Genomic DNA, 57,671 nt, shown 5'->3' on the forward strand with positions numbered 1-57,671 from the left:
CAGCCGGGCCGTCGTGTGGCGCTGCAGGTCCGCTACGTCTCCGTGATTCTTCAGCGCGAGGTCGACGGAACTTGGCGCGCACGGACTCGATCGACAGGCCGCCCCAGCCGGAGGGCAGACGTGCGCGGCGGCCGGGAGTTGTGCCGCTCCCAATCGCCCCGACATCGCACTCGACGGGTTCGACGTCACGACCAGCCAGATCGTAGTCGACTGGGAGGTGCTGGTCGATCCTTCGCTGGCAGGGAGCTGTGAGACGGACGGCGGGTGTGGCTGCGAGTCGCGGTGCGTACCGGGGCGCGGGATCGCGTGGACAGCGAGGGAAGGCATAACCGAACCCGCGGTGTTCCGCGTCGAGTGACCACGAAATCGCCGCAAGCTGGGCCAGCCCGAGACTGCGCGTCGTTGGTGAGGCGGTCGACGAGCATCGTCGCGTCTACGCATCGCACGCCGAAGCCCGCGACGCGGCGAGCGCCAGGAGAGCTCCGACGAGCGCGACGGCGGCCCCCGCGCCGCCGATTGCCTCGATGCCGCCGAGGCCGATCGCCGCGCCCCCGATGCTAGCGCCGAGCCCCTGGCCGAAGAACACCATCGAGCCGTTGAGCGCGAGCACAACGGGGCGGGCCTCGGGCCGGGTTACCGCAAGCAGCCGGGCCTGGACGATCGGGGTGCGCGTGAACAGGGCCGACGCGCCGAGCACCATGCCGACGGCCAGCATCACGAGTACCGGCGCGCTGGCGATCGCGCTGGCGACGAGGCCCGGACCGCTCATCAGGGCCGAATACGACGCGAGCGAGAACGCCGAGACGAGGAAGCTGAGGACCAACACGCGCTGTGCGCCGGGCCGGTCGGCACTGCGCCCGCCGACGACGATGCCGACGATACTGCCGAGGCCGATCAGCATCTGCATCACGCCGATGCCCGAGCCCGTGAGGCCGGTGATCGCGGTGACGACCGGCCCGACATAGGCGATCACCGTGAAGGTGGAAGCAAAGCCGACGAGGGTCAGCAGGAGGTGGGCATGGACGGGACGCTCACGCACGATCGACAGGGCGTGGCGATCGGTTCGTGTACCCCCGGGCATGGCCGGCAACACGAGGCGGATCGCCAGCGCCGCCGCGATCGCGATCACACCGGCATACACGAAGGTGCCGCGCCAGCCGGCGAGATCACCGATCGCGCTACCCACGGGGATCCCGAGCACGAACGCGAGGGTCATGCCGCCGAACACGATCGCCATCGCCTGCCCGCGACGCTCGGGCGGCGCGAGCTCGGCGGCCGCGATCGAGGAGATCGGTCCGACCAGCCCTGCCGTGAGACCGCAGAGGATCCGTATGACGATCAAGCCCCAAAATGTCGGGCTGACCGCGGCCAGGAGGTTGAGGCCGCCGAGCAATGCGAGCCCTGCGACGATCACCGGGCGCCGACCGAGGTGGGCGACGAGGCCGGCGATCAACGGCGCAGTGATCGCATACGTGAACGCGAAGGCGGTGGCCAGCTGCCCGGCCGCCGCGACTGGCTGGTCAAGCTCCTCGGCGAGGGCCTCGAGGTGGCCGGCATACACATAGGCCTCGGTACCGGTGGCGAAGCTCGCCAGCGCGAGCACAAAGATGGTGCGGCTCAGCATGAATGGTCGCTCTCGCGGGGTCTCGCTCAGCGGGCGAGGCAGGCCATGAAGCGTTGAAACAGTTTGCGATCGCCGCGCAGACGCAGGCGTCCGCGCATCACGGCCCACACCGGACTGTGCTTGCCGCTGGCGATCCCGAGCCAGGTCGCGGCGTCCGCCTCGACGACGACGTCCGCCGGGTCATCCTCGTGTTCGACGATCGTCAGCTTGCCCTCGGCCACGCGGATCGTCGCCACGAACTGCTCCGCCCCGGTGAAACGAAACCGCAGCGTCGCCGCCATATCCTTCGCGCGGCCGCGCTGGAAGATCAGCGGCAGCGCGAGCACGAAGCCACGCGCCGAATCCGGGCTCAGCCCGCTGCGGACCCGCCGGAGCCGTTTGTGCGGGAACCGCCGGGCCGCGTGAGCCTCGGCATCCGAGCCCGCGAGCACATACAGCGGCTCCACCTTGTCCTGCAGCGGCCGCACGACCTGGCGCAGGAAACCAGCCTTCGCGTTCAGGTAGGTGCCGAGCACATCTTCGCCGGCGGGGCACACGGCCATGCAATAGGCGGCCTTGTAATTGGGCCCGTAGGCCAGGCTCTGCCACATCGACACCGTCTCCTTGTCGCTGACGCGCTCGCGGTAGTCCCTGCCGTCCTTGCTGTCGGCGACAGTCGCCACCCAGTCGACGAATCCGCCCATGAACTCGCGATAGTTATGAGTATTGCAGGCCGAGAAGTCGAAGTGGCCGTCCGATTGGATCGCCCCGACCGGACACGCGCTGACGCACAGCTTGCAATCGATGCACGGGTTATAGTCGATCGGCTGGGTCTCGGCGTCCACGGGCGCGTCGGTCAGGACCGTGCCGAGCAGGATGAAATTTCCGAAGCGCGGGTGGATGAGGTTGCGGTGCAGGCCCATTTGTCCGAGGCCCGCGGCGACGGCGACGACCTTGTGCGAGACGACCCAGATCCGCGCGGGCCAGCGCGCCATCTCCATCGGGAAGGCGATCGAGGGGTTGACCGCGCGGTGGCCCTTCTCGACGAGCGCGCGTGCGATCGCCTGCGCGACCTCGTCGGCGTGATCACCGGTGCGATGAAACTCCTGATTGGCGACGCTGCGGGCCGGGCTGCGCACGCTGTCGCGATTCATGCGCACGACGAAGGCGACCAGCGTGCGCACGCCCGGTAGCGCCTCCTCGACGAAGGGCCGCTCGGTGGCGACCTCGGGGCGGTCGATGGCGACGAAGCCGACATCGTCCGCGCCGGCAGCGAGGGCCACCTCGCGTAGCCACGCGCTGGTGATACCGACGGGGACCGGCGCCGGTCGGCTCCGGATCTGTACGACCGTCGGGTGCTCTTGAACCTTGATCGCCATGTTCGTCTTTCTCTCAGCCGGAGGCTCCACGCGCGTCAAGTCCACGACGCGAATGGTGGGTAGATGCGTATGAGATGATGGTCATCATTCTATCGAGCAAAAAAAAGCCGCCGTGGCCGCTGCGACGCTCCCTGTGTGGTCGCACGGCTCAGCTCGGCGCCGACTCGCGCGCCGCGCGAAGGATCCGGTCGGCGAGCGCGGGGTCGTCGACGAGTCGACCGAGCACCACGGCGCCGACCATCGTCGCCGTGAGGCGCAGCGCCGCGTCACTTGGGGCCCGCGCCGACCGCCGCGGGTGGAGCTTCTTGTCGACCAATCGCAGCAGGCCGCGGGCCACCTCGGCGAAGGCCTTGCGAACGGAGGAAGGCTTGCGGCCGCCCTCGGCGCCCAGTGCCGCCAGCACGCAGCCTTGCTCGGGGTGCTCAAGATGTCCGGGCGACAAGTAGCGCTCGAGCGTCTGCCCGAGGCTGTTGCGGTCCGCGAACGTGTCCTCGGCAGTGCGGGCGGCGGCCGCGAGCACGGCCTCGGCGACCAGCTCGTCGCGGTTCTCAAAGTGCGCATAAAAGCCGCCGTGGGTGAGCCCGGCATTCTTCATGAGCGCAGGGATGCTGACACCCGACAGGCCGTCGCGGCGTAGCGCCTCCGAGGCAGCGCCGACGATCCGCTCGCGTATGGCCTCCTTGTGGCCCTCGGAGTATCGCATGTTGGTCATCATACCATGACCGGCCCCGCTGACAAGCGCGAAGGTGCGGCACGTTCTTGCGCGGCACCCGCATCCGCTGAGGTCGGCGCAGCCCGGTGTGCGGTGAGCGGGCAGTGATCGGCTGGCCGAGCGTGACGAGCGACAGGCCGGATCAACGGGATGCGCGACGACAGACAACCTGGTCCGAAGACCAGGCCCGGCAGGCACCCGAAGTGCAATTCGAACGCGGCGAGCTCGAGGCGGCGCGCTCGTTGTACGAAGAGTCGCGGTCCATCATCGACGAGTTGGTGCGGTCGTTCCCGCAGAAGCTCACCGAGCTCGCGCGGCTCCGCCGGGCGCAGGGCGACCGCACGCTGGCCCTCGACGCAGCGAACCGGGCGCGATCGATCCTCGGGGCCCTGCTCGCCAGTCCTCCCTCGCCTCTGCCGGAGTGGGAGGACTGCGCGCGACAGGTGAACGCACTCATCACCGAGCTCAATGCCTAGCCGATCGAGTCGTGCGACGCGCGCGCGGCCGCGTGCGCGGCGACCCCGCGCATCACCGCGGTCAGCACGGCGAGCGCTGGCGCGGGGAGCTGATCGCGGACGGTGAGGCGCTGCTGTGGGCGGCGCTGGGTCCTCGCCCGGGCCTGCGGGCGCTGCGGGCGACGATCCACGCGGTGCACGCAGATCGCCGGCGCTCGGGGGTGACCGACTGGGCGGCGATCCTGACGCTGTACGGCACGCTGCTGCTGCTGCGCGACGACCCGGTGATCCGGGTCAATCGGGCGCGGGCGAATTCGGGCCTGCACGGTGACCAGCTCCAGGCCGACATCAAGCTCCTGCTCGATCGCACGCGCCGGTGCCTGTGGGGCGGCCTTGTCGTCGCCGAGCGCTCGGGCGTCGTCGCGGAGCGTGTCATGGTCATTCAGGTCTTCGTAGCCGCACAGAAGGCCCAGCACACGCTGCGCCAGCAGCTCCTCGACGGTGTGCTCGATGCGGCTCGGGTCGCGGTGGTCCCGGAAGCAGGACGCGAACCTTCGAAACACACCTGAGCTCTTGGTCAGCTCGCGCAGCAGCAGCAAACCGCCGTCCGAGCTGACCCGTCCGGCGTCGAACGCAGCCTCGACCCGGCGGCGTCCGGCAGGTTGAAAATCGAACTCGGCGCGGATACACCTTGTCGTGTTCCGGCCGTACCCCTGGGTGGCCAGCAATCGTTTCACACCCGCTCAAACTCGGGAAGTACGGCCGGAATTCCTTACCGTGGTGAGAAATCCGGGCTAGCGCCGGGGCCCGAGGTTCGTGCGGACCAGCAATTGCGAGAAACTCTCGAGGAACTCCTGCTTCGAGATGTTGTTGTCGCGGCTGATGTCGCTCGAGCGCAGGAACTCGTGGATCTCCTCGTCGGCGTAGCCCATCGCCCGGAACTTCGCCTCGACCTCGGCGCGGTCGAGCTGGCCGTCATTGTTGGCGTCGATCTCCTCGAACACCTGGGCCATCGAGTCGCGGAAAAGCGCCCGCGAGATGCCGCGGCGGAACTCGCGTTCGAGCATGTCGAGGAAGGTGTCGTCGCCGAAGTCGGTCAGCCACGGGTTCATCACCGTCGAGCGCAGGACCGTGACGGCGTGCCCCGGGCCCTCGACGCCGAGGCGGCGCTTGTAGCTGTCCATGAACTGCGCGCCGTAGTGCGCGTCCTCGAAGTCGGTGGTGGTCACCAGCAGCGGGTGGCCGGACGGGTCCTCGCCCGGGCGCAGGCTCAGGACCTCGTAGACGGCCTTGTTCAGGCGGTTCGCCTGGGCCAGGCTCGTATTCATGCGGCCGTCCGGGTGCTTGAAGTTGAAGGCGTAGGTGAGGATGTTGAGGTCGGGCCCGATCTCGGCGAACAGCGCCATCGCCTCCTCGTCGGCGAGCAGCTCCTCGGGGTCGCGGCCGTCGATCCGCCAGCGGATGAACTCGGTCTGCGCGGCGACGTCGCCGCCGGCGATCTCGGCCGGCAGGCGCGGCACGGGGACGACGACGAAGTTGTCCTCGGGGCGGGCCATGCAGAGCAGGCGGGCATAGACCCGCCGGCAGTTGAAAAGCGCCTTGCGGTGGATGCTGCCGTAGCCGCTGCGGCTCGGGCGGATCACCTTGTGCGCCAAGAACACCGCGGCGACCGCCGCCCCGGGCTTCGAGCCCTCGACGCCGTAGATGCCGACCGAAGGCTCGTCTTGCGCGTGCAGGATGTAGGGCGCTTTGAAGGTGACCAGGTCGCGCATCGCCGCGTTGCGGTAGCAGAGGGCCCCGGCCGGGTAAGGGATGTAACCCGACTTGTGAGGGTCGACGGTGACGGAGTCGGCCTGCTGCAGCACGGCGTACTGGGTCTCGGTGTAGCGGCTGAAGCCGACCTCGGCGCGCGGCGAGGCGGGCGCGGGCTGCTTGCCGGCCGGGGCGTCGTCGTCGCGGAGGATGCTGACGTGATAGCCGCCCCACGCGGCGTCGGCGTGCACGGTGAACTCGAGGCCCCTCTCGCGCAGTTGGTCGCGCAGCGCGAGGATCTCGCGCAGCGGATCGACGGCGCTCTCCTCGGTGCTGCCGATCACGCCGACGACCGTGTACACCGGCCGGCGCTCCGCCAGGCAGCTCAGCAAGATCCGCTCGAGATCGGGGATGCTCATGCGCGCGTTCTCGTCGAGCGGGACGTCGAGCACGTTGGCGGCGCCGATCCCGAGGATCGCGGCCGCCTTGGGGAACGAGTAGTGCTTGGTGGCCGGGACCAGGATCACCGGCGGGCTGCGCAGCTCGCCGACGTAGCGGCTGAAGAACGCGTGCATGCCCAGGCTCTGCGGCGAGACCTTCGCCAGCGCCGCAGTGATGACGTCGGGCGAGATCCCGAACTCCGCGGTGATGCGCGCCGGCAGGGCCAGGATGTCGTCGCCCTGCAGGTTGCACAGCGACCACGCGTCGAGCTCGCGCAGCAGCGCCGAAGCGCCGCCCGGCCCCCGCACGCGCAGCTCGCTCGCGGCGGCCAGCGACGGGTCCTCTCGCAGCGCCGCCTGCATGGCGACCGGGTAGAGCTTGAGGTTGCGCGCCGACCAGATCGCCTCGATGTTGGCGACGGTGCCGCCGCTGGTGATGTGGCCCCACGGGCGCACCGCGCCGGCCTGGCACGCGGCCTTGTCCGGCAGCGGGTAGCCGATCATGCGGCACAGATCGTCGCCGACCAGCAGCTCGAGGATCGTCGTCGCCGTCGAGCCCTCGAAGGCGACGTTGTTGGGGTTGTAGAGCATCGCCGCGAAGTAACCGAGGACCGCCGGCATCGCGGTGTCCCAGTTCATGTGCCCCTGGTAGCGGGTGCTGAAGAACGGCATCGATTTCTTCAAGAAGCCGAGCAGCGAGCGGTAGCTGTCGGTGAGGCTGCCCATCGCCTGCACGTATTCGGGCTGGCGCTTGACCGCCTCGGTGACGAGGGTCGGATCGCCGGGGTGGAAGTTGCGGCGCCAGAACGCCTGATCGCGGATCGCCTCGACGATCAGCCGCTCGAACTCCTCCGCGTTCTCCGCCTTGGAGCCCAGGAACCACGCCTCGGGCGACGAGGTACCCGGGCCTTCGAGGTAGGGGATCTCCACGTGTTGAAGGAATTGATCGACGGCGCCCGCAGAGACCTGGGGTCCCCGCTTTCGATTGGGTCGTTGGGTCATTGGAATCGCTCTCCTGGCAGGTCCGAAAATGAGGTGGGCGGAGCTTCGCACAATCGCCGCGGGGCCGGGACGGCGCGTCGCTGCGGGCGGTGATGCGCGCGCGCGAGCCCGGGGCCGGAGGCGCCCAATGGCCGGAGAGTCACCAGCGAGGCCCTGCGGTCCTCGCCGACGCGAATGCGCAGTTTCGCAGCGCTCGCCGTCGGGTCGGCCCGGCCCGCGATCGACGCGGATCTCAGCCGCGGCACGGCCGGGGACGCGCCCTTCGAGCGCACCTTTTTAAAAAGGCGGGGCAAGCTCGCGAAATCTTCATGGACAGCCCCTCGCGCGCCGGCTCACGGCGCCGTCGCGTGGTGCATGAAATCGACGTAGGCCGTCAGCGCCTCCGCTTGCGCATAGCGGCCGTCGAGCGCCAGGCGGTCGCCGAGGGCCAGCAAGGCCCCCCACAGCATGTAGGCCCATAGCTCGCTGTCGCCGCGGCGCAGCTCCCCGGCGGCGATCGCCCGGCGCAGGCTCGGCTCCGCGTTCATCACCATGCGGTGCAGGGCCTCGCGCGCGCGCGCGGCCACCTCCGCGTCGCGCCCCTGCGCGGCCGCTCCGAGCAGGTTCGTCAGCGTGCGATAGCCGGCGAACCGCGACAGCACCGCCTGCGCCCGCATGCGCCCCTCGTCGATCAGCGGCGTCTGTCTCGCTGCGAGCTGCGCCCGCGTCGTCGCCGGCACCAGCGACAGGCGCAGGCGATCGAGGCACTCGACGAACAGCTCGCGCTTGCTGGCGAAATGTTGATACACCGTCGCCTTGCCGACCCCCGCCGCGCGCGCGATCGCCTGCACGTCGGCGCCCTCGAACCCGCGCTCGAGGAACAACCGGGCCGCCGCGTCGAGGATCGCCGCGCGACGATCCTCCGCGCCCTCGCGGCGCCGTCGCGGCCGCCTGGCCGGCGTCCGCGGACGCTGGCGAGTGGCCAGGCGCTCGCGGATCTCCGCCAGCCCGAGCCCCTGGGCCCGCAGCCCCTTGATCTCGCGCAGCCGCGCCACGTGCTCGTCGCCGAAGTGGTGGAGCCGCGGACCCAGAGTTTCGGGCCGCGGCAGCAGACCGAGGTCGAGGTAGTGGTGGATGGTCGAGCGATGCGTGCCGCTGACCCGTGAAAGCTCCGCGATCTTCATCCTCGACGCCCCTCCGCCTCGGCATGGTTTGTATTGCACAACCCTGATTTTTGTATAATGCAATTATCGCCGACACGGCGCTTCCGTGCAGCCCTGTTGTTCTCCTGACCCGACCGTGATAGCTTCGTGGCATGGAGTTCTCTGCGCCGCCGCCGTGGTCATTCGCCCTCGCCCTCGCCCTCGTCGCTTGCGGGTCCACCGGCGGAGCCACGACCGACGACGCGACCGTCACCGGGGACAGCTCGTCGACCGGCGACGTCACCTCGACCTCGACCGGCACCTCCGCCCCCACCACCGGGTCCGACACCACCGGTCCTGCCGACACCACCACCACGTCGAGCACCACCGACGCGACCACCACCACGTCGAGCACCACCGAGCCCGCGACCACCACGAATGACACCACCACCGGCGATGACACCGGCGTCGGCCCGGGCTCGCGCTGCGAAGAGACGGCGACTACCATCACCTGCCCCAAGATCACCGTCGAGCTCGGCCCGTGGCAGCGCGACGTGCATTATCAGGTCCCGCTGGGTCAGCCGCCGGCGGGTGGTTGGCCGGTCGTGCTGATGTTCCAGGGCTCGTTCTTCAGCGCCGAGATCACCTGGATCGCCACCGACGACCTGCCCTTCGGCGCCTATTATCAGACCCACGTCGTCAAGCGTTTGCTCGATCACGGCTACGCCGTCATCACCCCCGAGGCCAAGCTCGACGGCGGCACCTTCTGGGACACCAACATCCCGCCGTTTTCGCTCAACTGGGAGTCGTCGGAGGATCACCAGCTCATGCTGCTGATCTTCGCCGGCATCGCCGAGGGCGCCTTTGGCCCGCTCGACGCCGGGCGCCTGTTCGCCACCGGCATCTCGAGCGGCGGCTACATGACGAGCCGCATGGCCGTCTCCTACCCCGGCAAGTTCCGCGCCCTGGCGATCGCCGCCGGCTCGTACGCCACCTGCTCGGGGCCGCTGTGCAGCGTGCCTGACCTCGACGACGGCCACCCGCCGACCCTGTTCCTCCACGGCGAGATCGATCTGACCGTGCCGCTCTCCACTGCGGAGGAATACTACGACGAGCTGCTGGCCTCCGGCGTCGACGCGCGACTCGTCACCGAGCCCGGCGAGGGCCACGCGTGGATCGCCGCCTCGCCCGAAGAGGTCCAGGCCTGGTTCGACGGCCACCCCTGATTGTCATCACCATGTTCGCCCGCAATCACGACACCCGTATCTACTACGAGCTCGGCGGCCGCGCCGACGGCCCGCCGCTCCTGCTCCTGCGCGGCCTCACCCGCACGATCCGCCACTGGGGCCCGCTGCTCGACGACCTCGGCGCCAGCTTCCGCACCATCGCCATCGACAACCGCGGCGTCGGCCACAGCGACAAGCCGTTCGGCATCTACTCGACGCGCACCATGGCCGACGACGCCGTCGCCGTGCTCGATCACGCCGGCATCGGCGAGGCGGCCGTGTTCGGCATCTCGCTCGGCGGCGCGATCGCCCAGCAATTGGTCCTGCACCACCCGCAGCGCGTGCGGCGGCTGGTGCTCGGCTGCACCCGCGCGAGCGGCAAGGACGGCCCGCCGGCCAGGCTCTCCACGGTCCTGAGCCTGCTGTCCCTGCTGTGGCTGCCGGAGGCCCGCGCGCTCGAGCGCTCGACCCCGCTGGTGCTGTCGCCCGCGTTCCTGCGCGAGCACCCCGAGATCGTCGGCGAATGGCAGCAGCTCGCCGAGCAGTTCCCGACCCGCCGGCGCGCGCTGATCGGTCAGCTCGGCGCCGTCCTGCGCCACGACACCCGGGCCCGGCTCGGCACGATCGCCGTCCCGACCCTCGTCGTCAGCGGCGACGACGACCGCCTGATCGACGTCGCCTGCTCGCACGCCCTCGCAGCGGCGATCCCCGGGGCCCGGCTCGAGCTGCTGCCAGGCGCCGGCCACGACATCCCGGCCGAGCGCCCGCGCGAGGTCGCCGCGCTCCTGCGCGAGTTCTGCCTGTGACGAAGGGACATGCCCGATCGGGCATGTCCCTTCGTTTATGCCCTCAAATACATGTCGTTCTGGACATGTTCTATCGTTCATGGCTGTCTGATGCGCTTGAGCACCACGAGAGGACATGCCCCCGAGGGCATGTCCTCTCGGCCATGTCTCTGGATCAACCGCGCCGCTTGACCAGCGCCAGCCCGAGGCCGAGCACGAACAGCAGGAAGCGGGCAGCGTCGCTCGGATCGCCGCCGTCGCTGCTGCACGCGCAGCCCTTGCCGTCGTCGTCGCCGCCGGCGCTGTCGCTGTCGCTCGACGTATCGCCGGTGGCGTCGCCGGTGGCATCGCCGGACGTATCGCCGGTGGTCGGCCCGGTGTCTGTCTCCTCGCCGGTGGTCGGCTGCACCTCGCTCGCGCACGCGCTGCCCGGCACCGCGTCCGCCTCGGTCCAATCCGGCTCCGCCGGCGAGTCGATCTCGTGGGCGATGTCGTCGGTGCGGGCGTAGCAGGCCGAGCACAGCTCGAACGGCTCGGCCGCGTTGCCGGCGGCGTCGATCGCCGACACCTCGAAGCAGAGCTTCTGCGGGTCCCAGCTGCCGAGCTGCGTCTCGTGCAGCCCCACCCGGGCCACGAGCGCATCGCCGTCGGCCCGCACCGTCCGGCGCACGCCGAGCGGTCCCTCGCCGTCGGGGTCCCAGGCGATCGTGAAGAACGTCGGATCGCCGGGCGCGGGGTCGGTCTGGCCGAGGTGGAAGTAGAACGTGAGGTCGGTGTCGCTCTGGCAGTCGCCGCCGCTCGACACGAAGTCGCGGTGGTCGTAGACCGCGAAGAACGACGCATCGACGATCGGCGCCGGCGCCCCGACGTCGTCCGCGCTGGCGGTATAGGTGATCGTCGTCGGCTCGCATTCACCCGGATCGCAGAAGGTGCCCGACACCACCACGACCTGGCCCTCGGTCGGCGCCGGCTCGACGAACGCGCTCGCCGCCGCCAACGAGACCCCGAAGTCCGCCGGCACCAGCGTGGCCGGCTCGCCGTCGACCGTGACGGTCACGTCGTCGAGCTTGATGTAGTAACCGTTGAACAGCAGCGCCGCGTTGCCCGGGTGGGTGGTGCCGTCGACCGGCAGCGAGCTCTCCAGGCCCGGCGGCGGCGGTCCGCAGGCCTCGGCCGGGCGCGCGACCAAACCAGAAAGGGCACACGCGCCGATAAGCGCGGTGCCCTGCACGAAGCGACGGAAGCCGGGGGTCTTCAGCATGATGCGGGTACATCTGCAAGCCACGCGCACCACCCCCGATCGTGAGTGATTTCCGCCGGTTGCGGCGGCTCTCGGGGCCCCGGGTGACGTGCCACATGGCGCGACTGTCCCGGTCACGACGCGCGCGCCGGCCCCGTCTGCGCCCGCGCACGCGGGGCCCGATGCGCGCCCGCGGGGGCAGTCTGTCCCCCGGGACAGCTTTTTAAAGATGTCTTTCAGGACATGTTATTGGCGGCCCGGTCGTCGGCGCCCCGCGATTTCGCTACTCTCCCGGCGTGTCGCGTCCGCACGCCGCGCTCTGGCTCGCCGGCCTCCTCCTGTGGGCGTTCGCCGCCCTGGCCGCGCCGGCCGCGGGCCTCGTGCTCGCCGCGGCCGAGCCGGGCACGCCGGTCCGGCTGCCGACGCTGCTGGCGATCGCCGGCGACAGCCTCGTCCTCGCGGCCGCGCTCGCCGGCCTGGCGCTCGCCCTCGCCTACCCGCTGGCGCGCGCGGTCACGGCTCCGTGGCTGCTGCTGTTCGTCATGATCGCCCCGCTGGCCCGGGCGATCGGCGCGCTCGCGCTGGGCCTGTCCCCCGGGACAGGTGCCGTCGCGCTCGCGCGGCTCGCCGGCGATGTCCCGCTGGCCGCCCTGCTGCTGCGCGCGCGGCTGCGGACCCGCCCGCGCAGCTGGCTCGACGCCGCCGCCGATCTCGGCGCCGGGCCGTGGCGGCGCTTCGTCACCGTCGAGTGGCCGCACCTGCGCCCCGCCTACGCGCTGGCCGCGGTCTGCCTGGTCTTGCTGGCCCTCGGCGACGCCACGATCGCCGCGGTCGCCGGCGGCGGCAAGCGCTTCACCCTCGGCCTGGCCCTGCGCGAGGCCGTCCTGCTCGACGCTCATCCGCGGCGCGCCGCGGCGATCGCCGCCCTGTTCGCCGCGATCGCCGTGCCGTGCGCGTGGGCGCTGGCCCGCGGCCTGCGAGCGGCCGGGCGCAGCCGCGACGACCGTCAGCCGCCAGCCGCCCGCGCCGGCCTCGCGGTGCTCGTCGTCTGCGCCGCCCCGATCGCCGCGCTGGTAGTCCCGGCAGTGACATGGCCTTTGGGACAGGGCGATGCCCTCCTGGCCGCCCAGCTGCCCGCGACCCTCGCCAGCGCCGGCGCCTCGGCCGTGCTCGCCGCGGCGCTCGGTTGCGTCACCGGCCTGGCCGCGCCCGCGCGCTGGAGCCCCGCGCTGCTGCTGCCGCTGGCGCTGCCGCCGGCGGTCTACGGCGCGGCGTGGCTGGTGACCGCGCAACAGCTCGGCTGGCGGCCCGGGCCGCTCCTGACCTTTGTGACATTGCTTCCGGGACAGGTTGCCATCGCCCACGCCGGCGCCGCCGCGGCCTTCGCCGACCTCGGGCGGCTCGCCGACGCTGCCCGCGACCTCGGGGCCGGGCCGGCCGCGCGCGCCCGCTGGTTGTGGTGGCCGCTGGCGCGGCCGATCGGCGCCGCGCTGGCGCTGGTGGCCTTCGCCCTCGCCCTCGGCGACGCCGGCGCGGCCGGCTTCACCTCCGGTCCTGGCGGCAGCACCCTCGCCGTCGGCCTCGAGATCCTCGGCCGCGGCGGCGATCTGGGCGCCGTGCCGCGCTGGGCGCTCGCCCTCGGCCTCGTGCCCTTGCTGGCGGCCGCGCTTGCTGCTCTCCTGCGCCGGCGATGACGCTCTCGCTGCGCGCGCTGACCAAATCCTACGCCGGGCGCCTCGCGCTCGCGGAGGTCGACGCCGAGCTGCCCGCGGGCGGCTACACCTGCCTCATGGGCGCCTCGGGCTCGGGCAAGACGACGCTGCTGCGGATCGTCGCCGGCCTCGAGCGCCAGGATCGCGGCAGCGTGCTGCTCGACGGGCGCCCGCTCGACGATCTGCCGGCCGAGCGCCGCCCGGTCCACACCCTGTTCCAGGACTACGCCCTGTTCCCGCACCTCGACGCCGCCGACAACGTCGCCTTCGCCCCGCGCCTGCTCGGCCTGCGCGGCCGCGAGCTGACCGCCCGCGTGCGGGCATTGTTGGCAGATGTCGGATTGGACATGTCCTTCGAGACACGCAAGCCCGCGGCCATGTCCGGCGGCGAGCAGCAGCGGCTGGCCCTCGCCCGCGCCCTGGCCGGCGAGCCGCGCTGGCTGCTGCTCGACGAGCCGCTGGCCGCCCTCGATCGCCCGCTGCGGGCCGGCCTGCGCCGCCTGCTGCGCGACGTCACCCGCCGGCGCGGCCTCGGCTGCCTGCACGTCACCCACGACCCCGAGGAGGCGCTCGCGCTGGCCGACCGCCTGCTCGTGTTCGGCGGCGGCCGTCTGCTCGCCGCCGGCGCCCCCGCCGCGCTCTACGCCGCCCCGCCCTCGCTCCCCGTCGCCCGCCTGCTCGGCGAGATCACCCCCGAGCCGGGCGGCGACGGCTGGCTGCGCCCCGAGCACCTGCGCCTCGCCGTCGGCGGCGCCTCGAAGGACATGTCCCCATCGACATGTCCCGAAGACCATGCCCTAAACGACATGCCCCATGGGCCTGCCGATCTGCCGCGAGGGTCAGGCGCCAGCGATCGCCCCGCCGCCCGCGCGCTCGGCACGGTGCGGGCCGTCGCCTGTCTCGGCGATCGCTGGGAGGTCGAGGTCGACATCGGCGGGCGCGTCCATCTGTCGCGGGTCCCCGGCGATCCGCGCTGCGGGCCCGGAGAGCCCGCCTGCGTGACGTGGGACCGTGCGCGCGTGCTGCGGTTCGCCGGGCACGAGCCCTGAGCCTGTGGCATGGTGCCGCCCATGCAGGGACTGAGCCGCCGCACCTTCCACCGCTTGCTCGGCGCCGGTGCGTGCGCCACCGCCTGCTCCGGCGGGGGCAGGACCCTCGCGCTCTACAACTGGGGCGACTACCTCGCGCCCGAGGTCATCGAGCGCTTCACCGCCGCCACCGGCTTCCGCGTCACCCAGGACTACTACCTCGCCGAGGCCGAGCTGGTGGCCAAGCTGGCGAGCGGCGCCGCCTACGACGTGGTGTTCCCGATCGACTACGTGCTCGAGCGCCTGCGCAAGCAAGCCCTCGTGATCCCGCTCGGGCGCGACAAGCTGCCCGGGCTCGCCAACCTCGACCCGCAGTTCGGCCCGTGGCTCGGCCCCGACAACCAGATCTACGCCGTCCCGTACCTCTGGGGCACCACCGGCATCGGCTACGACAGCGACCACGTCGAGGCCCCGACCTCGTGGAAGGCCCTGTCCGACCCGCGCTACGCCGGCAAGATCAGCGTCATCGACAGCAAGGGCGACGTCTTCGATCAGGCCCTGCTCGCCGCCGGCATGGACATCAACACCACCGACAAGCCGGCCCTCCGCGAGCGCGTGTTTCCCCTGCTGCAGGCCCAGAAGCCGCTCCTGCGCGCGTATGACAGCAACCCGGCGCGGGCGCTGGTGTCGGGCGAGACGTGGATCGCCCAGATCGACAGCGGCGACCTGTTCCGGGCCCAGAAGCAGCGGCCGAGCCTGCGCTACGCGATCCCCGACGAGGGCGCGGTGCTGTGGGTCGACTATCTGGCGATCCCCGCCACCGCGCCGCTCTCCGCCGTCGCGGCGCGCTTCATCGATTTCTTGCTCGACCCCGAGATCGCGGCGCTCAACGCCAACGCCCTGCGCTTCGCCACCCCGAACCTGGCCGCGATCACGCGCGGCCTCGTCGCCGACGCCGCCGACCCCGCGCTGTACCCCTCGGCCGAGACGCGCAAGCGGCTGTTCGTGTCGGAGAACTGGTTCGGTCAGACCGAGGCCGTCGTCGACGAATTGTGGCTCGAGCTGCGCCGCGCCTGAGCCCCGCGAAGGCGTCACGGCGCGGGCGTCGGAGCTGCCGATCCAGCAGCAGACCGCCCCGCTGGCGGGGCATACGCGCACGCTGTCGCCGGGCCTCGCTCAGCGGAACGGGAGGTAGTCGTGGATCCAGTGCGTGCCGTGGGTCGTCAGCGGCGCGGCGTGGGGGCGACGCTGCAGGTCGGCGACGATGCGGGCGCCATCGACCGTGCCGGTGAGCCGCAGGGTGTCGTCGCCGGTATGTTGATAGTCGAGCACGACGGCCAGAACGCCGGGGTGCGCGAAGCTCAGCGTGTGTGCCTCATCGTCGATCGTCAGCAGATACAGGGTGCCGGCGCCGTCGGCGGTCTGGATGGTGGCGAGGCCCTCCTGGTTGAGGGCGACGCGCAGCCAGCGGCGTTCGTCGGGCATATCGGCGTGGCCGTCGCCGGTGAAGGCGATCACGCGGTACACACCGTGCAGCGGTCCGATCGGGGCGAGTTCGCCGGTGCTGCGCATGAGGCCGAGGCAGACGACGAAGTGGTGGGTAGACATGCCGACGACCAGGGCGAGCCGGGTCCACCAGGCGGCGCGGCGCCACGCGCGGGAGGCGATCGGGAACGGGTCGGTCGTGCGCGCCGGGACGGCGTGGCCCCACAGCGCGGCGAGCAGACGGGTGAGCTCGGGGCCGGCGAGCAGCAGGGCGAGCAGCAGCAGGTGCGTCGCGTGCAGCTTGACCGGGACGTCGTAGCAATAGTTGAGGAGGACGACGTTCGTCATGACGACGACGGTCAACAGGGCGCCGGCGGGGCGGGTGCGGCGCCAGAACAGCAGCACGCCGGCGACGACCTCGATCAGGCCGGTGGCGCTCTGATAGGCAGGGCTCGCGCCCATCAAGCTCCACAGCAGCAGCGTCGGCGAGGTGTCGCCGAGCGGGAGGATCGCCCGCTCGGGACCGATCGCGGGCATCTGCGTGGGGATCAGCTTGTACCAGCCGTAGGTGAGCATCTCGAGGCCGAGGTACACGGCTGCGTAGGCCCGGCCGCGATCCATGGCCCGCAGCGACGGTTCAGAGGTACGTGTGACGAGTGGCCACAGCGTGGCGAGCACGCCGGCGAGCGCGAGCCGGGCGAGCGCTGAGACGTAGTAGTAGGCCTGATCGCCGGCGTCGCTGTCGATGCGCGGGACGGCCGCGAGGCCGATGCGGTCGCCGAGCCAAGCGACCAGCGCGAGCCACGGCTCCTCGTGGACGTGGACCCACGGCAGGACGAGATCGCCGAGCATCCACAGCGGGAACAGCAGGAGGTAGAGCAGGAAATAGGCGAGCACCCAGCGCCACAGGAAGGCGGATATGCGCGCATGCATGGACGACGGGGTCACCGGGCCTGCATACTAGAGTCCGCTACGAATTGTTCCGGGCGCAGGGTGCTGCGCGGGCACCTGTGCTTTAAAATTTCCTGGGACATATGACGCCCGGACGAGCATGGTCGCCGAGGTGGATGTATCTCGTGGCCAATCGTAGTGGCTAAATGCCAGCGTCCGGCGTTGCGACAAATGACGGGCTTACCCAGCTTGTCAATTTCGTCTGCGCGATCGAGGCTCTCGCAATGGGTGTAAGACGGCATCGATCGCGAACGCGGGGCCAGGGTGAAAAGCAGCGCATCCTGGAGAAGCCGTGGGGCGAATTCGCGGCCGCGACCCTCGATGTCTGCTCGTGCAGGGCCCGGCGCGGTCCTGCACCCGGTTGAGCTCCCCGCTCGCCTCCCGCCGGGCCGCCACCGCAGGTGTGGTAGGCTCGGCCGGAAAAACGGCCACGGCGGACGTTGCCGACGGCGAGTGTGTAGAATGCCAAATCACGACAGTCCTTCGACGCGATGGATTCACCGCATGCGGCCGCGGGCCCGGGCGACCGCCACGACCCTGCTGTTCGCCGGCCTCGCGGCATGCACCCCGAAGCCCGTCGCCCCCGTCGTTGCCCCTGTGCCCGCCGACGCGCCTGCGGCCGCGACCGCGCACGCCTCGCCCGCGCCCACGAACACCCCCATGCCCTCGCACGCCTCGTTATCATTCGACCACGTGATCCTCCCCGCCGGCGGTGAGGTCCGCGTCCTCGACCTCGTGCTCACCGCGATCGAGGTCCGCGAGGAGCAATACGACCACAAGCCCGGTCACGGCGACGTGCTGGCCGCCACCCTGCACGTCCGCGCGGCCGGCAGCCCCGCGCCGTCGACCCGGGACATGGCCGCCCAGAGCGACGCCCTCGTCCGGGTCCGCTCCGACGCCGGCGCCGGCGGCACGACCTGGCAGCATTACCGGTTCGTCGTCACGGGCGGCGACCGGAACGCGGTCGTGCTCGCGGTGACCCCGTTCTCCCGCGCCGGATCGGCCGGCGGCGCGCCCCTCAAGCTCGATGCCCGCGGCGGCATCGGTGCGGCGGCGGGCCTCGCCTTCACCGTGCTCGAGGTCGTCGAGAAGTTCATGAACGACGGCAACACCATGATGCGCGTGAAGCTGCACGTGCGGCGCGCGGGCACCCCGGCGCCCTCCGCTGCCGAGCTCGCCGACGAGGATTCGCGGGTGACGCTGACGTCGGACCCGGGCTCCGACACCACCACGTGGAACGGCTTCCGCATCGACTACCTCGGCGGCTGGCGCGACGAGGTCGAGCTGCGCATCGTGCCACCGGCGAATTGATAGCCCTGCGTCGCGGACCTGGCGATTCCGCAGGCCCGCGAATGCGAATCGGCGCATCCCGGAAGCCGCGCGGTTCCGTCCGACCGCGCCGGGGCCCCATGGATCGGCTCGCTGCTCAGCGAGCCCCCGGCCCTCCGCATGCGTCCCCCGATGATTCGCTGGCGGACTCCATCGATTACGAGCCTGCCGCGACCGATGATTGGGGTCACCGCTCCTCGCCGCGAGGCCCCAATTGCGGCCGCTACACTGCGACGATCGACCCGCGCGAATCGACGCCTTGACGCTATTTGCCGCCCGGTGATAAGGCCGCTGCCATGGCCATGACCCTGCAAAATTGGTGGTTCGTCCTGCCCTCCCTGACGCTGCTCGCCGCGCCCGCGTGCGGGGGCGACGGCGGCGCCACGACCGGCACCACCGGCACCGACGGCACGACGGAGCCCGGCACGACCGACGGCACCACCACCACGGGCAGCACCGGTCAGCCGGGCAACCCGAGCAGCCCGGCCACCAGCGAGACGCCGACCACCGACGGCACCACCCTCGAGCCCACGACCGCCACCACCGACGAGCCGGCGACCGTGACCACGGAGGAGCCGGGCACCACCACTACCACCGAGCCCGGCACCACCACCAGCGAGCCGGGCACCACTACCGACACCACCACCGGCACCACCGGCCCCGTCGAACCTGGCCCTGACCATATCCCCGAGATCCCCGACGACGGCATGCCCTCGTCGGCCCACTTCAAGAAGATCCCGCTCGGCATGTCCGACGCCACCCAGGGCTTCTGGGAGTACACCCCGCCCGGCTACGGCGGCGGCGAGAAGTACCCGCTGCTGGTGTTCCTGCACGGCATCGGCGAGAACGGCAACGGCGACAGCGAGCTCGACAAGGTGCCCAACGGCGGCGGCCCGCCGCGGCTGCAGAAGAACAACCAGTGGGACACCACCCTGCCGTTCGTCGTGCTCTCGCCGCAGCACCCCGGCGGCGGCTGCCCCGGCCCGGGCGAGATCCACTCGTTCATCGAGTTCGCGATGACGCACTACGACGTGAACCCCGCGCGCGTCTACCTCACGGGCCTCAGCTGCGGCGCGATCGGCTCGTGGGGCTACCTCGGCGATTTCCTCGACGAGCAGATCGTGGCGATGGTCCCGATCGCCGGCGACGGCAAGGGCGCGTTCAACAAGGCCAAGTGCGAGCTCGGCCGCGTCCCGATCTGGGCCTTCCACGGCGACGCCGACCCGACCGTCAACGTCAGCGGCACCATCGTCCCGGTGGAGGGCCTGCAGGCCTGCGACCCCAAGCCCGACGTCGAGATGGTGATCTATCCCGGCACCGGCCACGACTCGTGGTCCAAGACCTACGATCTGTCCGCCGGCCATGACATCTATTCGTGGCTGCTCGAGCGCTACAAGCAATAGCCCACCCATGCGCATTGTCCCCGCGCGCCCGCGAGGGCGCCCGCAGGGCCCTCGGCTCGCCCGACGAACGCCGCGCCTGCGACGTTCTCATCACGATCACCACCCGCGAGGCGAAGGCACTCGAGGCTGTCCCCAAGGACAGCTGGCGCCCTCGCCTACGGCGCGCGGCGGGCCGTGACGATCCAGGCGCATGATTCGAAGAGGACCCCCTCGCCGGTCTGGTGCGCGGCGAGGGTCGCGCGCAGCCTGCCCACTGCGCGCTGCGCCGCCGCCGACTCCATTCGCAGGAGCAGCTCCCGCGTCGAGATGAAGTCGCGCACGAGCTCCACCGCCGCGGACGCGTCGGGGCCGTAATAAACCGGCTCGCGCACCTCGGCGAAGGCGATGTTGGTGAAGCCAGCGGCGACGAGCAGGGACTCGACCGCGGGCGCATCGGCGAGCGAGAACGCATCCAGCGACCCTGGCGGCGGCCTGGCGCCCAGCGCCTCCTGGATCGCGGTGGCCCACTCGTTTCGCTCCCGGCTCTGCCACACCATCATGACCAGGCGCCCGCCCGGACGCGTCGCGCGGGCGATGTTCTCGAACGCGGCCAGCGGGTCGGCGAAGAACATGGTGCCGAACCGACTGAGGACGACGTCGAAGCTGCCCGGTGGCAACACATGGACCTGAGCGTCGCCGCGCTCGTAGGTCGCGTTCTGCACCCCCTCGTCCGCGGTGCGCCGGCGCGCGAGCTCCAGCAGCTCCGCGGAGACATCGATACCGACCGCGCTCCCGGGTGCCGCCGCCCGGGCCGCGTCGCGCGTGGACTGGCCGCCGCCGCAGCCGATGTCGAGCACGCGGTCACCCGGGCGCACCCCCGCCGCCGCGCGCAGCCGCTCGTTGTGACGGCGCAGCTCGGCGTCGTAATGGTCGATGACCCGCAGCCGTGGCCGACGCCGACGCCCGGCCTGCTCGAGCAAGCTGGCAAGCTCGACGGGGCGGCTCAGTGCCACACAGTGGCCGGCAGCGATCTCGTCGGGCACGACGCCGAGGCGCTCGGCCACCACGCGGCGCATGAAGGCGGGCGGGAAGAAGCGATCCTCGGTGCACAGGACGAAGCGGGTCGGCACCTCCGGCAATGCGTCGAGCGGCCACGGCGACGCCATCGCGGCCTTCGCCGGGTGCGCACGCTCCTTGCCCATCGCCAGGGTGGCCAGCTCGCGCGGCACGTCGTGGTAGAAGCAGACGTACGGGTCGTCGCTGCCGGTCACCCCGCCGTCGCGCGCGGCCTGCTCCTCGACCGCCTGCCGGTATCGTGTGTTCTGCCACCAGTCGCGCGGCGCCTCGCCCGGAGCGGGCACCATCCCGCTCACGAACACCAGAGCATCGACCGGGAGCCGGGCCGCGACCAGCGGGGCCGTGAACCCGCCGAACGACTGGCCCACGACGACCAGGTCCCTGCGGTCGCCGACGGCGGCGACCACCGCGTCGGCGTAGTCCTCGAGCTCGAGCGAGTCGTCGTCGCCAGGCAGGTCGGGGGCCACCACGTCGTGCCCGCGCGCCCGCAGCTCGGCCTCGACCAGGTGCCAGTACCAGCCGACGTCGCCGGCGCCGTGAATCAGTACGAAGGTGCTCATGCGATGCCCTCGGCGGAGGGTAGCGCGTTTCCTGGCGCCCGTGGCGACGACATCCCCAGCTCAGGCCGACGGGACGGAGCCGATGACAAACTCGCTGACGTCGCTGTGCTCCTCGCAACCGTTCAGGATGGCGCCGACGACCAGGATGTCGTAGTCGCGGCCGCCGGCGCTCAGGCTGCCACGATTACCGCTGGCGATCGTCACCGCAGGACCGTCGGGGTGGGTGAAGGTGAAAGCATATTCTTGGCGACATTCGCTGCCGCAGCCAGCGGAATCGAGGCTCGCCGACAGCGGGACGAGGTCCTCGCTGGACACGGTGAGGCCGTTGAATTCCTGGGCGGCGAGCACGAGATCGCCGCTGGCGAGGTCGCGGAGGGCGATAAACATCCCGGCGAGGAAATCGTCGCGCACGATGTCCAGCTGCACGTCGGTCAGGCCGTCGAGGCCGAGCTTGAAGTCCGCCGGGACCGTCAAATCGAGGGAGACCTGCTTGTCCGCGCACATCATCTCGAGCGAGACCTTGCCGGCGGCGTTGGATGCCTTGGTGACGGAGCACTCGTGGCTCCCCGTCAGGTTCATCGCGTCGGTGTACGTGAAGCTGGCGGCCTCGACGGCGGGATCGGCAGCCGGACAGGGCTCGAAGGTGTCGGTGTCGGAGGTCGTGTCGCTGTCGGTCCCTTCGCCCTTCGTGGGCGCGCAGGCGGCGAGGAGGGCGAAGGCGGCGGCGAAGATCGATGTGCGTGCCATGGTGCCGAAGGCCCTAGCAGCCGGTGTGCCGGCGCAAGTCACCCGGGATTGCAAGTCTTTGCAGTGCCAGTGCGGACCCGCATGACGGGCCTGTCTCCACGCCGGGGCGCGCGTGTCGCAATTCACGGGCGCAGCGTCGGGGACCGAGAGGCAGCACCCCGATCGCGCGCGCGACCACCGGTCGACTCTCGACGCGGAGTGAGGCGGACTCAGGGCGACGTCATCATCCACGGGCGCAACGGCAGCTCGCAGGCGCCGTCGCGGGAGTGTTAGGATGCGCGCCGGCTCGAACTGACGGCCCATGGACGACACGCACACATCGGCTCGAGGCAGGTTTACGCAGGCAGCTCGGCGGATGCGTGCGAGGTCAAGTACGGCGGTGCTGCTGGCCTGTATCGGCGCGGCGGGCTGCGACGAGCGACAGGCGGACGCGGCGAAGGCGGAGCCGACGGTCGGTGAAACGGCGGCGCTCGCGGCGGCGCTCGACGAGGCGGTCGCCAAGGCGATGGCAACGGGCAGCCCCGGGATGGTGGTGGCCGTCGGACGCGGCGACCAGGTCGTGTTCGCCAGGGCCTACGGTCTCGCGAACCTCGAGGACGAGGTCGCGGTCGCGGTCGACACCGTGTTCCCGATCGCGTCGCTCACCAAGCAATTCACGGCGGCGGCGATCCTGCTGCTCGTCGAAGAGGGCAAGGTCGGGCTCGACGACCTGCTGTCGCGCTTCGTGCCGGAGGTGCCGCAGGCGCACCGCGTCACGGTCGCGCAGGCGCTCGTGCAGACGTCCGGGATCGCCGATTACGCGGAAGATCGCGCGGGGGAGCACCTCAAATCGGTGCGCCGCACGCCCGAGGAGATGGCGAGCTGGATCGCCGGCTTGCAGCCGCCGTTCGCGTTCGAGCCGGGCTCGTCGTGGGGATACAGCAATTCCAACTACGCGCTGCTCGGACTCGTCATCGCGCGCGCGAGCGGCGAGTCCTATCCGTCGTTCCTGGCCCGGCGCTTGTTCGCGCCGGCGGGTCTGGAGCACACGGCGTTCGACGATCCGGCCGACGTCGTCCCGCGACGAGCGCGAGGGTATCGCGCCAGCAAGACCGAGCCCGGGCGCTACCACAACGCCGACTGGATCAGCCCGACGATGCCCGGACCGGCGGGAGGACTGCGCTCGACCGCGGGCGATCTGCTGCGCTGGCACGCGGCGCTGTTCGGCGGGCGGATCCTGGCCCCCTCGAGCCTCGCGCAGATGACAATTCCCGGGCGGCTGGCCGACGGGCGCACCACGAAGGCGGCGATGCCCGCGCCGATGCAGGCGGCGTGGGGCTCCGACTACGCGATGGGCGTTCTGGTCGGCTCGCCGGACGGACGGGACCGGGTCTGGCACTCCGGTGACATCGACGGCTTCTCGTCGTGGGCCGCGTATTACCCGGACCGTCGGATCGGCATCGTCATCCTGCAGAACAGCCAGTCGGCGGAGCGCAACGAGGCGGCGATCGAGCGGATCGTGCTCGACGCCCTCGGAACAGCGCCCCGCGCGGGCGAATGACGGCGCTCGCGTTCGCGGCGGCCGGTGTCGAGACGGCGCCGGGGTCGGCGGCGCCGACGATGCGACGGCTCGCGGGGCGTGTGGTACCCTGCGGCCTTCGTGCGAGTTGAAAGCGCCACCGAGCCGCACCCGCAGCGCAGCGGACGTCCGCTCTCGCCGGGCGACCTCGTCGCCGATCGCTACCGCATCGTCCGGGCGCTCGGGCGCGGCTCCTTCGGGCACACCTACCTCGCCGTCGACACCGCCGCCGGCGACCGCGAGGTCGCGGTCAAGCAGCTGCGCACCGACGGGGACAGCGGCTGGAAGGCGTTCGAGCTGTTCGAGCGCGAGGCCGCGGCGCTGCGGTCATTGCGTCACCACGGGATCCCCGAGATCTTCGATCACCGGCGCGAGACCGCCGGCGGCGCGCTGACGGCCTACCTGGTGATGGAGTACATCGAAGGGGTCTCGCTCGAGCAATGGATCGACGATGGCGCCAGCCTCGACCCGGCCGCGCTGCTGCGGGTGGCGCTCGGCCTGCTCGACATCCTCGAATACCTGCACGCCCGCGTCCCGCCGGTGCTGCACCGTGACATCAAGCCCGCGAACGTCGTCCTCCGCCCTGACGGCGCGCCGACGCTGGTCGACTTCGGCGCCGTGCGCACGGTGTTCCGCGCGGCCGAGGAGGGCGGCTCGACGGTGGTCGGAACTTTCGGCTACATGCCGATCGAGCAGACCATGGGTCAGGCCAGCCCTGCCAGCGACCTGTACGCCGTCGGGGCGACGCTGCTCCACCTGATCACCCGTCGCCCGCCGACGCAGTTCGCCTCGCGCGACGGCGTGATCGAGGTGCCTGCCGAATTGCCGGGCGGACCCGTCGTGCGCGGGGTGATCGCGCGGCTGCTCGCCCCGATCGCGTCGGCCCGCTATCAGTCGGCGAGGGAGGCCCGCGAGGCGCTGCTCGCCCCGGTCCTGGGCGCCGCGGCGGCGTCGCAGAGCGTCGCGCTCGCGCCGATCCCCCCGACGACGCTGGCCCTGCCGCCGACCCCCCGGGCGCTCGCGGGGGAGCTCGGTACCCGCTTCGAACGGGTGACCCTGTCGCCCATCCGCCTGCTGTTCTCCGACCTCCACCCGTCGCAGCCACTCTCGCTGGCCCAGCGCAGCTTGATGCTGCTGCTCGGGCTGATGTCTCTGGGCATCGCCCCGCTCATCTTCTGGTTCACGTGCCGTGCGCGGCGCACCCGGGCCCACCCCTTCTTCGTCCACGGCGTGCCGGTGTCCGGGCTCATCTTGCAGGTGCAGAGGACCGAGTGGATCCAGGTCACCTACGAGTTCGTGCACGCCGGCGCCACCCATCGCGGCGTCGACACCATCATCCCGGCGGTGGCCGGACGCTGGCAACCCGGCGATGCGATCGAGCTGCTGGTACTGCCCGAGCGCAACCACGACAGCATCATCGTCTCCAGCGCCTGACCTCGCATCCGCGACGCGGCTGGTGATTGACGGCCGGCACGGTCCGGCGGACGCTGAACTCCGGCACCGGCCACGACTCGTGGTCCAGGGCCCACGATCTGTCCGTCGGCCACGACATCGATTCACGACCGCTCGATCGCTACGAGCAATCACTCGCGCCCGCCAATACACATTATCACGACACGCCCGCCAGGACGGCCGCGCGCGCCGCATCTGCACCAGCGGAGGCCCGGCGCCGGCCGGCGCGCGTTTTCGTGGTATCGGCCGCGGCCCTCTCGTGGGTATGATCGACGGCCGTGACCGAGCCCCCGACGCAGGTCCCCGACGGCGCCGCCGCCGACGCGCGCACGCGCACGGACTCGCCCGAGCCGCCGGCGGTCCAGGCCCGCCCGGGCCGCACGCGCTCGCACCCCCGCGTGGCCGACGACGAGCCGGCCGCGCCGACGCGGATCCGTCACTTCACCGTCCTGCGCCAGGTCGGCCAGGGCGGCATGGGCGTGGTCCTCTCCGCCTTCGACGACGAGCTCGATCGCAAGGTAGCGATCAAGCTGATGCGCCCCTCCCAGGGCGACAGCCTCGGCCGCGCCCGCCTGCAGCGCGAGGCCCAGGCCATGGCCAAGCTGGCCCACCCCAACATCGCCCGCGTCTACGAGGTCGGCGAGTTCGAGGGCCGCGTCTACATCGTGATGGAGTACATCCAGGGCGAGACGCTGCGCGCCTGGCTGCGCCGCGGCCCGCACCCGTGGCGCGAGGTCCTGGCGATCCTGCTGCAGGCCGGCCGGGGCCTCGCCGCCGCCCACGCGGTCGGCCTCGTGCACCGCGACTTCAAGCCCGACAACGTCATGGTCGCCGAGGATGGCTTCGTGCGCGTCCTCGACTTCGGCCTCGCCCGCGCCGTCGAGGCCGCCGACGTCGCGCCGGATGCCGCCGCCCTGCCGCGCCTCGTCGCGCCGGTGCACCACAGCGTCGGCTCGCTCGCCGAGCCGTTGACGGAGGCCGGCACGCTGGTCGGCACGCCGCCGTACATGTCCCCCGAACAATTCGCGCTGCAGCCGATCGGCGTCGAGAGCGACCAGTTCAGCTTCTGCGTCGCGCTCTACGAGGGCCTCTACGGCGCCCGGCCCTTCAAGGCCCGCACCGCCGACGAGCTGCTGGCCCAGGTCGAGGCCCTGCCGCGCAGCGAGCCGCCGCGCGGCACCAGGGCCCCGCCGCGCCTGCGGCGGATCTTGCTGCGCGGGCTGGCAGCGCGGCCGCAGGACCGCTGGCCGTCGATGGCGGCGCTGCTGGACGAGCTCACCCGCGAGCCCGGCAAGCGCGCCCGCCAGTGGTTCTTCGGCGTCGGTCTCGCCGCCGCCGCCGCCGGCCTCGGCTACGGCCTCACCCCGCGCGTCGCGGCCCCGGAGGCGCTGTGCAAGGACGCCGCGAGCAAGTTCGCCGGCGTCTGGGACGACGCCCGCAAGGCCGAGCTGCGCCAGGCCCTGCGCGCCACCGGGGCCGCCGGCGCCGACGACGTGGCCCAGCGCGTCGAGGCCCGGCTCGACGCTTACGTCGGCGCATGGATCGCCATGCACACCGAGGCGTGCGAGGCTACCCACATTCGCGGCGAACAATCGCCGCTGCTGCTCGACCGCCGCATGGAGTGCCTGAGCCTGCGCCGCACCGAGGTCGACGTGCTCGCGCAGGGCCTCGCTACCGCCGACGCGGCCATGCTCGATCGCGCGGTGCAGGCGACCATGAACCTCGGCCGCCTGGACCGCTGCGCCGACGCCGAGGCCCTGCAGGCCGCCCTGCCGCCGCCCGAAGATCCGGCCCAGGCCGCCCAGGTCGCCGACGTGCGGGCCAAGCTCGCGCGCGTGCGCGTGCGCGGCAACCTCGGCCAGTACGAGGCGAGCCGCGGGCTGGCCGACGAGATCCTGCAAGAGGCCGCCGCTCTCGGCTATCGCCCGCTGCACGCCGAGGTGCTGGCCCGCCACGCGCAATTGCTCGAATACGCCGGCGACGCCGCGGGCGCCGAGAAGGCGATGCTCGACGCTTACTTCATGGCCGGCGCGGTCAAGCACGACGAGGTCCAGGCCGAGGCCGCCCTCGCGCTGACCTTCATCCACGGCGTCGAGCAGGCCCGCTACGACGACGCGATGCTGTGGGACCGCCACGCCGTCATGCTGCTCGACCGACTCGGCGCCCCGCCGCTGCTGCAGATCACCCGCCACACCGGCCTCGGCGGCGTGCTCGAGCGCTGGGGGAAATACGCCGAGGCCCGCGACCACCTCGAGCGCGCGCTGCAGCTCGCCGAGGCCGACGAGGGCCCCGAGAGCCACAATGCAGCGACCGTGGCGCACAACCTCGGCGGCGTCTATCTGGCCCAGGGCGATCTGGCGGCGTCCGAGCAGATGTATCAGCGCGCGCTCGCCAGCTATATGCATTTGCTCGGCCCCGAGAACCTCTCGGTCGCCGACACGCTCAACAACCTCGCCATGACCGCGCAGCAGGGCGGCGACCTGCCCGGCGCGCAGGACCGGCTGCTGCGCGCGCTCGCCATCTACGAGCGCAGCATCGGCCTCGAGCACCCGCGGCTGTCGATCCCGCTGGTCAACCTCGGCAGCGTGGCGGCGGCCCGGCGCGACTTCGCGGCCGCGCACGCCCACTATCAGCGCGCCCTCGCCGTCACCGAAAAGGCGCTCGGCGCCGACGACCTGGAGGTCGCCGAACCGCTGGCGGGCCTGGCCGAGCTGGCCGCGCTCGAGCGCCGCTGGGACGACGCCGAATCCCTGGCCGGCCGCGCGCTGGCCCTTCACGCGCGCGTGCAAGGCCCCGCCCAGCCGGGCCAGATCTTGCCGCTGTGCGCCCTCGGCGAGGTCGCCCTGGCCCGCCGCGAATACGCCGACGCCCGCGTCCACTTCCAGCGCGCGCTCGAGGTCGCCGAGGCCACCTACGGCCCGCAGGACAGCTCCACCGCCACCGCGCTCGGCGGCCTGGCCCGCGCCGCGATCGGCGAGCAGCAGCCCGCGCAGGCGCTGCCGCTGCTGGCCCGCGCGACCGCCATCCGCGATCAGCCGCACGGCCTGCCCCACGAGCTCGCGGCGCTGCTGTTCGTCGAGGCCCAGGCCCGCCAGCAAGCGCGCGACGCCGCGGCCGCCGACGTCGCTCGCCGGGCGCTGACGCTCTACACCACCGCGGGTGAGCGCTTCGCCAGCGAGCGCGCCGCGGTCGAAGCCTGGCTGGCCCACCCGCGCTGACGCTATTTACAGGTGACTCGCTGCGAGTCGAGGGCTGACCTCGACCGCGGCGGAGCGAGCCTTCGGCACTCGCTGCGGCGCGCTGCGTCGGCCCGCGGGCCGCGACTCGCCCATCCGCCTCATCGCCCTCGTTTCCCCTTCGGGTCGCCCCCGAAGCCACGTCGGCCGCGATCTCGCGCATTGCGTCATATGTCCCGAAGGACATCTCGAATCGACGTTCACCGCGCCCGGGTGCGCGCTCGCCCGTGGGTGCCCGGGGAGACACGTCGACGCACGCATCGGCGGGCAATTGTTCCGCCGCCTGCTGACGCTCTGGTTTGTATGCCCAGCACGCGAAAGTTCCTGTCCGCCTGCACCGCCCTCACGCTCGCTGCCGCGCCCGCAGCGGCCGGAGCCGCCTCGGTGCGGGTCAACGTCCAGGTCCCGTACGACATCCAGACCAAGACCTTCGACCTCGAGATGCTCGAGTACCAGAACCTGCAGCCGGTGTTCTACCGCCCGTTCGACATCCCCTACGACACCCTCGAGCCGATGCTCGACCAGCTGCTCGAGGACGTCGTCGGCCGCCACCACGAGTTCTACATCAAGTGCACCGGCCTCGGCATCGACGAGCTGTGCCCCGACACCGAGGTCGACGTCTTCCTCCACTCGAAGCTGCGGTTCACCAAGAAGAACCAGCCCAAGCTGACCCAGCTGGGCCCGGCCGCGGACAACAAGTTCCGCCTCGCGATCGACACCCAGGTCCGGATCGACCTCGACGCCCGGATCAAGCACGAGACCGGCATCTGGTACTCGAACAGCGAGACGGTCGAGCTGTGGGTCAAGATCGGCGCGCGCGCCAGCGTCGACCTCACGCTGTGGCCGACCCCGAAGGCCGAGAACCTCAAGGTCGAGCTCAAGAAGGAGGGCGGGGACGTCGTCATCCATGGCCTCGAGGAGCAGATCATCGCCGCCGGCGCGATCGTCGGCGGCGTCACCCTCGGCCCGCTCGGCGCGGCGCTCGGCGCGATCCTCGGGGCCATCGGCGCCGACGCGGCCAACGACGCCATCATCGACGTCATCAACGACGCCCTCACCGACCAGATCAACGCCGCCAACGTCCTCCTGCGCGAGCACGTGCAGGGGCTGATCGACCCCGCGATCGCGCAGGCCGTCGACTACCGCAATCAAGCGCTCAACACCAAGATCCCCCGGCTCGACATGACCATCGCCCAGGCGCTGGCGCTCAGCCCCGTCAGCCTCGACGTGCGCACCTCCATCAAGAACGACGCGCTCGCGCTGGCCGCCACCGCCCGCATCGACCCGACCGGCAAGGGCAAGAGCCTCTCGGGCTTCTTGCGCTTCCCCAAGTCGAAGTGCAACTACATGGAGGGCGGCAACAAGACCGTCGGTTACTTCCAGATCCCGACCGAGGTCGTGCCGATGAACACCGACCTCGCGGGCAAGCCGTGCGCCTCGATCGTGTCGGCCTCGACCTTCGCCCGCTCGACCTACCTCGGCGAGAGCCCCAACCGCGTGCTCCACACCGGCGACCCGGCCGACCATTTGCCGAGCTGGCAGTCGACCGGCACCGTCAGCACCAGCGGCAACGTGGTCGAAAAGGCCGACTACTACGAGTGCCCCTACACCCTCGGCAACCTGCCGAACGCGGCGATCCTCGAGCTCGCCACCGTCAAGGACTCGGTGCTGCACGAGCGCCTCGACCTCGGGGTGTTCCGCGCCCGCTTCCTGTTCGCCGCGGCGCTCAACCCGCTGAAGCTGTTCGATGCCAGGGGCAAGCTGCTCCCGGGCCCGCTGGTGTTCGGCGGCAAGGGCCCGAAGACCGTCGACGACTGCCCGAGCTACGCCGGGCGCGGCAGCGGCCTGCGGCCCAACAAGCTCGAGCAGCTCAAGGACAAGTTCGACCCCGATACCTGCCCGACCTGCGGCCTGCTCGACGTATTCAACCACCTCGACCTGATCTCGAACCCGGCCGAGAAGGTCGTGCTCGAATCGGTGATCGACAAGGCCGGCATCACCAAGAAGTATGACCAGGTGCAGCAGCAACTGGCCAGCGAGGGCGCGCTCCAGAGCGTGCAGCGGCTCCAGAAGGTGCTCGACTCCGGCGTGATCGGCCGCGCCTGGGACGCCGTCGACAAGGCCCGCGCCAAGGTCGGCAACCTCAGCCCCAAGGGCGTCACCGTCAAGCAGGTCGGCACCGCGGCCGCGCGCAAGAAGTCCATCAAGGTGTTCGACGGCACCAAGGCCGTGAAGATGACCAGCGTGCGCCTCAAGGACAGCGCCCTGCCGACCGCCAAGGTCGAGGTCTTGGTGACGAAGGGCAAGAAGGCCGGCAAGTGATCGCATAACGACGGGTCGTGAACATCGAAATCGCCTGCCCGGCGGCCGACCCGGCCGCCGAGCAGGCGTCATTTCGTGTTCACCAACTATCGCCATTCACCACACCTGGGACTCGCCGGCGAATATCCACAGTCTGCCGCGCTCGCGGCGTCGAGCTTCCCCCCCGTTCAGACCCCGCAGCAATCCTTGCGCCCCGCGGAAGACCGCGCCCTCCGCGCGACGCCGATTCTCGCAACGGATCGCCCTCGCCTGGCGACTACCGCCACCATGGGTCAGTCCGAGCAGGGTAGCGGGGTGCGGGCGTTGTTCGCCGCCTGGGCGGCCGCCGAGAGCGACGAGGCCGCGCTGGCGGGCCTGGCCGGGCTGCTCGCCGGCCCCGAGACCAGCGACGCCGGGGCGAGCTTGCGACGCCTGTGGCCCCCGCCCGCGCTCTCCACGGCGGAGCTCGCCCCCGCGCCCGCCGCTCGCCCCCGCGACCCCGCGCTCGAGCGGGCCATCGCCACCGCGAGCGCGTGCGTCGGTCGCCTCGCCTCGGTCGACTCCGGCCACGTCCGGGCCCTCGCCACCGCCTGGCTCGTGCGCCCCGACCTGGCTGCCACCATTCGCAAGCCGCTCCTGCCCTGCCTCGCGCAGCTGACCCGCGGCGAGCGCAGCTTGCAGCTCGAGCTCGCCGGCGTCACCCCCGTGGCGGTGCGCGAGGTCCTCTACGTCGCCCCCGATTGCGACCTCGCGCTGCTGCGGGTCGCCGCGCAGCCGAGCTTCATCGCCCTCGCCCCCGGCGTCGCCCACGGTCACGAGCTGGCCGCGATCGACTGTAGTGATTCTCCGGAATCACAGGCCGGCGAGGCGCTGCCCGGCGGCCTGCGCCTGGTCCAGGGTCGGGTCCAGGAGGTCTCCTCGGTGCTGCTGCGCCACGACTGCGCGGGCCGTCCCGGCGGCGTGCTGCTCGATCTGGCCTCGGGCCAGGCGATCGGCCTCACCGTCGGCGGTCACGCGTCGGTGCCCGGCTGGCTGGTCCGCGAGCGGATCGAGCGGCTCACGCGATGACGGTCGCCCGCCTCACCGCGACGCCACGAGCTGGGCCCGCAGCCCGGCCGCCCATTGCTCGAGCCCGGAGATCGTGCTCTCCATCTCCGCCGCGCTGGCCTCGAGCCCACGAATCGCCGCCTCGAGCTGCTGCTTGGCCCGCCGCAGGCGGCTGCGCGCCGTGTCCTCCGGCACCCCGAGGAACGCCCCGAGCTCCGGCCCGCTCATGCGCTCCCAATAATAAAGCTCGAGGATCACCTGCGACGCGACCGGGATCTGCCGCAGCCCGTGCAGCAGCAGCCGCTGCTCCGCGTGCGCCGCCAGCAGCGACGTCGGGCTCGATCCCAGATCGACCAGCGACAGCTTCTCGAGGTCGAGCTCCTCCGGCGCCCGCCGGTTGCGGCGCAGGTGGTCGCGCAGGACGTTGTGGGCGATCGCAAACAGATACGTGCGAAACGAGGCGTCGCCGCGGAACCGGTCGCGGCCCTCCACGCAGCCGATGAAGGTCCGCTGCACGAGGTCCTCGGCCTGCTGCTCCACCTTGTTGCGAAAGAACCTGCGCACGGCGTCGAAATAGCGGTCGAACAACGTACTGCCCGCCTGGCGATCGCCGGCCCGCCAGGCGGTGAGGAGCTCCTGATCGCTCGACATGGCGCCACTCTACCACGAGGGCCAGGCCGCGAAACCCGCTGGCTGACGGACCCGCCCCTCGGAGACACTACCCCGGCCATGGACCCGAAGCAGGAGCACACCTGGCCCGGCCTCGAGCAGCTCGGCTCCGAGAAGCGCGACCTCGCCGACGAGGCGATGTATCGCAGCCTCAAATCGAAGCTGTTCGCCGAGGAGCACCCGCCGGTCCAGCTCGGTCGCTTCCGCGTGGTCCGGATCCTCGGCCAGGGCGGCATGGGCGTGGTCTACGCGGCCGAGGACGTCCAGCTCGGCCGCCAAGTGGCGGTCAAGGTCATCCGCGACGACCGCCTGCGCGAGGGCGCCAGAGACCGCGAGCGCCTGCTGCGAGAGGCGCAGATGCAGGCCAAGCTGGCCCACCCCAACGTCGTGCCGATCCACGAGGTCAGCGAATTCGACGGCGCCCTGTTCATCGTCATGGAATTGGTCGAGGGCACGACCTTGCGCGAATGGCTGGACCGCGAGCCGCGCCCGCTGCCCGCGATCCTCGAGCGATTCGTCGAGGCCGGCCGCGGGCTGGCGGCGGCCCATCGCCTCGGCATCGTCCACCGCGACTTCAAGCTGGCCAACGCGCTGGTCGGCGAGGACGGCCGGGTCCGGATCGCCGACTTCGGCCTCGCCGTCGCCGACCACAGTCATCAGGAGACCCAGCCCGATCCCACTGCCTCGCCCGCGACCGACGGCACTACCAGCAAGTTCGCCGGCACGCCCGCGTACATGTCGCCCGAGCAGGTCCGCGGCCAGCCCTGCGACGCCCGCAGCGATCAATACTCGTTCGCCGTGGCCCTGCACGAGGCAGTGTTCGGCCGGACCCCGCCGCGCGCGCTCGATCGCCTGGCCGAAAAGACAGGCGGTGCCCTGACGCTGCCCGCCGAGCCCTCCGCGCCGCAGTGGCTGCGCCAGGCCCTGACCCGCGCCCTCGCGCTCGACCCGGCGGCGCGCTGGCCGTCGATGGCCGCCCTGGTCGACGTGCTGGTCGAGACGCCGAAGCGACGGAGGCGCCGCGCGCTGGCCGTCGGCCTCGTCGCCGCCCTCGCCGGCGCGACCGCCCTCGGCGCGACGATCTTCAGGCAATCGTCGGAGTCGCAGTGCCTGGCGGTCGGTACTCCCATCACCGAGATCTGGAACGACGAGCAGCGGAAGAAGCTGCTCGACGCCTTCAAGTCCACGGGTCTGCCGTACGCCGAGCGCACGTGGCAGCGCGCGAGCACCGGGCTGGACGCTTACGTGAGTCAATGGTCCAAGGTCGCCGACGAGAACTGCAGCGCCGATCTGCCTCGCACGCAACAATCGGAGGCGCTGCTCCAGCGCAGCTTCGCCTGCCTCGAAAGCCGCCGCAGCGAGGTCGCCACGCTGCTCGAAGCCCTCGCCACCGAGGGTGCGTCTTTCGTCGCCGACGCGGAGTCTCTGGTGGCCCGCCTGCCGGACCCTTCGCGATGCCGGCTGATCACCCTGCGCAACACCATCGACCCCGCCGAACGCCTCGACCCCAGGGTCCGCACTTTCCTCGATCGTGCCAAGATGTTCACGAGCACGCACCAGGGTCGAATGGCCGCGACCTTGATCGAGGGCGCCCTGTCCGCGATCCGAAGCGACGGCAACGGCAACGGCGAGGCCGAAGCGTTGCTGCTGCTCGGCAAGGCGCAGGGTCAGCTGCTCAGCGACGGGCGGGGAGCTGTCGAAAGCTTGAACCTCGCGTACGATCAAACTCCGTCGGATCTACGGCCGACGCTGATGTGGCAGATCTGGAGCGAGATGGCGCGAGTCCATGCCGTCGAGCTCGATACCCCCGCCGCGGCACGGACGTACCTGGACCACGCGAAGGCCGAGCGTCCGCGCAACGTCCGGCTCACCGACGCGGCGCTGGCGACGGTCGAGAGCGAGATCCTGATCGCCGAGGACCGGGCCCCCGAGGCCGTCGAAAAGCGGCGCGCGGCGCTCACTCTCTTGCAGTCCCAGCTCCCCGCCAAACACCCCGACATCATCCTCGCTCGCCTGCAGCTCGCCTCCAGCCTGGGCGAGGCCTATAAGTTCGAAGAGGCGCGCGGGCTGCACGAACAATTGCTCGCCGAGCTGCGAAACGACTTCGGCAGCGACCACCCGTGGCCCGCGCGCGTCGAGCTCAACCTCGGCATGGACCTCCGGGAGCTCGAGCGACCCGCCGAAGCTCGAGAGCACCTCGAGCACGCGCGCTCCGCTCTCGTAGCCACCTACGGCGAGGTCCACCTCTGGGTCGCAAAGGCCGACGTCTCGCTGGCGCAGCTCGACTTCGTCGAAAATGCCCTCGACCAGGCCGTGGCGCGACTCGATCGGGCGCTCGCCACCTACGACAGCCTGGTCCCGCGCGGACACGCCGAGCGCATCATGGTGCTCGCCGAGTTGTCGAACATCTTCGCAATTGAGTCCCGCTGCGATCGCGTCCTCGTGCTCAATCGAGAGCTGTTGGAGATCTACGACGCCAATCCGACGCGCAAGAACCTCGACCTCCCGGGGCAACTGGCCAACCTCGGCGATTGTCTGTGCGAGCTCGGAAGGTGCCCCGAAGCGCTCCCACACTTCACCCGTCTGATGACCCTCTACACCGACGCATCGATGCCCGAGCCGGCGCTGCGGGCGCTCCCGCTGCGGGGGTTCGGGCTCGTGCACCTGGCGCAGGACAAGCCGGAGCTGGCGCTCGCGTTCCTCGAGGAAGCGCTGGCGATCCTCGAAGGCGCGCCGCACGAGCGCCTCGGCCTGACGCTCACGCTCGCGGCGACGATGCGCGAGCTCGCCGACGCGCTCGTGGCGACCCGTCGCGGCGGGGAACGGGTGCGGCGACTTCGAGCGCGCGCCGCCGAGATCGAGGCTACCTTGTGAGCTCAAATCGAGCCCTCCAGCTGCGCCAGCCGCTGCTGCACCACCCACCCCGGCACCCCGAGATTGACGCGGCGGTCGCGTGATTCGCCGAAGTTGAGGCCGATCACCGATCCGCGGACCAGGTCGACGATCACCCCGCCCGAGCTGCCACCGAGCGTGGTGCAGTCGTGCTCGAGCAACGTGTCCGACGTCGACACCAGGCGCCCGAGCGAGATCCGCTTGAACCCGCGGCCCTCGCGGTCGAACCAGCCGTCCCCGAAGATCTGCTGGTACTCGGGCTCCGCGTAGCCGCCCTCCGCGTGGCTCGGGAAACCGATCACCGCCACGGGATTGGCGGTGACGATCGAATCGACGACGACCAGCCCGACCTGGGGCGCCCCGCGCTGCTTGACTCGCAAGAACGCCAGGTCGTGGATCGGGTCGATGTAGAGCACCCGGGTGACCGGGCAGTGGAGCACCGCGGAACCGTCGGCCTCGGCGCTCAGGTTCACGCGCAACGTCCGGGCGCCGCGCTGCACGTCGTCGAGGAGCGACAGGATCGTGTGGCGATTGGTCACCGCCACGTCGGGACGGATCAACCATGCCGAGCCGCACTGCGTCAGCGGCCCGAGCTCGGGGCACTCGAGTCGGCCGACCGCCCCCACCATCGCCTCCAGATGCCGTCTGGCCGCGTGGACCACCGCGCGCCAGGCCGGCTCGGGCGGCAGCGCGAAGCTCCCGTCGCGGACCGTCAGCGGGGCCGGGAACCACTGATGGACGAGCTCCAGCCCGTCCGCCTCGGCCGCGGTCAGCGTCTGCAGCGGCTCGCCGGGCGGCGCGGCGAGGCCGACCTCGTGACTCTCCAGGGTGTCCTCGGACGTCGTCATCTGCGTCGCTCCTCCGGCCTTCGTCTCTTCGGGTGATAGTCGCATCGGCATCCCCTTCCGTGCATCTACACCGCGAGATCGATCATTTGTCGCGACGGCGTGAACGGTTCGCCGACGTCTTGGCACTACCGGTTCACAGCGCGACGGCGTCGGCGATGTCCGCCGGGCCGGCGCGTCACAGGAGTTGTATTGTCATGGCAGTCACATGGACTTTGAAGGATAGCTCGGGGGCCAATCTCAGCACGCAGCCGACCTCGACCGGCACGCTCGCGCTGACCTTCAACAACAGCGGCTATCCCTACTACGCCCCCGGCGAGATCATCACCGAGGTCCTCGCCGAGGTCGACAGCACCGGCCCGGTGACGATCACGCTATCGCCGCAGAACGAGGGCTATTACCTCGACGAGAGCCGCAGCGACCCGCAGGAGCTGCCCTCGTCCCACGGCGGCGTGATGTCCTGGTCCCAGAGCGGCCCCGTCACGACCCTCACCTTCACCGCGCCCGGCACCGTCAGCAACGAGTGGTCCTGGGGCTTCGGCGGCCTGACCCCGCCGGTCGGGCTGAAGATCAAGGTGCGCGTGCGGCGGGCCTGACGATCCGACGCCGCGAGGCGAGCGAGGCGCGCGGAACCTGCTCTTTAAGCCAGGTCATCGCGCGTCGCGCTCGCCTCGCCGACCTGTTACCATCCGCCGCGTGTCTGCGCTCCCGGTCCTCGACCTCTCGCCGCTCCGACACGACCCTGCCGCCGCCGACGCGCTCGCGCGGGCCATCGCCGCCGCGTGCCGCGACAGCGGCTTCTTCTACGTCGTCGGCCACGGCCTCGACCCAACCTTGCTCGCCCGCCTCGAGGCCCTGAGCCGCCGCTTCTTCGCCGCCGCCGACGCCGACAAGCAGGCCCTCGCGATGCACCACGGCGGCCGCGCCTGGCGCGGGTGGTTCCCGCTCGGCGGCGAGCTCACCTCGGGCCAGCCCGACCTCAAGGAGGGCCTGTACTTCGGGACAGAGCTGCCCGCCGACCACCCGCGCGTGCGCGCCGGCGTCCCGCTGCACGGCGCCAACCTGTGGCCGGCGTGGCTGCCGGAGCTGCGCCCGGTCGTGCTCGCCGTCATGGCGCAGCTGGCCGAAGTCGCCCAGCTGGTGCTCGAGGGCGTGGCCCGCAGCCTCGGCCTCGCGCCCGAGTGGTTCCGCGTGCACTACACCGGCGGGACGGGCGAGCCGACGCAGCTGTTCCGGATCTTCCACTACCCGGCGACGCCGCAGCCGGGCTGGGGCGTCGGCGAACACACCGACTACGGCCTCCTGACGCTGCTCGTGCAGGACGACGTCGGCGGCCTGCAGGTCAAGACCCCGCGCGGATGGATCGACGCCCCGCCGCTGCCCGGGGCGCTCGTGTGCAACATCGGCGACATGCTCGACCGCCTCACCGGCGGCTGGTACCGCTCGACCCCGCACCGCGTGCGCGCCTCGACCGCGCGCGATCGCCTGTCGTTCCCGTTCTTCTTCGACCCCGCGTGGGACGCCGAGATCGTGCCCCTGCCGCGCGCCGCCGACCTGCCCGACGACGCCGCCGAGCGCTGGGATTCCGCCAGCGTGCACGCCTTTCGCGGCACCTACGGCGAATACCTGCTCGGCAAGGTGGCCCGCGTCTTCCCCGCCCTGCACGCCGCCGTAAAGGCCGAGATGTGACCCAGGCGCCCGCCACGCGGGCCGCAGCCACAGCCGACCTCTGCCGCGCTCGCATCGCCTGAGTCGGATATTGAACAATGTACAGTGGTCACTCCGCGGCACTTCCCTACGTTGTGAAATTGCGGAGGGAACAGCCATGCGTGCGAAGCACCACACCAGCGATCGCGAGAGCACCCGCGCGAACACCGACTCGGAGGCGCCGTTCGAGGAGTTCATCGATCCCGGCTTCCGCTCCCAGGGCCTCTACGGCGAGGTGACGTGGCCGGACAGCGAGCCCCAACCGTGGCCATCGGCGCCACGGGCCCGCGAGGGCGAGGCGCTGCTCGCGTCGGAGTCCGGCCGCGGCCGCTTCGTCGGCTGCGGGCCGCGGACCTACCGCCGCTCCGACGCCCGGATCGCCGAGGACATCAACGAGGCCCTCACCTGGCACCCCGACATCGACGCCAGCGAGGTGGAGGTCGCCGTGGCGAGCGGCATCGTGACCCTCAGCGGCCTCGTCTACGACCCGAACACGCGCCGCCTGATCGTCGAGCTGGCGCTGCAGACCGCCGGCGTCGGCGAGCTCGACGACCGCATGGCGGTCGCCGGCGGCAAGGCGTCCACCGCGTGACAGCGCGGCTGTCCTGAAGGGCATCTCACAGCATGTCTCAGTTGCCTTGAGGCGTGCTGACGCGTGGCTGCGAGCGCGGGTCAGCGAGGACTGGCGACCTTGAAGGTCGGCGGGCGGCTGCCGACGCGCCGGCGCGACCACACGGTCCATTCCCACTGGCTGACGCCGGCGAGGTCGTCGCCTTCGGCCGTGATCTCGCCGGACTCGTAAAGGGCGACCAGCGTGTCGAGCAGCGACTCGATGTCGTAGGCGACGATCTGGCGGTCGTTGTCGTCGTGCCAGAAGCTGACGAGCTCGTCGGCCTCGCCGCCGAACTCACCGCCGGGGTCGAGGCAGATGTCGTTGCCCGACGGATCGTGCAGCAACGGCAGCCAGGCTGGGTTCCACCACTGGGGCTCGTCGGCGAACCACTTGCGGCAGTCGGTGCGCCGGGCCACGGCCTCGTCGATCGAATAGAGCGAGTAGACGAACGCGATCGGCATCAACTCGCCGCCGCCGTCGTGCCAGGCCCACAGCTGGCGCAGCGCCGGCGGCAGCGGACGGCCGAGCTCGCGCTCGCAGGCGTCGAGCCGCGCCGGGTCGGCGCCCGGCCGCAGCTCGGCGTGGACGGCGGGGGTATGAGTCGCGAGCCAGCGCTCGAGGCGAACGAGCAGGCCGTCGACGCGGGCGCGCTGGGCCGCGGCCTCGCGCTCACGCCACGCGAGCACCTCGGGGATCCACGGCGGCGGCTCGTCGGGCGGCTCCGGCAGGCGCTCGGCCCACCGCCAGATTGCGTCGAGGTGAGAGAGGTACTGCGACTCGATCAGGGCCTCACGGGCCTCGCCGTCGACGCGGCGTAGCTCGTGGTCGAACGCGGCGATCCGCAGGTGCGTCAGCATATCGTCGTCGCGCGCGTCCGAGCCGCGCCCGAGGAATGCGTCGTTGCGATCCTCGCGATCCTGCTCGACGCGCTTGACGAGCTCGGCCAGCATGCGGCGGCGCGGGCCGGGGCGCCGCGCCTCGATGTAATTCGAGAAAGCGGCGCACTGCTCCGGCGAGCCCTCCCCGTCGAGCACGCGCAGCATGTGGGCCGTCTGCGCGGGGTCAGCGAGGCCTCTCGCGCAGGCGCGCCGGGCCCTGAGCCGGAGCATCAAGAAGCGGGCACGCACGATGGTCCCGCGTTCGGGTTGAACCATGCTCGCGCCCCACAGGTGCTGCTCGTCGGGCCTCGGCCACACGCCGGCGAGGAACGGGTAGCCGACCTCCTCCATCGTGAAGCGGCCGGTCGTCGGATCGAGCCGGCACGCTTCGGTGAGCTCGAGGCCCTCGATGATCAGGTCGAGGTCGGGCCAGTGGATCTTCATCAGCGCCTGTCGGCGGAATCGTGGCACGCCGGCAGGCCGCGCGCAAGACCGCGCGCCGGCGCCGACCCCAAGCTCCCACGAAGGCGATGGCACGGCTGTCCCGAAGGACAGCTCCCATCCGAATCGCGACCGGTCGGCCAGCTCACAGCCTGCGCGCGAGCGTCAACCCCGCTCGACGATCCGGCATCACCGCATCGTCGAGGCAGGTCGAGCGCAATCGCCGACGCGCCGGCGACCTCGCTCAGCGAGCCCGGCGCCGGCGCAGCGTCAGCAGCAGCAGCGTCAGCGCCGACAGCCCGGCCCCGCCGGGCCCGTCCTGGCGGCAGCCGCAGCCGCTCTCGTCGGTCGCGCCGCCGCCCGTGTCGCTGTCCGTGTCGCCGCCCGAGCCCGTCGAATCACTCGCCTCGGTGTCGCTGCCCGCGTCCGTCGCCGAGGTGGTCGGCTCCGGCCCGGTCTCGCTCGAAGCACCCGTCGTCGGCAATTGCCCGCTCGAGCCGTCCGAGTCCGACCCGCCGCTCGTCGTCGAGTCACCGTCCACCGAGCAATCGGCCTCGCAGCCGTCGCCGCCCGCCGCGTTGCCGTCGTCGCACTGCTCCCCGCTGTCGACCACCCCGTCGCCGCAGCCGGCGTCCGAGCAGTCGGTGCGGCACGCGTCGGCCGCCTCGTCGCTGTTGTTCGCGCCCTCGTCGCAATCCTCGCCGACGCTGACGATCCCGTCGCCGCACACCGCCGCCGGCGCGTCGACCACCCCGACCACGCACAGCGCGTCGAGCGTCCAGCCGCCCATCTCGAGCCCGCCGTCGCTGCGCAGCTCGTACTTCAGCGTCACCGCGTCGTTCACCACCGACGCCGTCAGGTCGACGTCGTGGAACCGCCACTCGCGGTCCGTGTGGTGCGTGCTCGCGTCGTTCATCATCAGGCTGGCGAAGTTGGTCCACACCGGCTCGTCGTTGGCGTAGATGCGCGCGCGGTCGAAGAACCCGTCCTCGATGTTGAGCCAGCGGCGGTACTGCAGGCGCACCTGCGAATAGCCGGTCGTGTCGATCACCGGCGACTGCGCGAAGTTGGTCTTTTCCGACTGATACGTCCCGTTGAAGTTGCCGCCGCCGAGGTCGTTGCCGAACACGCGCGTCCCGTCGAACGCCGCCTGCGGGTCGCCCGACGCCGTCGGCGAGAGCGGCTCCTGCCACATCCAGTCGTCGGCGCCCTCGCCTTGCTGCCCCATCGACAGCCCGTGCGTCCAGCCGTCGGCGGCCGGGTCGGACTCGAAATCGGTGCAGTAGATCTCCTCGACCGCGCCGACGAAGAACTCGTAGAACGGATCGGCCGCGTTCTCCGGGTACTGCAATTCGGTCGCGTCCGCGAACGTGATCTTGACCTGGTACTGCACCACGCTGCCGGCCGGCTGCTGCGGGATCTTGGCCGTGATCTGATCGGGCGCCACGTCCATGGCGATCACCCCGCCGACGTCCTGCTGCTCGCGCAGGCGCCACGTCAGCTCCGCCGACTCGATCGCCCCGCCGCTGCACTGCCCGCCCGCGCCGTCGACCGCGACCGACACCGTGTACTCGGCCAGCTGCGGCAGCGCCACCCCCGGCGCCTCGACGTCGACCCCGAGCTTGAACAGCCCGTGCTTGGCGAACGCGCTGTTGATCAGGCACTGGTTGGGCGTGCCGTTGGCGAGGTCGCCGTCGTCGTCGTCGGCCGCCAGCGCCTCGAAGTACATGCTCGGGATGTCGACCGCGCGGCGGATCGACTCGTAGTAGATGTGATCGGCGTGGGCCACCGCGCCCGGCCCCTGGTCCTCGACCAGCGCCTTGCGCAGGTCCCACAGCGCGCCGGCGATGATGAGGCCCGTGATGTGCGTGTCGCCGTCGACGTCGTCGGGCCACACCGCCTCGCTGCCGTTGGGGTCGATGTGGCGCAGCGGCCCGGGGTCGTTGAGGAAGAAGCCGATGCCCATCGCCGGGTCGTCGACCACCGTCGCCGCCAGGTAGTCGCTCACGCCCTCGGACAGCGCCGGGTCGAAGTTACCGACGCCCTGGATGATGGCGTGGTCGTGCACCCCGTGGCCGTACTCGTGATAGACGATGTCGGCCACCCGCCCGGTGTTGTTGCACTGGTTGCTCTGGCGGAAGAAATTGATGTTGCCGTCGTAATAGGCGTTGCAGCTCTCGTTGATGTTGACGGTCGCGGCGAGCTGCTGGGCGACGAACTCGAAGGTGGGGTCGATCTGGCGCACGTAGTCGATCACGTGGTTGGCGTGCACGAACGTCGAGATCTGCGCGTCGACCAGCTCGTCGTTGGCCGCGTTCCAGTTGACCGTCTGGTTCGGCTGCAGGTTGAGGTTCGCGGTCGCCTCGTTGCCCGCGTCGTTGGCGACCGTCACCTGCGTGCCGCTGGCCCGCGTCGTCACCATGGTCGCATTGTTGCCGTTCCACATCACGTCGCCGGTCGGCGAGCTGGTGACGTTCATCCCGCCCACCGTCAGCGCCGCGCGGTTGGCCGGCCAGTTCTGCCGCTCGCCGCCGGGCTCGCGCACTGGCGCGTTGTAGGCCACCTTGCCGCTGGCGAACAGCAGCGTCTGCTTGCGCGCCACCGGCTCGCCCGTGGCCGCGTCGACGTAGACCCGCCAGCGCCCCAGCGGCGCCGTGGTCGCCAGCTCGACCGGCACCACCGTCGCGTACTCGACCCCGCCCCCGCGCACCAGCGGCAGCACCACCGCCTCGTGCGCGGCCTCGAAGGAGACTGTCCCCGGGGACAGGTCGCGCTCCAGCCACTCGCTCGCGGCCGTGCGCGCCTGGGCGGCGCCCACCTGGCGGACCGCCGGCGCCGGCACGTGCGGCAGCGCCTCCGAGCCGATCATGAACAGGCGGTCGTTGCGGAAGCGGAAGCTGACCTGCCCGCCCTCGACCGCCACCCCGCGGACCCGCTGCACGAACCCGAGTGTGCGCATTCCGCCGCTCTCGACATTCGCCACCAATGTGAAGTCCGCCGCCGACGCCCCCGGCGCCAGCAGGCCGACGTGACGGGCCAGGAACGCCCGCGCGAGCCGCTCGGCCGCCACGGGCGAACCCGCGCTCCCGGGCGCCGCGATCCCGGCGCCCCAGATCCGCCGCACCACGTCGGTATCGCGGTCCCACACCGCCCACGTCTGCGGCCCCATCTCGGCCACCAGCCGCGCCCACGCGCCCCCGTGCCGCGCCGGCGCCTGGTACCACGTCAGGTCGGCCAGCGCCCGCACCGGAGCCCCCCGGGCGACCTCCACGGCGGGCCGCCGCGCGTGCGCAGCAGGGGTCTGAACCGCGCTCGCGGTCGGGCTGACGGCCATCAAAGTGGCCGCGGTGAGGGTGGCAATTCCGTGGGCGAGTCTCATCGGTCTCCTCCGCGGGTGCGCCAGAGCGCACCACGCCGGCACCCTACCAAAACGCAAGACCCTGGAGGTATGTTTGTGTCTAGCGCGTGCTCACAGGGAGAACCCTGTCTCCGCCAGACCCCTCGCCCTGCCCCCAGGCGGCGCGTACCCTGAGGCGATGCATCACATGTCTCCGAGGACATGTTGCTTCAGACATACCCCATGGCGAAGAGTGCCAGCGGCCGAGGCGAGGCCGGTCGGGGCGGCCTCGCCGATGGACGTGCAGGTCATCCCCAGCGACAGTGCCAAGAATGGCCAGGGGATTTTGCGTATGCTGACCGCGAATGGCCAACAGCAAGACGACGAAGCCAAAGACCTCAGGCAAGGCCGCGGCGGGCAAACCCAAGACGGGCAAAGCCACCGCGAAGAAATCCGCCGCGAAGAAGGCCGCCGCGAAGAAGGCCTCCACGAAGAAGACCACGGCGAACAAGACCACGGTGAAGAAGACCGCGGTGAAGAAGACCGCGGTGAAGAAGCCCTCGGCGAAGAAGACCACGGCGAAGAAGACCACGGCGAAGAAGACCCCCGCGAAGAAGACCGCCGCGAAGAAGACCGCCGCGAAGAAGACCCCCGCGAAGAAGACCCCCGCGAAGAGGGCCACAACCAAGAAGCCCACCGCGAACAAGCCCACTGCGAGCAAGCCCACCGCGAGCTTTCCGACGGACGAGGTGCTGAGCGAGATCGAGGACAACCTGATCTCGTACTCCTACAATTTCAGATCGCCGGCCACCGACCGCGAGGGCAAGGCCTGGCGGAAGATCGCCTTCTCGGGTCCGCTCAAGCTCCTGGCCAAGCTCGTCAAGCACCCCGTGGCGCAGCAGCTGGAGACGCTCACCATCGTCGGCATCGACGCGAAGGCCGACAAGGTCATCCGCGTGCTGTCCGAGGGCCCTCCGCTCGCGGCGTTGCGCGAGCTGCGTCTTGGCTTCCTGCCCGAGGGTCAGAGCGATTTGGTCGGCTTCGAAGAGCGCGACTGCGGCGACCTGACCGCCCTGTCCCGGGCCTGCCCGCGCCTGGAGATCCTGCGGCTGCTCTGCCCTGGCTTCGTGGCCGCCGATCACCCCACGCTCCGGGTCCTGGACGCGCGCACGGGGGCCCGGCCGGCGTCGGTGGCCTCGCTGGCCAAGGCGTCGCTACCGCGCCTGGAGGAGCTTCACCTCGGCTTCGGGGTCGAGGACGACGAGCCCCTGTATGCATCGCTGATCTGGCCGCCGAACACGCTCCAGCCGCTGCTCGACGGCAAGGCGCTGCCGACGCTGCGCCGGCTGTGCCTGTGGCCCATGCCGGAGGACGACGGCCTGTTCAAGCTGGCCAGGGCCTCGCCGCTGGCGAAGCGCGCGAAGATCGAGCTGCGCAGCACCGACGACCTCGAGGCCGACACCGACGCTTACACGCTCTGACCGGGCTCACAGCTCGGCCACCGCTCGCCTGTCCACATATCGTGCGAGCGGCCCGACGTCTGCACGTCGCATAGCCGCACGAACACGTCGGTCCACGCGTGCTCGAGAAGCACACCTCCGCGCGCGGCCGGGGACATGTCCCGAAAGACATCCCCCGTTTCGACCCTGCTCAGCGCCGCACCGGCTCGAGCTCGAGCCGCGCGATCGACAGCTGCACCCACGCGTCGTACGCCTGGGCCTCGACGTTGAACCGGTAGTCGCGCCAGCTCCACCCCTGCGGCCGCGCCTCGGTGCCCACGTGGAGCTCGAAGCGCTCCGCCTCGGCGCGAAACGGCTGGTACTCGAGCGCCACCAGCAGCGGCGGCTCCTCCCCGGCGTCGATCTGCTTGGTCGAGTGGCCGAGGAACTTCATCCGCGTCGAGCCGAGCTCGATCTCGGCGCCTCGCTGCAGCCGCGCCGCGATCGGCTGGCCGGGCCGCACGCGCTCGGTGACCTGCTCGGCGGTCACCACCAGCCGCGGCTTGCGGCTCGGATCTTCGACCTCGACGACCTCGACCCGCCAGCGCTCGAACCACGCCTCGCGCACCGACTCGTAGCCCGCCGAGAGCAGGCTGATCTCGCGGCGCACCGGCGCCCCCATGCCCTCGAAGATCAGCATCAGCGTGATCCCGCTGCCGCCCGGATAGCTGCCGTCGGGGCTGGCCTCGATCGATTCGACGGTCACGCCTTCAAAATGCACCGTGACCCCGCCGCCGAGCGGCAGCCGCTCGTTCGGCGCGAGCGTCATGCGGGGTGCGGGGCTGGCGGGCGCGGTGGTCTTCGGCGGATCGGGGGGTTGCATGGTCGGCGCGGGGGCAGGAGCGGCGCACGCGGCGAGCAGGCAGACCACGAGGCCGCCGCGCGCCGCCATCGCATCGCGAATCACAGCACTCATTCGACGATCACCTTCGCGCTCCACCCGCGGCCGAACGTCTCCGGGTGGTACATCTCCTCCGCCTTCGGCGGCGGCACCACGAACACCCCCGGCGTGGTCGCCAGCGCCACGTACGTGTATGTGTGCACGCCCTCCCACAGCAGCGAAGTGAACGCCTCGGCTCGCTCGTCGCGCAGGTTCTGGTGCTCGAACCACGGGCGGTTCCACCACCACCACGGCGACTGCTTGCTCAGCGCCTGCGGGTCCTCCGGCAGCGCCCCGGTCGTCATCAGCGCCGGGTTCTGCGGCTCGAGCCCGGCCGGCAGCGGGTCGACCAGCGCCACGTGGTAGCGGCGGGTCGGCGCCACCATCGTCAGGCGCACCCGCACGCGCGCCCCGCCCTTGATCCGCCACGTCCCGTCGGCGTCGCGCTTTACGTCCTTCGGGTCGTCGATCGGCTCGTACGCGCGGTCGACCACGAACCCGTGATCGCTCGGCGGCATCATCAGATCGGTCGGTGCGTAGCGCATCCCGATCCGGTAGTACAGGCGGCCTTTGCCCTCCTTTTGCAGGATCAGGTCGCCCGACCCGATCGCCGCCACCTCCGCCATCGGGATGTCGATCCGCCGGCGGTCGGTCTGCCGACCGGCGAACTTCTGCTCGCCGGCGTAGCGCGCTCCCAGCCACACCCGCGCCACGAAATCGGGCGTGATCTTCTCGTAGGTGTTGAAGTAGCGGTCGAGCGCCACCAGCACGAACGCGTTCTCCTGCGTGCTGCTCCACCGGCCCGCCTTGCGGTGGGCCATCAGCCCCTCGACCAGCTTCGGGATCAGGTCGCTCTTCGGCTGATCGGCGATCAGCGCCTCGAGCATCAACGCGTCGACCCGGCGGTCCGAGTGCAGCAGCACGTGCCCGCCGTCGCTGTACGAGGTCACGAAGTGGGCCGCGCCCGCGGTCTCCTCGGCCCGGTTGCGGACGATCAGGCGGATCGCCTCGAGCTCGGCGGTCGAGGCCGGATCGCCCTGCAGCGCCGAGTACAGCCACGCCACCGCCTCCATCCCCATCTTCTCGATCCCGCCGGCCTCCTTGATCAGCTCGCGCGCCGCCGTCGGGTTGCCGCGGCCGAGCTGGCGCAGGGTGTAGAGCGCGTAGGCCCGCAGCACCTGCTTCTCGACCGGCCCGTACGACTCGGGGATCCGGTAGCGGATCGACTGCAGGTAGTTGACTGCCTTTTGGGTCATGTCCTTGGGGACATTGAAGCCCTTGGCGTCGGCGCGGGCCAGCGCGTGCGCGACGTGGATCGAAAGGTACGGGTACGAGCGCTCGCCCCAGCGCCAGAAGCCCCAGCCGCCGTCATAGTTCTGCAGCTTGGCCAGCCGCAGCAGGTCCTGGCGCACGCCGGCCTCGAGCTCCTTCGGCGGCGGCAGGCCCTCGGCCGCGAACGCGGACAGCACGTCGCGCAGCGACGCGATCGCCATCACCCGCGACGACACCTGCTCCGCGCAGTCGAACGGGTAGCGGACCAGGTACAGCAGCGCGTCGGTCAGCCCGGCCAGCGCCGTCGAAGTCGTCGTCACCTCGAGCCCGCCGAACTCGCGCCACACCTGGCCCGGCGCCTTGACCGGCTGGGCCACCGCGCCGCTGTCGAGCGTGCCGTAGGTCGCGAACGCCTCGGTGGTCGCCGGCGTCCACACCGGCAGCGACACCTCGGCCGCGTCGGTGTGCTTGCCGCTGGCGACCGCGAATTGGAACCGCGCCGTGCCGGCCAGCTCGGTCGTGGCCGGGAACCGGACCTCGACCCGGTCGCCCGCCGGCACCTGCACCTTGCGACCTGTCCCTGCGGTCAGCTTGGCATTGCCGGCGCGGACCGCCACCTCGACCGTCAGCGGCTTCTTGCCCTGGTTCTGCACCACCACCGGCAGCTCGAGCTTGTCGCCGAAGTTGAGGAAGCGCGGCGGCGACGGCCGGACCATCAGCGGCCGGCTCGCGGTCACCGTCGCCTCGCCGCTGCCGAACGCGCCCGTGCCCGCGGCCGCGACCGCCATCACGCGATAGCGCGTGAGGTTGTCGGGCAGCTTGAGCTTCACCTGCGCCTTGCCCTTGCTGTCCGTCGGGACAGCCGCGGCGAACAGCGCCAGCGCGCTGAAGTCGGTCCGCAGCGCGATCGCCCCCTCCTCCTGCTGCGCGCCCGACTCGTCGTCCGTGGGCTTCGAGACCTCGGCCTTCTTCTCCTCCTCCGGCGCCGGCGCCATCACCGGCGCCCCCGGGGCCATGCCGGCGTTCTTCTTGCTCGCCCGCTTCGGCGCGGCCTCGGCCCGATCGTCGCTGTCGCCGTCGCGCGAGCTGCCGACCGCGCCCGTCAGCTGCAGCTTGGCCAGATCGGGCCGCGCCAACAGCAAGAGCTCGCGCAGGTGATGCTCGCGCACCCCGCCGTCGCGGTCGAGGTAGAACGTCGCCACCGGGTCGGGCCACGAATAACCGGTCAGCGACAGCACCGCCTCGTCGACCACCGCCAGCGCCACCTCGCCGCCGGCGACCGGCTTGCCCTCGGCGTCCTTCAGCTCGACGTCGACCACCGTCTCCGCACCCGGCGGCAACTCCTCGTCGCGCGGCTTGGCCGTCAATTGCAGCGTGCGCCGGCGCGGCGGGACCCGCAGGTTGACCGACCCGGCCGCATACGCTGGCCGCGGGGCCAGGCCCGGATCGGCCGTCCCGTCGTCGCGGGTCCGCGGGGCCGCGCCGACCAGGTCGACGTGGACGTGCAGGTTCGGCACGTGGCCCTCCTCGATCGGCACCCGCAGCTTGGCCGCCCCGTCCTCGACCTTGAACCGCTCGCTGCGCACCAGCCCCGAGCGGCGGATCGTCATCACGCCCTCGGCCTGCGGCCACGGCGACACCACCAGCAGCTCGGCGACATCGCCGGCCCCGTACTCCTTCTTGTCGGTCAGCAGCCCGACCTTCTCCTGCTCGATCGTGCGGCTCGGCGGCGTGTCACCGCCCGCCACCCACAGGTCCGTGCGCGTCACGCTGGCGCGCCCGCGGGCGTCGGCCACCGTCGCCTCGAGCCGCAGCGTGCCGCCGCGCCGGGCCACGAAGTCACAGCGGGCCGCACCCTTGCTCGAGCTGACCGGGCAGTTCTGGGTGTCGACGACCTTCTCCGTCCATTGCCCGCGCTCCTGCACCCACTCGAATTGCTGGGCCAGCACCGTCGCCGTCTTGCCCTCGATCAGCTTGCCGTCGAGGTCGGCGATCACCGCCTCGACGCTGAACTTGTCGCCCTTGTTGTAGAACGGCCGCGACGTCTTGAGCCCGACGTAGAGGTCGGCCGGATGGACCACGAGGCGGGTGCGCCCGGTCCATTTCTGCCGGTTCACGTCCTGCGCCGAGCCCTCGGCCGTGACCGTGTACGCGCGCGCCGGCCGGCTCCACACGAAATCGGCGCGGATCCGGTGCTGGCCGGCGGCGTCGGTCTTGCCGGTGAACGTGAACTCGCGCCCCTGCGGTCGGGCGTCGCGGCGCCACCAGGACCAGCTCTCGGTGAAGCCGAAGCTGTACTCGTCGAGCCCCGGCGGGCTGAAGCTCGCCGGCTCGCTGCGCACCCGCCAGTCGACTTCTGCGCCCGCGAGCCCGCCGCCCGAGAAATAATTGGCGCTCAGCGTCAGCTCGGCGCTGGTGCCGACCAGGTGCGGCCCCGGCGACGCCTCGACCTTCACCTCGTACTCCGGCCGGCGGAACTCCTCGACCTTGAGGTTGTGATAATGCGTGCGCCCGCCGACCTCGATGTGCAGCGGCGCCGGCCCGGTGTTGATATTACCCGGCAGCGCCAGCGTCAGCTCGAACCCGCCGGCCGCGTTGACCGGCACCTCGCCCTTCAGCACCTCGCTGCCGCGCGGGTCGTAGAGCCGATAATTCGCCGTCGACGCCGAGGTCAGGCCGATGTCGCCGCGCTCGCCCCCGCCGACGCTGCGCACCCAACCCTTGACCTTGGCCGTCTCGCCCGGCTTGTAGAGCCCGCGGTCCTCCGCCACGTAAAAGCGGTAGTCGTCGCCCTGCGAATACGCGCTCCAGCCGGTCGAGTCGGGCGAATAATAGTACATGTTCTCGGGCACGAACGCGACGTCCCCGCCCTTGCTGGCGATCAGCAATTGCCCGCGATCGCCCAGCGGCAGGGTCGCCAGCCCGTCGGCCCCGCTCCGCCCCGTCCCGCCCTGCGGCACGATCTTCACGTCGACCCCGGAGAGCGGCGCCCCGTCGGCCAGGTTGGTCGCCCACGTCACCATCTCGCCGGGATCGACGAACGCGGTCAGGCCGATGCGGGTCACCTGCGCCCACGCCATCGCGTACTGCCGCTGCCAGCAGTCCCGCGGCTGCCGCGGCGGCTCGACGAACGCGATCACGTGCCCGAGCCCGTTCTTCAGCGCCGGCGACAGATCGATCGCCGTCTCGACCAGCGCGTCGGGCCGGTCGTCGACCTTGACCGTCGTCGTCGCCACCAGCCGCCCCGGCGGCGGCGGGATCGGCTTGCCGTCGCGGCAATCCATGTCGCGGCGATAATTGAGGTACTTCCCGTAGTCCTCCGGCGTGATCGCGAACAGCTGCACCTTCAGCTTCGGCCGGTTGATCGTGAACACCGAGAGCTTCGGCCCGCCGCTCGGATCGAGGACCACGAAATCGCGCGGCGGCCCCTGCAGCTGCGGCTCGGCGCGCGTGGTCGTGAACCGCGACACGGCCGGCTTCTCCGACGCCTGCCCGAACACGTCGGGCAGCCCGGCGGCGACCGTCACCGAGTAGGTCGTGCGGCCGACCGTCGCGCCGGTGATGGTGATCGTATTGCCGCCGGCGCTGATGTTCATGCCCGGGATCGACGGCTCGACATGGACCGATTTGGGGTCGAAGCGCTCGAGGTCGATCGGATTTGTGAACTCGACCTGCAGCGGCATCAGCGGCCGGCACTCGCCGCCCCAGCTGCAATGCGCCCCGGTGTGCTGCATCGGCCCGTAGGTGTAAAAACCGAACGAGTGGGGCAGCTTGGTGCGCCGCGGCCCCTCGGCCGACGGCGTGCCCGCCCCGACCGTCACCGAGACCGAGGTCCCGCGCGGCAGCGGCTCGACCGCCCGGAACGCCACGCTGCGCCCCGGCTCGCTCGCCGCCACCAGCCCACGCGCCGTCGCGTCGGCCTCGATCTCCGCCGCGGTCGCCAGCCGGATCGCCCGCTTGCCGCCGGCGTCGACGGTGAGGACCTCGAGGACCGCCTGCGGATCGATCTTCTGATCGAAGCCGACCACCATGACCGGCTCGAGGTCATGTGGGCCGCCCATCGGCGTCATGGTGAGCACCTTCGGCGGCGGCGTCGAGAACGTCCACTCCTTGGCCGTGGCCAGCGCCCCGCCGACGCTCGACTTGACCTGCGCCGGCACGCGGACCTTGTAGTCCGTCGCCATCGGGAACCGCCCCTCCGGTTCGAACATCACGGTCTTCGCCCCGACCCACCGCCACGATCCGGGCGGCTGCGGCGACAGCTCGACCGGCACCTTCAGCTTGGCAAGCTCCGCGTGGCTCGTCACCGCCACCATCGGCTGCGAGAACGACACCGAAAGATGCGGCGCCAGCTCGACCTCGCCCTCGGGCATCGACCGCGTCACCGCCAGCGGCCCCGCCTCGGCCCGCTCCGGCGCCGCCGCCTCGGCCGGCGGCGGGAAGGCCTGCGTCACCGTCTTGCCCGGCCGCGGCGCCGGCAAGCTGCTCTCGCGCAGGGCGAAGTTCTGCCTGTCACCTGTCTTTTCGGTCAGCGCCGGCAGGCGCGCCAGCAGCTTGGCCGCGCGCGCCTCGGACAGCGGCTCCGCGGGCGCCGGAGGCCGCCCGGCCAGCGCCCCGCCCTTCGGCTCCTCGCTCGCGCGCAGCCGGACCTCGAGCCCCTCGGGCGCGTCCTGCGGCGCCTTCTGCAGGTCGATGTCCCGCGTGCCCGACTCCGCCGACAGCGGCCCGTCGGGCACCGCCACCACCACCGCCGAGCCCTTGGTGGCCGGACAGCTCGTCATCAACGCGAGCGAGAGACTGGAAGCGCAGACGATTCGGAGCGGACGACCGGGACGCACGCCGCGATTGTATGCGCACGCAGCCGGGCCCGATACGCCCGCCCACGGGGCGATTTCGTCCGATCCGCGCGCTCAGGGTTCGACTTCGCAGCGCCCGCGAGCCTCGCCCGCGCGAAAGCTCCCGCCCGATGCAGGAAGATCTCGAAGCATCATCGCAGCCCACCTCCGATGAAACACGTTCTTCATGGCCCATTCCACCATTCACAACACCATCACACTGCTCATTTACGACACGACATCGAATGCAACGAACGCATCAATCCATTCAAATCATGGCACCACCCAATACAAAGACCCCCGACGCCGGGTCTCTCGGACCACTCGCATCGGGGGCGTTCGTCACCGCCGGCAGTCGCTGACGGTGTCTGCGGCGCGCGGGTTCAAGCGCCGTCGCCGAGCCGGCGCGCGAGCATCTGCAGGCGCGAACGGGCCAGGCCCATGCTGCTGCTCGTGCGATCGAGCTCGACGAACAGGTAGCAGCCGGTCCGCGGCGTGCGCTGCAGCAGGTGCAGACGGGGGCCGCGCGTCACGAGGATGTCGTCGATGCAATCGTCGACATCCTCACTATGGAGGAGGCGGGTCAGCGCGTGGACCAGCCCGTCGTCGAGCGGGTCGCCGCGGCGGGCCAGGAATTGCCCGCGGTCGCTGTCGAGCAGCGCCGCCGCCTGGGCGCCGTCGAGCGCCATCGCCTCGTCGAGGCACGTGCGCATGGCCGCGTCGATCTCGAGCGGCGGCGCGATCAGCCGCGGCAGCGCCGGCGGCTCGACCAGGCCCGCCGGCGTCGGCAGCAGCTCCGACAGCGCGAACGTCATGCTGCTGGTGTAGCGGCGCTGCTGCGGCACGAACATCACCACGTCGTGGCGGCGCTCCATCAGCTTCTGCAGCTTGGCCGCCAGCCAGCGCTGCAGCCGCTGCTCGAGCGCCTCGGCGGTGACGATCTCCCACTCGATCAGCACGTCGGCGAAGTGCCGCCCGGCGGTGAAGCACTCCTCCAACACCGCGGTGACGTCGTCGGCGCGCACGTCCGGCAGGTCGCGCAACAGGTCATGGAGGGAGCCTGTCTCCGAGGACAGGTGCACCCACGCCACGCGTCCGCCGTGGAAGAACACCCGCCCGACCTCGGTCCCGCTGCGCAGCAGCAGATCTCCCCCGGGGCTCGCGGCCGCCTCGGCCAGCGCCGCCGTCAGCCCCGGCGTCGCCGTCGCCAGCGCCAGCGCCCGCTCGGCCGCCTGCACCCGCGCCACCACCTCGCAGCTCGTCAGCGGCTTTACCAAAAAGTCGTCGGCCCCGGCGGCGAATCCGTCGACCATATCGGCGTGGCGGTTCCTCGCCGTCACCAGCACCACGTGGGCCAGCGGGCGCCGCGGCATCTCACGCAGCCGGCGGCACACCTCGATCCCGGTCATCCGCGGCATCATCCAATCGAGTAGTACGATCTGCGGCGGCGCGGCCTCGCTGAGGTAACTCCACGCCGACGCCCCGTCCTCCGCCTCGCTTACCGCATAGCCGCGCTCTTGTAATGGACCGGAGAGCATCGCCCGCGCCACGGGATCGTCGTCGGCGACGAGGACGCGAGGTTGAGGTGCGTTCGACGGAGCGTAAAAATTCATGGCCGGTACTTCGAACCGAGAATCGTCGGTCCATGCCTGGTTGTCCATGGGATTGTTGGACGGAGCCGCCGCCCGGGCAATCACCCGCGCGCCCTTGAACGGCAATGTACACACCTTCTACAGCTCACGTACGGCCCCACGGACAGCTGTACGCGGACGATCGCACATAGTACATATCTCGAGGCATACACGCGATTACCGCCCGCTTTCACCGATTTCCTCTTGCGCGAGCAACCATCACGTGCGACCTTCGCCCGCAGGTGAATGGCTGGCGATTCGAGCGCACGCACTCTTGTAGTCGGCGACGTGGCCGCAATCTCGGGGCTCCCGGCGTCGGCACTCGACGATGCCTGCGCCGGCACCCAGGTCTCGCGGCCGGTCCTGCGCTCGGAAGTGCTGCGAATCATCCGCGACGAACCCGTCGACGTCATGATCACGACCGGCGGCGCGACGTTCCTGGCCGGCGAGGAGTTCCTCGCCGCCTTCGCCGCGCGCGAGGCGCCGATCGCGGTGTTGATGGCGACGCGGCGCACGGACACCAAGGTCCTCGCCCGCCTGCGCGAAGCAGGCGTCCCCGTCGAGCGCATCGAGTTCCCGATCGACGTGGACGAGCTGCGGGACCGCGTTCAGGCCAGCTTGCGGGCGGCGCACGAACCGCGCCCGCAGCCGGACCCAGACCCGACCATTGCGCACCCGGAATCCGACGAAGCACAGGTTGAAGAGGAGAGCATGCCCAACATCAACAAGACCCTCGAAGAAGCGATGAAGATCGACGGCGCGATCGCGGCGGCGCTGGCCGACTGGGAGTCCGGGTTCTGCCTCGGCACCGCCGGCGGCGGCACCCGCCTCAACATCGAGATCGCGGCCGCGGGCAATTGCCAGGTGGTCAAGGCCAAGATGGCGACCATGAACGAGCTCGGCATCAAGGGCGCGATCCATGACATCCTCATCACGCTGGACGACCAGATCCACCTGATCCGCCCGCTCCGCCGCGGCGACACCCTCTTCCTCTACGTGGCGATCGACAAGGTCAAGGGCAACCTCGGGCTCGCGCGCCACCGCCTGCAGAAGCTCGAGGCCGAGCTCGTGGTGTGATTGCCCCGCCGCCGCCGCCGCCCTGTCGTGACAGCAAGATTACGCGGGGTCGGGGGGCGGCCCCCAATGTGTCGCCACGGCCGGGCTCGTCGGCCGTGGCGTGTAGTCCGGGACCACGAATGCGTCGTGCAGGCGCGCTACGCCGCCGCGCAGCCGGCTGAGCGCCCGCAGCCACGACACCGGCACGTGCTGGAACACCCGGGTCGATTGCGCGAACAGCCATAGCGCCAGCGGGCTGCCCGGCAGCAGCCGCCGCGCCGCGGCCAGGGCGAACGCCCGGCTGCTCGTCACGTACGGCCGCAGCGTCTCCTCGCAATTGCGGAAGCCTCGCACGTGGTCGCCTCCGGCCGCGGCCAGCTCGCCCGCCAGCACATAGGCCCCGACGATCGCCAGACTGGTGCTGCCGCCGACCGCCGCCCCCGGCGAATAGCCGGCGTCCCCGACCAGAGTCACCCGTCCGCGCGTCCAGGTGTCCATGCGCAATTGCGTGATGGTGTCGAAGTAAAACGCAGACGCCTGCTGCGCCGCCGCCAGCAGCCCCGGCACCTCCCAGCCCATACCCGCGAACGCCTGCGCCAGCAGCTGCTTCTGCCGCGCGACATCGCGGTGGTGGTATTCGAGCTCACCCTCGCTGCGAAACAGGAACAGCGCGCGGGCGTCCCCCATGTGCCGCGCGGCGTACACGGCGACCAGCCGGTCGACCCCGCTGACGAGGATTACCCGGTCGCGCAGACCCAGGTCGTTGGCGATCGTCGCCACCGCCAGGTGAGCGCCGATGGGGCGCGAGAATTGCCGCTCGGGGCCGAACACCAGCCGGCGCACGTTCGAATGCAGGCCGTCGGCGCCGACCACCAGGTCGAAGCGCCGTGGTGCGCCGCGCTCGAAGGTCACGTCGACCCCGGCGTCGTCCTGCTGCAGCGAGGCGATCGAATCGTCGTACACGTACTCGACCTCGCCCCGGCTGGCGCCGATGAGGACCTCCGCCAATTCGTCGCGCATGACCTCGGCGTGGCGGCGCGACACCGCCTGCATCACCCGCTTCACGTCGAGCTCGATCGGCCGCTTTACCCCGTCGCGCCGCAGCGTCAACCACTCCGTCCCGGAGTGGCGCGCCTCGACCTCCGCCAGCACCCCCATCTTCTCGACGATGTCCATGGCCGGCCGGAACAGGTCGACCGCGTGTCCGCCGGTCTTGCGCAGACCGGGGGCCCGCTCGACCACCGTGGGCTCGAACCCGTGACGCTTCAGCCAATACGCCAGCACCGGCCCGGCGACGCTGGCGCCGGAGATCAGGACTCTCTTCATCGTGGCTCCTTACTTACCGATAGGTAAGCACGTGGCCGCGCCGTTTTCAAGCCGCTGCGGCCCGCTCCGGCGATATCCTCCGCGGGTGTCCCGGCCCACCGACACCAAGGCGCGGATCCACGCGGTCGCCCGCGCGCTGTTCATGCAGCAGGGCGTGCAGCAGACCAGCCTGCGCCAGATCGCGGACCAGCTCGGCATCACCAAGCCCGCCCTCTACTACCACTTCGATTCGCGCGAGGCCCTGGTCGCCAGCATGTTCCAGCCGCTGCTCGCCGACATGGAGGCCCACCTCGCGGCCCTCGAGGCGGCCCCGCCGAGCGACCCTCGCGTGCTGCTCGGCCAGCACTTCGACCTGCTCTCGCGCCATCGCGACCTCATCGTCATGCTCGTGCGCGACTTCAGCATCCTCACCGAGCTCGATCTGGTGGCCCGCATGTTCGCCTGGCGCCATCGCCTCATGACCCTGCTGGTCGGCCCTGCCCCCTCGGTCGAGGCCCGCGTGCGGGCCGTCGTCGCCATCGGCGGCATGGCCGACACCGCCGTCGAGTTCCCCGACGTGCCGATGGACCGCATCAAGCCCACCGCCATCGAGGCCGCCTGCGCCGCCCTCGGCCTGCCGCCTGCGCCTCGCCCACCCGTGCGCGCCGCGGCCAAGCGCCCGCGCCGGGCCACCTGAGGCAATGGCCGGAGCGTGGCGACGATCCCCGTCCGGCCGATACGAGTGACAGGACAATGTCCGCACCCCGACGGACACTGTCTCGCGGTCTCCACCCAATCGCGGGACAATGTCCGCACCCCGATGGACACTGGTGTGAGTACAGATTGGTGGCACCCGTGAGGTGACGTCCGGATCGCCGGACGCGATCGACGATGACCGCGGGCTCGCGGCCGCGCCCGAGCGACATGCCCTTTGCGACATGTCTCAAAAAACATACGAGAGCGCCCGAGCGAATCCTCGTCCAACGTGGTGCTTCGGGCTCGCGGGCCGGCGGGCTCGTCCGCGATCGCGCGGCCCCGCGGGCGTGGGGACTCGGCTATCGTGTCCCACATGTCGATGCATTCCCGACCGCTCTCGCTGCTCCTGCTCGGCGTCCTGGCCTCCGCCTGCCAGGGCGACGGCGGCGCCACCGACGGCTCCACCGACGCCACGGGCGCCACCACCGACACGGCGGGCCCGGCCACGGACGCGAGCTCCGATGCGTCCGCCGATCCGACCGACGGCTCCACGAGCACCGCCTCGTCGACCAGCGCGACCGCCTCGACCACCGGACCCACCTCGACTGCCACCACCGACGCTCCGACCGCCACCAGCACCGATCCCTCTGCCACCGATACCGACACCGACACCGGCGCGCAGGGCCTCACCTGTCCGCTCGGCGATCGGCCCGGCGTGCAGCAGCTGGCGCTCGCCCCCGCGCTGTTCAGCGAGGGAGCAGATCTCTCCGATTCGGAGGTGTGCGCGATCGTCAACCCCGAGCGGGGCTTCCACGCCTATACCAACCTGCGCGACCTCGACGGCGGCAGCCTGGCGAACATCGCCGCCACCGGGCAATCGGTCGTCTACGGCCAGGTGCTGCTGCCCGAGTACCGCCAGGCCCCGCTCGACGCCGTCGTGCTCGACGAGGTCGCGGCCGGCTTCGACGCCGTGCGCGAGGCCGGCATGAAGGTCGTGCCGCGCTTTCACTACTCCAACGCCGGCGACGAGCCCGACGCCGAGCTGTCGCGGATCCTGGGGCACATCGAGCAGCTCACGCCGCTGCTGCAGGAGCACGCCGACGTGATCCTCACCCTGCAGGCCGGCTTCATCGGCGCGTGGGGTGAATGGCACTCCTCGCAGCACGGCCTCGACGCGCCAGGTCCGCGCAAGGAGGTCCTCGACGCCCTGCTCGCCGCGCTGCCGCCCGAGCGGACCGTGACGGTGCGCCGGCCCTCGTTCAAGCAGGACGCCTACGGCGGCCCGCTGACCGCCGACACCGCCCACGACGGCAGCCCCCTGGCCCGCGTCGGCCACGTCAACGACTGCTTCCTCGCCTCCGACAGCGACTTCGGCACCTACGACGAGCCGGGCGAGAAGGACTACGCGATCGCCGATTCGCCGTTCGTGGCGGTCGGCGGGGAGACCTGCGCCGTGAATCCGCCGCGCTCCGAGTGCCCCTCGGCGCTCGCCGAGCTGGCCCTCCACAGCTGGACGCACCTCAATTCGTCATACA

At 71.2% G+C, this 57,671-nt stretch carries 39 protein-coding genes and 1 pseudogene (1 of these 40 only partly in view); 21 read left to right on the top strand and 19 right to left on the bottom strand.

The window, feature by feature from the left end; translation table 11 throughout:
• Positions 1 to 433: 433 nt before the first annotated feature.
• From POL25_RS25955 to POL25_RS25965, 3 genes are all read right to left on the bottom strand, one after another.
• Positions 434 to 1,624, bottom strand: a complete 1,191-nt coding sequence (locus POL25_RS25955) for an MFS transporter (protein ID WP_272088878.1) — start codon at positions 1,622 to 1,624, stop codon at positions 434 to 436.
• 26 nt (positions 1,625 to 1,650) lie between these two features.
• Positions 1,651 to 2,982, bottom strand: coding sequence for an SCP2 sterol-binding domain-containing protein (locus POL25_RS25960; protein ID WP_272088879.1), 1,332 nt, complete (start codon positions 2,980 to 2,982; stop codon positions 1,651 to 1,653).
• Between the two features lie 148 nt (positions 2,983 to 3,130).
• Positions 3,131 to 3,685: a TetR/AcrR family transcriptional regulator gene (locus POL25_RS25965; RefSeq protein ID WP_272088880.1), complete on the bottom strand. Its 555-nt coding sequence runs from the start codon at positions 3,683 to 3,685 to the stop codon at positions 3,131 to 3,133.
• 113 nt (positions 3,686 to 3,798) lie between these two features.
• On the opposite strand from POL25_RS25965, the gene POL25_RS25970 reads away from it, so the two are divergent.
• Positions 3,799 to 4,170: a hypothetical protein gene (locus tag POL25_RS25970; protein WP_272088881.1), complete on the top strand. Its 372-nt coding sequence runs from the start codon at positions 3,799 to 3,801 to the stop codon at positions 4,168 to 4,170.
• Here the strand turns inward: POL25_RS25970 and POL25_RS25975 are convergent.
• From POL25_RS25975 to POL25_RS25985, 3 genes are all read right to left on the bottom strand, one after another.
• Positions 4,167 to 4,886, bottom strand: coding sequence for a transposase (locus tag POL25_RS25975; RefSeq protein ID WP_272088882.1), 720 nt, complete (start codon positions 4,884 to 4,886; stop codon positions 4,167 to 4,169). The genes POL25_RS25970 and POL25_RS25975 overlap by 4 nt on opposite strands.
• 57 nt (positions 4,887 to 4,943) lie before the next feature.
• Positions 4,944 to 7,271 (bottom strand): pyridoxal-dependent decarboxylase, encoded by a 2,328-nt coding sequence (locus POL25_RS25980; protein WP_272088883.1) that lies wholly within the window; start codon positions 7,269 to 7,271, stop codon positions 4,944 to 4,946.
• 404 nt (positions 7,272 to 7,675) lie between these two features.
• The gene (locus tag POL25_RS25985; protein WP_272088884.1) at positions 7,676 to 8,506 is read right to left on the bottom strand and encodes a TetR family transcriptional regulator; all 831 of its coding nucleotides are present in this window, start codon (positions 8,504 to 8,506) and stop codon (positions 7,676 to 7,678) included.
• 131 nt (positions 8,507 to 8,637) lie between these two features.
• Between POL25_RS25985 and POL25_RS25990 the strand changes: the two genes are divergently transcribed.
• A complete protein-coding gene (locus POL25_RS25990; protein ID WP_272088885.1) occupies positions 8,638 to 9,690 on the top strand; it encodes an extracellular medium-chain-length polyhydroxyalkanoate depolymerase in 1,053 nt (350 codons plus the stop codon).
• 11 nt (positions 9,691 to 9,701) lie between these two features.
• A complete protein-coding gene (locus tag POL25_RS25995) occupies positions 9,702 to 10,496 on the top strand; it encodes an alpha/beta fold hydrolase (protein WP_272088886.1) in 795 nt (264 codons plus the stop codon).
• A 154-nt stretch (positions 10,497 to 10,650) separates the two neighbouring features.
• Here the strand turns inward: POL25_RS25995 and POL25_RS26000 are convergent, their stop codons facing one another.
• Positions 10,651 to 11,736 (bottom strand): MYXO-CTERM sorting domain-containing protein, encoded by a 1,086-nt coding sequence (locus tag POL25_RS26000; RefSeq protein ID WP_272088887.1) that lies wholly within the window; start codon positions 11,734 to 11,736, stop codon positions 10,651 to 10,653.
• A 275-nt stretch (positions 11,737 to 12,011) separates the two neighbouring features.
• On the opposite strand from POL25_RS26000, the gene POL25_RS26005 reads away from it, so the two are divergent.
• The 3 genes from POL25_RS26005 to POL25_RS26015 are packed head-to-tail and all read left to right on the top strand — an operon-like array spanning position 12,012 to position 15,532.
• Positions 12,012 to 13,409: an ABC transporter permease family protein gene (locus POL25_RS26005; protein WP_272088888.1), complete on the top strand. Its 1,398-nt coding sequence runs from the start codon at positions 12,012 to 12,014 to the stop codon at positions 13,407 to 13,409.
• Positions 13,406 to 14,476, top strand: a complete 1,071-nt coding sequence (locus POL25_RS26010; protein WP_272088889.1) for an ABC transporter ATP-binding protein — start codon at positions 13,406 to 13,408, stop codon at positions 14,474 to 14,476. The genes POL25_RS26005 and POL25_RS26010 overlap by 4 nt, the downstream gene beginning before the upstream one ends.
• 21 nt (positions 14,477 to 14,497) lie before the next feature.
• Positions 14,498 to 15,532 carry an ABC transporter substrate-binding protein gene (locus tag POL25_RS26015; RefSeq protein ID WP_272088890.1) on the top strand — a complete coding sequence of 345 codons (1,035 nt, stop codon included), beginning with the start codon at positions 14,498 to 14,500 and terminating at the stop codon, positions 15,530 to 15,532.
• 99 nt (positions 15,533 to 15,631) lie between these two features.
• Here POL25_RS26015 and POL25_RS26020 read toward each other — a convergent pair whose 3' ends face one another.
• Complete coding sequence (locus POL25_RS26020; RefSeq protein ID WP_272088891.1) at positions 15,632 to 16,888, bottom strand: hypothetical protein; 1,257 nt, start codon at positions 16,886 to 16,888, stop codon at positions 15,632 to 15,634.
• 696 nt (positions 16,889 to 17,584) lie between these two features.
• Here POL25_RS26020 and POL25_RS26025 point away from each other — a divergent pair.
• Positions 17,585 to 18,202 carry a hypothetical protein gene (locus POL25_RS26025; RefSeq protein WP_272088892.1) on the top strand — a complete coding sequence of 206 codons (618 nt, stop codon included), beginning with the start codon at positions 17,585 to 17,587 and terminating at the stop codon, positions 18,200 to 18,202.
• Positions 18,203 to 18,516: 314 nt separating this feature from the next.
• Positions 18,517 to 19,623, top strand: a complete 1,107-nt coding sequence (locus POL25_RS26030; protein WP_272088893.1) for a carboxylesterase family protein — start codon at positions 18,517 to 18,519, stop codon at positions 19,621 to 19,623.
• Between the two features lie 155 nt (positions 19,624 to 19,778).
• Here POL25_RS26030 and POL25_RS44995 read toward each other — a convergent pair whose 3' ends face one another.
• The 3 genes and pseudogenes from POL25_RS44995 to POL25_RS26040 all read right to left on the bottom strand — a co-directional run bounded on the left by POL25_RS44995 (position 19,779) and on the right by POL25_RS26040 (position 21,986).
• A complete protein-coding gene (locus POL25_RS44995; RefSeq protein ID WP_373372128.1) occupies positions 19,779 to 20,546 on the bottom strand; it encodes a class I SAM-dependent methyltransferase in 768 nt (255 codons plus the stop codon).
• Positions 20,547 to 20,642: 96 nt separating this feature from the next.
• Positions 20,643 to 21,239, bottom strand: a pseudogene (locus tag POL25_RS45000) (alpha/beta fold hydrolase); the annotation flags it as partial.
• Positions 21,240 to 21,299: 60 nt separating this feature from the next.
• Positions 21,300 to 21,986, bottom strand: a complete 687-nt coding sequence (locus POL25_RS26040) for a hypothetical protein (protein ID WP_272088895.1) — start codon at positions 21,984 to 21,986, stop codon at positions 21,300 to 21,302.
• 301 nt (positions 21,987 to 22,287) lie between these two features.
• Between POL25_RS26040 and POL25_RS26045 the strand changes: the two genes are divergently transcribed.
• From POL25_RS26045 to POL25_RS26065, 5 genes are all read left to right on the top strand, one after another.
• A complete protein-coding gene (locus POL25_RS26045) occupies positions 22,288 to 23,526 on the top strand; it encodes a serine hydrolase domain-containing protein (protein WP_272088896.1) in 1,239 nt (412 codons plus the stop codon).
• 99 nt (positions 23,527 to 23,625) lie between these two features.
• On the top strand, positions 23,626 to 24,978 hold the full coding sequence (locus tag POL25_RS26050) for a serine/threonine-protein kinase (protein ID WP_272088897.1): 1,353 nt from the start codon (positions 23,626 to 23,628) through the stop codon (positions 24,976 to 24,978).
• A 296-nt stretch (positions 24,979 to 25,274) separates the two neighbouring features.
• Entirely contained in the window at positions 25,275 to 28,214 is a 2,940-nt protein-coding gene (locus tag POL25_RS26055) for a serine/threonine-protein kinase (protein ID WP_272088898.1), read from the top strand.
• A 321-nt stretch (positions 28,215 to 28,535) separates the two neighbouring features.
• Positions 28,536 to 30,554 (top strand): hypothetical protein, encoded by a 2,019-nt coding sequence (locus POL25_RS26060; RefSeq protein WP_272088899.1) that lies wholly within the window; start codon positions 28,536 to 28,538, stop codon positions 30,552 to 30,554.
• 267 nt (positions 30,555 to 30,821) lie between these two features.
• Positions 30,822 to 31,601: a hypothetical protein gene (locus POL25_RS26065; protein WP_272088900.1), complete on the top strand. Its 780-nt coding sequence runs from the start codon at positions 30,822 to 30,824 to the stop codon at positions 31,599 to 31,601.
• A 12-nt stretch (positions 31,602 to 31,613) separates the two neighbouring features.
• On the opposite strand, the gene POL25_RS26070 is transcribed toward POL25_RS26065, so the two are convergent.
• Complete coding sequence (locus tag POL25_RS26070; RefSeq protein WP_272088901.1) at positions 31,614 to 32,231, bottom strand: RNA polymerase sigma factor; 618 nt, start codon at positions 32,229 to 32,231, stop codon at positions 31,614 to 31,616.
• 78 nt (positions 32,232 to 32,309) lie between these two features.
• Here POL25_RS26070 and POL25_RS26075 point away from each other — a divergent pair, with 78 nt between their 5' ends.
• On the top strand, positions 32,310 to 35,123 hold the full coding sequence (locus tag POL25_RS26075; protein ID WP_272088902.1) for a serine/threonine-protein kinase: 2,814 nt from the start codon (positions 32,310 to 32,312) through the stop codon (positions 35,121 to 35,123).
• 2 nt (positions 35,124 to 35,125) lie between these two features.
• On the opposite strand, the gene POL25_RS26080 is transcribed toward POL25_RS26075, so the two are convergent.
• Entirely contained in the window at positions 35,126 to 35,989 is an 864-nt protein-coding gene (locus POL25_RS26080; RefSeq protein ID WP_272088903.1) for a trypsin-like serine peptidase, read from the bottom strand.
• Positions 35,990 to 36,183: 194 nt separating this feature from the next.
• On the opposite strand from POL25_RS26080, the gene POL25_RS26085 reads away from it, so the two are divergent.
• The 3 genes from POL25_RS26085 to POL25_RS26095 all read left to right on the top strand — a co-directional run bounded on the left by POL25_RS26085 (position 36,184) and on the right by POL25_RS26095 (position 38,285).
• Positions 36,184 to 36,582, top strand: a complete 399-nt coding sequence (locus POL25_RS26085) for a hypothetical protein (RefSeq protein ID WP_272088904.1) — start codon at positions 36,184 to 36,186, stop codon at positions 36,580 to 36,582.
• Positions 36,583 to 36,682: 100 nt separating this feature from the next.
• Positions 36,683 to 37,675, top strand: a complete 993-nt coding sequence (locus POL25_RS26090; RefSeq protein WP_272088905.1) for an isopenicillin N synthase family dioxygenase — start codon at positions 36,683 to 36,685, stop codon at positions 37,673 to 37,675.
• A gap of 136 nt (positions 37,676 to 37,811) precedes the next feature.
• Positions 37,812 to 38,285 (top strand): BON domain-containing protein, encoded by a 474-nt coding sequence (locus tag POL25_RS26095; RefSeq protein WP_272088906.1) that lies wholly within the window; start codon positions 37,812 to 37,814, stop codon positions 38,283 to 38,285.
• Between the two features lie 80 nt (positions 38,286 to 38,365).
• On the opposite strand, the gene POL25_RS44525 is transcribed toward POL25_RS26095, so the two are convergent.
• Positions 38,366 to 39,655: an SMI1/KNR4 family protein gene (locus POL25_RS44525; protein WP_272088907.1), complete on the bottom strand. Its 1,290-nt coding sequence runs from the start codon at positions 39,653 to 39,655 to the stop codon at positions 38,366 to 38,368.
• Between the two features lie 214 nt (positions 39,656 to 39,869).
• Positions 39,870 to 43,004 (bottom strand): hypothetical protein, encoded by a 3,135-nt coding sequence (locus POL25_RS26105; RefSeq protein ID WP_272088908.1) that lies wholly within the window; start codon positions 43,002 to 43,004, stop codon positions 39,870 to 39,872.
• 323 nt (positions 43,005 to 43,327) lie between these two features.
• Here POL25_RS26105 and POL25_RS26110 point away from each other — a divergent pair, with 323 nt between their 5' ends.
• The gene (locus POL25_RS26110; RefSeq protein ID WP_272088909.1) at positions 43,328 to 44,443 is read left to right on the top strand and encodes a histone H1-like repetitive region-containing protein; all 1,116 of its coding nucleotides are present in this window, start codon (positions 43,328 to 43,330) and stop codon (positions 44,441 to 44,443) included.
• 169 nt (positions 44,444 to 44,612) lie between these two features.
• Here the strand turns inward: POL25_RS26110 and POL25_RS26115 are convergent, their stop codons facing one another.
• The 3 genes from POL25_RS26115 to POL25_RS26125 form a co-directional block, all read right to left on the bottom strand.
• A complete protein-coding gene (locus tag POL25_RS26115) occupies positions 44,613 to 45,377 on the bottom strand; it encodes a hypothetical protein (protein ID WP_272088910.1) in 765 nt (254 codons plus the stop codon).
• The gene (locus tag POL25_RS26120) at positions 45,374 to 51,394 is read right to left on the bottom strand and encodes an Ig-like domain-containing alpha-2-macroglobulin family protein (protein WP_272088911.1); all 6,021 of its coding nucleotides are present in this window, start codon (positions 51,392 to 51,394) and stop codon (positions 45,374 to 45,376) included. Before POL25_RS26120 ends, POL25_RS26115 begins: the two co-directional genes overlap by 4 nt.
• A 437-nt stretch (positions 51,395 to 51,831) precedes the next feature.
• Positions 51,832 to 53,061 carry a response regulator transcription factor gene (locus POL25_RS26125; protein ID WP_272088912.1) on the bottom strand — a complete coding sequence of 410 codons (1,230 nt, stop codon included), beginning with the start codon at positions 53,059 to 53,061 and terminating at the stop codon, positions 51,832 to 51,834.
• A 306-nt stretch (positions 53,062 to 53,367) separates the two neighbouring features.
• Between POL25_RS26125 and POL25_RS26130 the strand changes: the two genes are divergently transcribed.
• On the top strand, positions 53,368 to 54,156 hold the full coding sequence (locus POL25_RS26130) for a response regulator (RefSeq protein WP_272088913.1): 789 nt from the start codon (positions 53,368 to 53,370) through the stop codon (positions 54,154 to 54,156).
• A 39-nt stretch (positions 54,157 to 54,195) separates the two neighbouring features.
• Here POL25_RS26130 and POL25_RS26135 read toward each other — a convergent pair whose 3' ends face one another.
• Positions 54,196 to 55,461, bottom strand: coding sequence for an FAD-dependent monooxygenase (locus POL25_RS26135; protein ID WP_272088914.1), 1,266 nt, complete (start codon positions 55,459 to 55,461; stop codon positions 54,196 to 54,198).
• 85 nt (positions 55,462 to 55,546) lie between these two features.
• Here POL25_RS26135 and POL25_RS26140 point away from each other — a divergent pair, with 85 nt between their 5' ends.
• Both POL25_RS26140 and POL25_RS26145 read left to right on the top strand, forming a co-directional pair.
• The gene (locus tag POL25_RS26140) at positions 55,547 to 56,137 is read left to right on the top strand and encodes a TetR/AcrR family transcriptional regulator (protein ID WP_272088915.1); all 591 of its coding nucleotides are present in this window, start codon (positions 55,547 to 55,549) and stop codon (positions 56,135 to 56,137) included.
• A gap of 372 nt (positions 56,138 to 56,509) precedes the next feature.
• Positions 56,510 to 57,671, top strand: partial view of a DUF4832 domain-containing protein gene (locus POL25_RS26145; RefSeq protein WP_272088916.1) — the 5' portion only. It continues 458 nt past the right edge of the window; the window shows 1,162 of its 1,620 coding nt (coding positions 1-1,162); the start codon lies at positions 56,510 to 56,512; the stop codon falls past the right edge of the window.

This window comes from Nannocystis bainbridge (assembly GCF_028368995.1).
Taxonomy (GTDB): domain Bacteria; phylum Myxococcota_A; class Polyangia; order Nannocystales; family Nannocystaceae; genus Nannocystis; species Nannocystis bainbridge.

Bases quoted from the DNA above. Each gene is read 5' to 3' on its own strand.
- POL25_RS26000 (WP_272088887.1), bottom strand. From the start codon at position 11,736: ATGCTGAAGACCCCCGGCTTCCGTCGCTTCGTGCAGGGCACCGCGCTT.
- POL25_RS25985 (WP_272088884.1), bottom strand. From the start codon at position 8,506: ATGAAGATCGCGGAGCTTTCACGGGTCAGCGGCACGCATCGCTCGACC.
- POL25_RS26110 (WP_272088909.1), top strand. From the start codon at position 43,328: ATGGCCAACAGCAAGACGACGAAGCCAAAGACCTCAGGCAAGGCCGCG.
- POL25_RS26045 (WP_272088896.1), top strand. From the start codon at position 22,288: ATGGACGACACGCACACATCGGCTCGAGGCAGGTTTACGCAGGCAGCT.
- POL25_RS25955 (WP_272088878.1), bottom strand. From the start codon at position 1,624: ATGCTGAGCCGCACCATCTTTGTGCTCGCGCTGGCGAGCTTCGCCACC.
- POL25_RS26075 (WP_272088902.1), top strand. From the start codon at position 32,310: ATGGACCCGAAGCAGGAGCACACCTGGCCCGGCCTCGAGCAGCTCGGC.
- POL25_RS26010 (WP_272088889.1), top strand. From the start codon at position 13,406: ATGACGCTCTCGCTGCGCGCGCTGACCAAATCCTACGCCGGGCGCCTC.
- POL25_RS26070 (WP_272088901.1), bottom strand. From the start codon at position 32,231: ATGTCGAGCGATCAGGAGCTCCTCACCGCCTGGCGGGCCGGCGATCGC.
- POL25_RS26015 (WP_272088890.1), top strand. From the start codon at position 14,498: ATGCAGGGACTGAGCCGCCGCACCTTCCACCGCTTGCTCGGCGCCGGT.
- POL25_RS26120 (WP_272088911.1), bottom strand. From the start codon at position 51,394: ATGACGAGCTGTCCGGCCACCAAGGGCTCGGCGGTGGTGGTGGCGGTG.
- POL25_RS26080 (WP_272088903.1), bottom strand. From the start codon at position 35,989: ATGACGACGTCCGAGGACACCCTGGAGAGTCACGAGGTCGGCCTCGCC.
- POL25_RS26060 (WP_272088899.1), top strand. From the start codon at position 28,536: ATGCCCAGCACGCGAAAGTTCCTGTCCGCCTGCACCGCCCTCACGCTC.
- POL25_RS26105 (WP_272088908.1), bottom strand. From the start codon at position 43,004: ATGAGACTCGCCCACGGAATTGCCACCCTCACCGCGGCCACTTTGATG.
- POL25_RS26065 (WP_272088900.1), top strand. From the start codon at position 30,822: ATGGGTCAGTCCGAGCAGGGTAGCGGGGTGCGGGCGTTGTTCGCCGCC.
- POL25_RS26030 (WP_272088893.1), top strand. From the start codon at position 18,517: ATGGCCATGACCCTGCAAAATTGGTGGTTCGTCCTGCCCTCCCTGACG.
- POL25_RS26135 (WP_272088914.1), bottom strand. From the start codon at position 55,461: ATGAAGAGAGTCCTGATCTCCGGCGCCAGCGTCGCCGGGCCGGTGCTG.
- POL25_RS25995 (WP_272088886.1), top strand. From the start codon at position 9,702: ATGTTCGCCCGCAATCACGACACCCGTATCTACTACGAGCTCGGCGGC.
- POL25_RS25960 (WP_272088879.1), bottom strand. From the start codon at position 2,982: ATGGCGATCAAGGTTCAAGAGCACCCGACGGTCGTACAGATCCGGAGC.
- POL25_RS26085 (WP_272088904.1), top strand. From the start codon at position 36,184: ATGGCAGTCACATGGACTTTGAAGGATAGCTCGGGGGCCAATCTCAGC.
- POL25_RS25965 (WP_272088880.1), bottom strand. From the start codon at position 3,685: ATGCGATACTCCGAGGGCCACAAGGAGGCCATACGCGAGCGGATCGTC.
- POL25_RS26095 (WP_272088906.1), top strand. From the start codon at position 37,812: ATGCGTGCGAAGCACCACACCAGCGATCGCGAGAGCACCCGCGCGAAC.
- POL25_RS26125 (WP_272088912.1), bottom strand. From the start codon at position 53,061: ATGAATTTTTACGCTCCGTCGAACGCACCTCAACCTCGCGTCCTCGTC.
- POL25_RS26115 (WP_272088910.1), bottom strand. From the start codon at position 45,377: ATGAGTGCTGTGATTCGCGATGCGATGGCGGCGCGCGGCGGCCTCGTG.
- POL25_RS25990 (WP_272088885.1), top strand. From the start codon at position 8,638: ATGGAGTTCTCTGCGCCGCCGCCGTGGTCATTCGCCCTCGCCCTCGCC.
- POL25_RS26040 (WP_272088895.1), bottom strand. From the start codon at position 21,986: ATGGCACGCACATCGATCTTCGCCGCCGCCTTCGCCCTCCTCGCCGCC.